Origin of the sequence: secondary endosymbiont of Heteropsylla cubana (genome assembly GCF_000287355.1) — a bacterium.
Lineage (GTDB): Bacteria > Pseudomonadota > Gammaproteobacteria > Enterobacterales > Enterobacteriaceae.
In genome coordinates this window covers 461,371-519,041 of the sequence record NC_018420.1, presented here as the reverse complement: position 1 = coordinate 519,041, position 57,671 = coordinate 461,371, and the positions used below count along the sequence as shown (strand labels likewise).

The window sequence follows — 57,671 nt, the reverse complement described above, 5'->3', positions numbered from 1 at the left end:
TATCTTAGTGCTTGCAGTGGGCAGTCTATCAAACGATTTCGGTACAAATGGTGTTAAAGAACATTGCGTTTCTCTCGACTCTCACCATAAAGCAAAACAATTTCGTAAAGAAATGTTAAATTTATTTTTAAAATTTTCTACTCAACCTATTGATACAAAAGAAATAAATGTTGCTATTGTTGGAGGCGGAGCGACAGGTGTTGAATTATCTGCTGAACTACATAACATGGTCAAGCAATTACGTAATTATGGGTTCAAAACGCTTAGAGATCAGGTGTTAAAAGTCACATTAATTGAAGCAGGAACCCATATTTTACCAACCTTACCCTTAAAAGTTTCTTCAAGTGTGCATAAAAAACTAACAACACTAGGAATAAAAATATTAATAAATACAACAGTTATGAACGTAACGTCTAATGGTTTATATACTAAAAATGGTGAATATATTCAATCTGACTTGATGGTATGGTCTGCAGGTATTAAAGTCTCAAATTGTATGAAAAACATAGCTGGTTTAGAAACAAATTCTATCAATCAGTGTTTAGTTAGTTCAACGTTACAAACTACGCGCGACTCAGCTATTTTTGCTATTGGCGATTGCGCTTCATGTACACTTCCAACTGGAAGAACGGTTCCACCTCGAGCTCAAGCTGCACATCAGATGGCTACTTGCACTTATAAGAACATTTTGTCTCTTTTGTATAAAAAACCTTTAAAATCTTATAAATACTATGATCATGGTTCTATTATATCATTATCACGCTTTGGAACAATTGGAAGTCTGAGTATAAATCGTAAACTTAATCCTTTAATTATAAAAGGATATATTGCTTATTTTATTTATATTTTTATTTCTCGTATGCATCAAATTGCACTACATGGATATATTAAAACTGCTATTATTGTATTAGTTGATAAAATAAATCGGATTGTTCGACCACGAATTAAATTTCAATAAAAAAAGTAACGGTGCAAGTTAAAAAGTAGTTATCTTGCACCGAACAATTATAAAAATAAAAATTCCTCTTTCTTTAAAGAAAGATAAAATAATATTAATGTAATATTTTTTTTCTAAAATAATTCCACTGGATTATTTGTTTTTATATATTAGGTGTATTTATAATAAATAATTTTATTAAATTTATAATATTTTAAAAAGATAGTGTCCCCTAGGGGGCTCGAACCCCTGTTACCGCCGTGAAAGGGCGATGTCCTTACCACTAGACGAAGGGGACAAAAAGGCATAATTGATGCCAGTAATATTAAATATCTAATTTTGTTAAATAATTTGTGTGGACACGTCATCAGACACATCATATCAATAAGGAGGTGATCCAACCGCAGGTTCCCCTACGGTTACCTTGTTACGACTTCACCCCAGTCATGAACCACAAAGTGGTAAGCGCCCTCCCAAACGGGTTAAGCAACTCACTTCTTTTGCAACCCACTCCCATGGTGTGACGGGCGGTGTGTACAAGGCCCGGGAACGTATTCACCGTGGCATTCTGATCCACGATTACTAGCGATTCCGACTTCATGGAGTCGAGTTGCAGACTCCAATCCGGACTACGATGTACTTTGTGAGATCCGCTAACTCTCGCAAGGTCGCTTCCCTTTGTATACACCATTGTAGCACGTGTGTAGCCCTACTCGTAAGGGCCATGATGACTTGACGTCATCCCCACCTTCCTCCGGTTTATCACCGGCAGTCTCCTTTGAGTTCCCGACCGAATCGCTGGCAAAAAAGGATAAGGGTTGCGCTCGTTGCGGGACTTAACCCAACATTTCACAACACGAGCTGACGACAGCCATGCAGCACCTGTCTCAGAGTTCCCGAAGGCACAAAGACATCTCTGTCAATTTCTCTGGATGTCAAGAGTAGGTAAGGTTCTTCGCGTTGCATCGAATTAAACCACATGCTCCACCGCTTGTGCGGGCCCCCGTCAATTCATTTGAGTTTTAACCTTGCGGTCGTACTCCCCAGGCGGTCGATTTAACGCGTTAGCTTCGAAAGCCACAACTCAAGATTACGACCTTCAAATCGACATCGTTTACGGCGTGGACTACCAGGGTATCTAATCCTGTTTGCTCCCCACGCTTTCGTACCTGAGCGTCAGTTTTCGTCCAGGGGGCCGCCTTCGCCACCGGTATTCTTCCAGATCTCTACGCATTTCACCGCTACACCTGGAATTCTACCCCCCTCTACGAGACTCTAGCTTATCAGTTTCAAATGCAGTTCCTAGGTTAAGCCTAGGGATTTCACATCTGACTTAAAAAACCGCCTACGTACGCTTTACGCCCAGTAATTCCGATTAACGCTTGCACCCTCCGTATTACCGCGGCTGCTGGCACGGAGTTAGCCGGTGCTTCTTTTTCAGGTAACGTCAACCAACACTACTATTAACAGTGCTGTTTTCTTTCCTGCTGAAAGTGCTTTACAACCCGAAGGCCTTCTTCACACACGCGACATGGCTGCATCAGGGTTTCCCCCATTGTGCAATATTCCCCACTGCTGCCTCCCGTAGGAGTCTGGACCGTGTCTCAGTTCCAGTGTGGCTGGTCATCCTCTCAGACCAGCTAGGGATTGTTGCCTAGGTAAGCCATTACCTTACCTACTAGCTAATCCCATCTGGGTTCATCTAATGGCGCGAGGCCTGTAGGGGTCCCCCACTTTGGTCTTTCGACATTATGCGGTATTAGCTACCGTTTCCAGTAGTTGTCCCCCTCCATTAGGTAGATCCCCAGACATTACTCACCCGTTCGCCGCTTGCCGCCAATTCTATTATATAGAACTTCGTTGCCGCTCGACTTGCATGTGTTAAGCCTATCGCTAGCGTTCAATCTGAGCCATGATCAAACTCTTCAATTTAAGTTGGTTTTTTGTCAAAACTAAAAATTTTAGTTACAAATATTTAGTTTTTTATTAAATTTTTTAATGTTTGATAGTGTCTTCTGAGTGCCCACACAAATTATTTAACAAATTATTAAAGAGCATACTTGATATTTCTGTATTGTTTCGACTTCTTTTTTAATAATACTTTTTTCTTTTATAAAGTCAAGCTTTTTTTTATTTTTTAAATTATGATTTTTTATTAAAATTTATATTACAGATTATTTTTGCTAAATTTTATAAGAATTAGAATTATATCAATTTTATCGCTATTAGCAAGAATTTAATAAAAATCTTTCATTAATGAAAGATTCATCCCTAAATTTAGATAAAATAATCCAATATAGATGTCTAATAAGTATATATATTATCACTATAACCTTAAAAATAATCTTGAATGCTGATTTATGTAACACATTAAAAAATCTATAAGTATAATTATAAACTGATATTCATATCTAAACAATTTATCGTTAACTGAAAACTATCATATACCACAAAAGATCTTAATTAGTTAGGCTTTTTGAGGCAAAATTTTAAATAACTAATAGCGCCGCTTTATAACCTTAAAATACATACTTAATATTGATGCTGCTAGAAAGTCCCGGATGGATAAAAATAAAGTTGCTTCATCATAATGAATATAACCATTTAGTAAATTAACTAGTAAGTGCGAGGCGTGAATTAAATAGCATTCATCTAAATCATGGATTACTATTAACAATGTTAAGTGATGTATAGCACCAACCTTATCAAAAAAATTTTACTATATCGATATATATAAATCAGGATTAAGCGCGAATAAAAACTCATTAAGTATATTGTTAGTAAACCAATTAATACGTTAGCCCGAGGCACATCCGTTGCCTAACAGAATCACAGAAGAAAAGAAATTAAAAATAGATACTAGATCCAACTTGCTTCGCAATCTCCTTTATATTAAGAATATTAAACAGATATAAGTCTTCAACTAAAGCGTAAGCTAAACCTAATATTTTCCCTTCTCCTTAGATAAGGAGAAAAATTTTTCTCTCGGAAAAAAATATAGAAACAAGAGAGCTTTCCGAAGCAAGGTTCTTATGGATAATATTGCTCAAACACAATATATCTCCACATCGGTATAACAACCTATACCTAAATTGAATAGCGTATTTTTACCGGAACCAATCAAGTCAAGTTATACCCACTTTTATTCAAAATAAATCTGAAGATTAAACTGAGTAGATCGACGCAATATATAACTTGATTTTATAAAAAAGTATTATTATTTTTAATCTAAATTTTCACAAAAAAGTACAAATAAACAAAAAAATAACAAAATTATAGTGATTACAGTAACATCTTCACTAGGATAGGTTTCGTTTTTCTAGAAAAGATCAAGTAAAAAAAACATGAAAATCCTCGAAAAAAACACTATGGACAAAAATTTATTACTACTATTAGGAGAGATATAGGAAAAACTTAAAACTAGTTCCATTAAATAGCGCAACACGCATCATTTCACTAATACTTAAACACTATTCAGACCATTTATATTAAACGCAAAACATCATTGAACATAAAATTGAATTAAATCTAAGATCAAGCTCTCTGATAGGTCACGTACACAGGGACAATGCCATTAATACATTAATCAAAAAATACAAATAATACGGAAAACGATGATCTAAGATGGTTTAATCCTAAAAAAACCAATTGTTAACACGATAAATGATATTGCTAAAATTAGCATGACATTCATAATTGAGACCTGAGTTCTTCTACACCCATAAAATGTAATCATAATTCTCGATCACTCTACCAACGTATATCAGTAATCAATGAAGACAAAAACTAAAATATGTCAAGATAAATAATAATGTAAATACCGCATTTTATAATGTAGTTACTTAATAAGTACTCCTCTAAATAGGCATTAAAACCACCAATAAAACAGCCAACAATGGTTGTAATAAAAAAGAAAAAAGGTAATATTATTATAGAATATTGCTTGTTCTTTTACAAAATATCTTCTTGGAAGAATACCAATACATTACAATCTGAATGCCGAACAGGAAACAAGCCAACTTATCGTTGATTTAATACCACTAACTCACAAACAAGAGACTACTGGAACTTTTAAAATAAAATTGCTTCAATCATACCAAAATCATAACTAAAATTTTAATAAATATTAAGTTTTATAGTAGTAGCTTGTATCCTTCTTCCCAGTTTTAATCTTATAGTAAAACTCAAAAATAACAAATTATAAAAAATTAATACAGATACTAAAAACAACTAACGACCTAAACAAAGGCATATAATTAGAACAAAAAAAAACTATTGCGACCATCCACAATTATGATCCTAATTTTTTATTACTCTATTAAGATGCTCTCATTTTCTTATATAAAGTAATCTCGTTACTAATATCAGATAAAAAAACAATATAAAAAAACTCCACCTTATTCATAACTTAAAAAAATTGCGCTCTAAGTATATTACTCTAAAATTGACATAATAATCCTTTCTGGTCAAAAATACTTATCAAAATTAAATACATCGATTTAAGCCAGATAGAATCAATATAACGATATAAATTTATAAAAAAATTGCAAAAAAAACTTCTTTCCTATCTCGGGATAAAACTACATTTGGTGGTATAAATCATATTGACGATACAAGCGCCTTCTTAAAAGTAAAAAACTAGTTTCCATAAGTCATAGTGCCTTACGAACACATCCTAAAAAAAATAATGATAAGGATAAGCCATGAAAGCAGTTTGATCTATGACTAAATATAATAACTACCACAGCGATAAATCCGAGCTATAGCCAACAAAAATTAGTTTACCAAATACTTAGTTATAAGAAATAGAAGACATAAACGATGATGCCGACATTAATAAGTACAATAATCAAACTATTTAAGCAATAATCTGTTAAAATGATAAAATAAAATCATGGAAATTAATAAAAAAAAACACTTACATCTAATGGATGTTACCAACCACAAATTCACTTGATGCACCCTGATTTCACCTTCTCGGTAGTACATCTTAAGAATTTTTTTTAAAATTAGAAAAACAATATCACAAGATAAAACCATATTAATCTCTGGATACATTTAGTTTGATTACCAATTATAATAGCCTCTTAAAAATCTTAAGATAAAAATAAATTCTACAAAACAAATAAGCCAAAAAAAGTTAGTTGATCTTTTTCTTTCAGTTGTCTGATTAGTTCTAATTATTAATAATGCTCCTCTCTAAAAAAATGATGGTTAGCTCTGATCTTTGTTTTCTTGGGTTTTATATGATAACTTGTAAACAAATATAACTACATAACATCTCTACCCCTTCTATCAAAAAGAACAGCATACGCTTCGCTCCACCCTTTTTTTAATTATTATATTTTTTTTAGTTAGTGTTGACTATATTAGGGAATGCAGTATCACTATGTATCTTTTTCTTGCCCAAAACAATAACCCTCGACTAAAAGAGCTTGTTTGCAAACTTAATGTATAATGTTTAGTAAAATAAAATTAAACACTAATTTATTTAGTAGAAATCTGGGATTTATTTTTGATAATATAAAAAAAATAAAACATCCACAAACCTAGGGGAAAAACTTCATATCACCAATTATCTAGTCAAAGCCAACTCTACACTCATAAGCACATGAATTACGAAAAGTTTTATTTCCCCCACTTCTCGAAAGCAAGATTAACACTATCTAAACCCTATCACGATATCTACTTAACTCTTACTTATTACAAATCGCAATCAATTTAAAATTGCTATACTATATTTTTAAAGCAATAAGCTTTATTGTAAAATCATACTCTTTATTCATATGCTTTTTTATTTGTAGGTTATAAGACCAGAACCCCCACCCGAATAAAATTAATCACATGCCTGCACCCTTAAAGATAGGCGTGCTTAAAGTTATTATTGGTGATAGAAAAAAACAGATTAAATAAATATTTTTACAAAAATATAGCCTTCCTAAAAACAAGACGACAATGAATACGAGCTAAAAAAATCTATGATTATTGAATATTTTTAATATTATTTATTATATTAAATGCATATAGAGTAGAGATTACTTCTTAGTTAACTAAACATTTTCAAAAAAAATCAGAGAAATAAACTATTAAGAACATAGATTAATCACGAATGATTCTTCGTCATATGTTACATGTCATATAAATCTCTTATGTCGCATTGTTTAACAGCGCCTTATTGAAAAAAATCGAGCTTTTAATTAATGCTATTAAACAAGATGATTTTATTAAACATAACAATCTATGTTTAAAACATATAAAATGATTTAATAAATTTTAATAGCATTCAACTATTTAACTAAAAAACTATTTATCGAATCATAAAAATATCTAGAGATAATGGACTCCACACCATAACGATTACAGAGTTTATCTGTACCTAAAATTATTTTAATTCACATTTCTAACATTTAGAGGTTAGCTGTTTTATGTAAATAAAAACTTCTAAAGAATTTTAGTAACATAAAGTAACCATGCTTGAAATATAAAACAGCATTAGCAATTTTTAACAAAATATATGTCGGTATGCCCTACCCTGAATAGGTAGGAATATAAAATTGATTTAATCAACGTCCACTCATAAAAAACGAAAAAAAATCAACGTTCTTGTGAAACGATAACGAGAATATAACAGGAGATGATAAAAATGTAGTTAACAAATAGTTTTTAAAATAGTTTTTCTAATATTAGTAATCTAATATCACTTCTTGAATTCTTAAATCCATAAAATTAAATCTAGTGAACCACTAAACATAATGTTGTTAAACAAGCTAAATATTTTTTTAAGTATTTGTCTCTTTGCTTAAACAGAATAACTTATTGAGTTTCTGAATAATATAAACCTATCTCTTAAAATAAGTTTTCTTAAGAAGAATTACCAAATACTCTGTACTTTTTAATTAAGGTTTTATCGAATTAATAAATATATCAGATATATTTAAATAACAAAAGATACTAAGATTTTTACTACTTTATTGTAAAACTATACAAAAACTTATAAACTTATTTAATAAAATTATGAAAAGCTAATATTTTATATATTATATTAAAATTGAACTAATCTAATATTTTTTTTTAAATTTAATTTCTCTACCGAGAAACTCTCATCCACGATATTAAAGTATAGTTAAAGATTAAATTTATTTTTTAAAGAAACCATATTAATAATATTAAAAATAATAATATTTTTATGTATACACATTAACAATTATACTATTATCTATCATTCACATCAATTTAATTAAAACAATTATAAAGTTATAATGAAAATAAGCTATCACTTAAATAATTTTTATTTTAATAACTAGGTTATTAGTATAACCTAATAATTATGGAAGCAATTTATTATCTACTTTTATCAATTAATTACTATAAATTATTCAGCGAAATAAATTTAATTCCACCCAATACAACTATAAACATGCTAAATAGCTTTATATTATATAGCTTCCTTATTAAATTATTACATACATCTCATTAAATTTAATAATTTATAGGATTAAAGCAAAGTTGAACACTTCTTCTTCCGGAAGGCACAAAAAAATACATTTATTCTATCAACTAACTTGTTCCAGGCAAGCAAATTTACTTTCTTGATCGTAATATTAAATTACGTTATTATTGGAATTTAAAATGCATTTAGTACGCATCTTCTATCACTAAATCTCATCTGAATTTAAACGTTATATAAAAAAACTATGATATTTGTGCACGATTCACATAAACCTTTGTTTATCAATTAAAAATAATCCTAATATCACCTTTCATGTTATCAACTTTAGAAATACATAAACCACTTAACATAAAACTAAGCAAAATATATATCTTGTTGAATTAAACATGCCCCAATTATCAGAGTCAGAATTTTTTAATTTTTTTGCTTTAAGAACTATCTATAAGCGTCAATAATAACGAGAGCTTGTAATTCAACTGAAAAATTAGTTAGTAGATAAAAACTTTCTTCTAAAAACTATAATGAAATTATAAAACAAAATCAGAAATACAGTAAAACTTAAAATATCTACTATATTCCGTCTTAAAAAGACGATAGAATGTTAGCTAAGAAAAGCTGTTAAAGTGATCATTATTCATAATAAATAAAAAAATACGCGTAGATCAATAGTCAATTTTTCACAAATGTTTTCGCGCTGAATCGTTTTCGTTCCACCAGTTACAAATTATTCTCTACGAGACTCCCTCTTATTGCAAAGAAACGCTAATATTTTCAGAAAAGTATTCAATACTAACATGAATAAATTTAAATCGTCATTGATAGGTGATGTAATATGGATCTTATCCTATATCTCTAAAAGTATTTTTTAAAAAAAATATATCATTATAATCTTAAATTGTTATCAACTACCAATAAACCTGCCTTAAAAAGTTATTATAAAAGTATGAAAATAATGCGTGATCCTTTTAGCAGAACATTTAGTAGCGATAAACACTGTAACTTATTACAGAGATACTAATTTTTTAATAAAAGTAGTAGTTCTTTACTGATCAATTAAATGAATAATATCATATGGATTATTAGTTAATTCTTGTTATCTTGCTTATACAGATAATTTGTCTATACCTTACTGTACAATACAGCATTGTACGTACTGTTTGTGTTCTAGAGTACGTCAATATTATATTGACTATAATCTTTCTATATCAACCCAATTTAAGGGAGAGTAAATTATCTTGCAGGATAGTCATTACAAAACATGACATGTATGAATTTATCTATAGTTGTACGTATAAATTTTATTACACCTTTATTTCGTGTATAATAGTACTTATCATGATGTGCTTTATATTTAAATTAAAAAAGGAATTTAAACGTTTTATCTAATGTTCAATAATTAAATCATTTAAATTTAATTTATATCTTTAGTAAAAGTTTTAAAAATATTAAAAATATGTTTATCAGGAAGTATTTTATTTCTTAATAAATGCACTTTCTTATTAAGAATATTGTATCTTTTTATATAAACAAGCTATCTTAATAAGATATAAAAAAATAATTAATAACAACAACATTTAAAACTAAAATTATAATCTCTATACACCTCCATAACGATCTAATTCTATTCAATATTACAGCTATTAAACTTTAATCTAAATCTTTATCTTACAAGACAAAAAAACATTTTGATTATAGTTTATTATTTTTTTTGAAAATATTTTTAATGTCACTAAAAACTAATTAGCAATACGCAAAGATTTCTTGTCTGTAATACTACTACAATCGCAACAATATTTTAATATCATCACTCACTATACTTTATCACTTAATATAAAAACTACTTAACATACAAACATTAAAAACGTTTTTCTAAAAAATTTATTATAGCTCTTTATTTACAGTCTCACGAATTTATTACATGTAGTTTTAATATAGTCTACATAACAGATTAAAAATTTAACTTCTTAACCAGACAACCCTACCGAATAAAACTTAAGTCAATAATAAAATATCCCTCTCTAATATAAAATATATACCTGCCTACTAAATAAAAAAATATTAAATATTTTTTAAAGAAATATAAAGAAATATATTAACGTAATTAATTATTAATTATTTATTTAAAATTAAGTATGATAGAAATATTGCAATACACAAATACACTAATATCGATTAGGAAATTAACGATAAATCTTATTAATCTAATCCATCAGATGTCTCAAAAACTTTCTACAACATTATATAACAGTGCTTTATCTAAACTAAAACATTGAAATATATCATTAAAAAAATAACTCAAAAAAAAATGATTTTTTCCGCAATACATTCAAACAAAACATTAACTACTATTAAGCTCCCATTAAAGCAAACAAACCCTTATAAAATACAAATATTAATAAAAATAATTACATTATAATACAATGTTTATTGAGCAGTATTGATTTTAATCATACATGACATATCAATTAATAAACGCTCATTAAATGATATCTAGTTTAAAGTAATTTATAATTATCTAAAATTACCATTTTACAATACATAAAATAACGTTATTTGAAGAAGAAAAAGAAATCCGATATATTTATATATAACCAAAGATAATTCAGTGTTTATAAAACGCAATCTTCAACAAAAAATCACATTATTCGTTCCAGATTTAAAATTAAAAAAAAATGACTGCAATTTAAGATAAATTAGTTAAAATAAATTAATATTTATCTATAATTATTTGATGAACATTTTATTTAATACATTATAGAAATGCAACAACCCTCACTAATCTCTAATATAGGAACCTTATGACAAAAGCAATGCAACTCACTTTATCTAGCACATGCGCTAGCCCCCATTGGGGTGGTAAAAAAGCATTATTAAGCGCCGACAATAGTGGAATGACTATTCATTTAACAACTCGCGACCCACTAATCCACATTCAAGAAGCAGGACGCACAATCGACACTCTAGGTATAAGACAGATTGCGTTAGTAGGAAAAGAATGGGATTTAACACGATGCTGGACATTTTGGCAAGGTTACCGCAACCCTAAAGGAGGACAACATTTAATTTTACCTAAGTTATCTGAAATAGACAATAAAACATTCAATGCACAAATGAAAATCATTGACTGGGTTCGTAATACCATTAATCTTCCAGCAAATGAACTCGGACCAAAAGAATTGGTAGAATGTGCTTTGAGCATGCTCTCTGGCATAGCCGACTATGCTATTAACTATAATATCATGAACATCGATGAATTAGTGTCTAATCACTATACTGGACTACATTCCGTTGGATGCAGTTCTAATCGCCAACCGGTACTTTTAACTCTTGATTACAATCCTACTGGCAATAAAGAAGAATCTATAATGGCCTGTCTAGTAGGAAAAGGAATAACTTTTGATACAGGTGGTTATAGCCTTAAAACAAACCATTTCATGGAATCCATGAAATCAGATATGGGTGGGGCTGCCACTCTAACAGGTGCATTAGCACTAGCCATTCAACGTGGCCTTAAAAAACGAGTACGACTCATTTTATGCTGTGCTGATAATATGGTCAGCGGCAACGCTTTAAAATTAGGTGATATAATTCGTTTTCGTAACGGAAAATCCGTTGAAGTTATGAATACAGACGCTGAAGGGCGTTTAATATTAGCTGATGGACTTATTGATGCTAGTTTAGTAAACTCACGAATTGTTATCGATTGTGCTACTTTAACCGGAGCCGCAAAAACCGCATTAGGAGATGATTATCATGCCTTTTTTAGCTTCGATGATAATCTAGCGTCTCAACTACTAAAAAGCGCGCATGAAGAAGGCGAACTTTTCTGGCGTTTACCTTTAGCAGAGTTTCACCGTAATCACCTACAATCCAGTTTTGCTGATTTGAGTAATGTCGCTAATAGCGAAAGCAATGCTTCAGCTAGTACTGCTGCTGCATTTTTATCACATTTCATAAAAAATTATCGTCAGGGTTGGATACATGTTGATTGCTCTGCCACCTACCGTAAAATTTCATCATCTCAGTGGTCTGTTGGCGCTACAGGATTAGGTGTGAAAACATTAACTAATTTGCTAATGTTCTTAGAAAAACTCTCATAGATAACTAAGATCACCATTAATATGTTTTAATTAAAGAACAATAAAAACTACATAAATTTATTAAACCTATTATGTATATACGTGATAAAAAAAATCTTTTAACAGATAAATTAACATCTAAAATAATCTTGTAATATGAAATTATTTTTGCAAGATAAGAAATAAATCTAAACCATATAAATTTATATGTATCTATAACAAATTTTAGAGAAAAATAAGATGCAACATCGATGATTTCTCTTGTAACCTGAATGTTTTTAGAAAACGGTGCTAGAGAAATCTCTCGTAATGTTGTTTTAAATAAGAAATAAAATTATTTATCTATGAAATAAATATGATAATTGTTATCTTTTTTTTGTAACAAGAAAGATGTTCTTATCTCATTTAAGATCGACATGACCTGATGTATTTTCATAATACACTGAATTATTATAATATTAACCTTAAAACAATTATTCTATATAAATCAAAATATCTTTATTGAAAAAATGAAACTTTTTATATAGTTAAAAATATTTACATAACAAATTAATATGCGTTTGATGCACCTATTAATTAATAAAAATCATTAATAGCTCAATATGCACAAAAAATAATTTCTTGTTTTTAACACTATCACTTCTATACCATTAGAAAGCACTTCATATTATAAAAACGTTATTTTATTTATTAAATTTTACTCTATTTTAACCCGATAAGTCTTTATTTCATTTTCGACTCAAATATTTAATATAATCTACTCTTCTAACAATACTAATTCATAAAATATGAAATCTATCTGTAATTAGATTACTTATTAAGTAATTAAATAAAAAGTTGGAACTTTGAAGATAAAAAATAAAAAGTAAAATCAAACTATAAGAAATATTTCTGTAAGATATATCTGAAAATATGTCGTGAGATATTTTTTTCTACACACCGATTGATCTTTTAAACAAAAACAGCGAATCCACTATTCTTGTTTAGAGTAATTAATTAAATTAATCGAATTATTTAACAAAAGATTTTCAATCATAAAATGATCTTATGTTAAATATCTAGATTTCACTTAAGACTATTCTAAATAACCAATATAAATCTATATCACGTAGCAAATAAATACCTCAAATAAGACGCTCATCCTAAAAAATAAAGAATCACCTTTTTAAGTATACCAAATATTGTCAATTAATAGAATTATGATAATTAACCCAATTAACATACAGTAGAATTCAATGTTTTGTTTATAACTTTTAAATTTTTACTAATAAATTTTTATATATATTATAACATTAATTATATATATAAAATTATTGGTTTACCATATACATGATGAAGTTAAAAACACCTATAAATAAAATAGTTATACTAAAATTAATGCTAATATAATCATATTATAAAAAATAAAATTTTTTTTAACTGCATATTCATTAAATTCAAAATGATGCATCCATTTTTTTGGTAAGTAAAAATAAAAAAAATCATCGATTGTTATGCTTATTAAATAAAAACGACTAAACATGAATTAATTTCATATTATTATTTATATGCACACAATATATGAACAAAAATAAGTTTTTTCAAAAATATTTAACCAAATAATACAAGTTAACTATATTTTCGCATTACAAGGGTTGCATTCGTTCCACCAAAACCAAAACTATTACTCATAACTGTATGTAATGGATAACGTGTTGGCTTCCTGATAATATTCATACCTTCAGCCTGCGGATCAAGTTGGTCTATATTAATGCTTGGTGCAATAAATCCATGTTCTAACATTAATAAAGAAAAAATAGCTTCATGCACACCGGCAGCACCCAGCGCATGTCCACTCATCGCCTTCGTAGAAGATAGTGCTGGATTTTGATCCCCAAAAGTTTCTCGAATAGCCCACAGTTCTTTAACATCACCAATCTGTGTAGAAGTCCCATGTACGTTTATATAATCTACAGGATCATCGATACCATTTAATGCCATCTTCATACAACGGATTGCTCCTTCACCCGAAGGGGTGACCATATCTTTTCCATCAGAAGTGGCTCCGTAACCAATAATTTCAGCATAAATATGAGCTCCATGATCAAGAGCATGCTGCAGTTCTTCGACTACAATGATACCACCCCCTCCTGCTATAACGAATCCATCACGATGGATATCATAGGTCCGAGAAGCTTTACTTGGTGTCTCATTGTATCGAGTAGACAAAGCACCCATTGCATCGAATTCGCAAGCCATTTCCCAACACAACTCTTCACCTCCACCAGCAAAAACTACATCTTGTTTACCTAACTGGATCATTTCCACTGCATTACCTATACAATGTGCAGATGTTGCACAAGCAGAGCTAATAGAATAATTAACACCCCTGATTTTAAAGGGAATCGCTAAACATGCCGAAATTCCAGACGCCATCGCCTTAGTAACCATATAGGGTCCTACACCACGCAAACCACGAGCGCGCATACCATCAGATCCAGCAACTTGATTTCGTGGCGAACCACCTCCAGATCCAACAATTAAACCAGTACGATCGTTAGAAACCATATTTGGAGTTAAACCAGCGTCTGCAATCGCTTGTTCCATTGATAAAAAAGCATATATAGAAGCATCACTCATAAAACGTGCTATTTTGCGATCAATCAACCCAGTAGTATTAAGTTTAATATTCCCCCATACATGAGTACGCATACCAGAATCTTTTAATTCCTGAGAAAATGTAATCCCAGAACGACCTGTTTGTAACGAAGATAAGACTTCTTTTTTATCGTTACCGATGCTTGACAAGATTCCGATGCCGGTAATCACCGCACGTTTCATTAAATACCTCTTAATAACATTTATATGTAAATTAAACACTTTGCCTTATAGGTGCAGCAAACTACACTCCACTCAGATGTATACCCTAAAACTTATATCAAAAAAAACTATTTAGTGAAAAAATTATATCTTCTGCATGTCAATCTGCAAATACTAAATAAGACACTACTTATTTCATCAAAATAGTATCGAGAAATATACAAACATCTTTTAATAAAACAAGACTTTACTAAATTTTTATCCTATAGAATCTCGTTCTGTCAAAGAAAATAGTCCCATTGTATAGCTACTGTTAATTAATGTTACTATTATAATATTACTGATTTGTGATAAATTTAAAATTTAAATAAATAGATAAGTTAATCCATAATATAATAACAAATGAGATTGCATCTGTAGACAAGATAAGTCAATGAAAGAATCAATACCTAAAAAAATAAAAAACAATTAAACACCTATGATTATCAACTTTACCACTTTATATCTATACTTTATTTTAATAATCTTATGCTGAGAATTATATAAATATCTTTTTATTTTTTTCTCAAAATATTTAATTGTTTGTATTATCAATTTAATTAAATGTTTTAATTAAACATTTGCATAAATACTTAAATAAAACATTAAAGATAGATTAAGATAAAACACTTACTATTACAGAAAATAAGTATATAAAAATTATAATAAAACTGTTAAAAGTTTTATAAAAAAGAAATGAACACACAAAAAACGCTTTATTAAAAAAATCAAGAATAGATTGCTTTCTATATCGCAAGTAACCTTTATATGTATGCGAGCACTTACATTAATTAAAATTTAATCACTATTTTCTAAGACTACGATCCCCACTCTCGTTTATAAAATTATAAAATTCTGAAAGTTTTGCTTGAAAGCATATTTAACTTCTACTAAAAATAATAATTTAATAAATAAAATAATCTCTTTTTTATTTTTTCAGGATAAAATCATGTTTATTAACAATGTGATCAAAATTAATACCTACTTAAAAATCAATCTATTACACATCTCGTTGAATATTCAAACAAAAAAATATTTTTAAAATTATACGTTGTGTAAATAAGTTGTCATATTTTACTTTAAAAATCATAGTAATTATCTAAATTTAGATGAGGTCTAATTTATATTTAATTAATAATTATTAATGTAAAAAAAACATTAAAATAATAATAAAAATATTTAGATGAAATCTAAATTTTAATAATTAATCTTTATTAATATGAAAAACTTATTGTTATATTTTTTTGCAAAGCAAAAATTAGTACAATTATGGATTATTATCCGTTGATCTCTTTAATTACTATATACTTTTTAAGATAAAATTTTTGTTTATAGCACTACTACATATATCATAAACTTTATCTTTTTTTTAAAAGAAGATCTTTAATCTAGTCAAACAACTAAGATTAAATACATATTCTTATAATAGGGATATGATATATTAATTCTAAGTTATTTTTTTTATTTTTTCGTTCAAAAAAAATAGACAAATCTTCTTGGAATCAAAATTCAAGTAAATATTACATACAGTTTGCCTATCTGTTCCATCTCTAAATATAGAAAAAGACAAAGAAAAACCTTCCCCCTTATTCATAAAATATCCAATGCAACAATCTTACATGCGCCATTAAAACATATTGAACTTATTTCTAATTTTCTGTGTCTAATCTTTTAATATTGTCAAATCATACTTTTTTTGAATTTAAATTATTGTTAGAGTTTTCAAATAACTATGAGTATATTAAAAAAACAATTACCTAAAAAGACAAATTATCATCTAAAAGAATTCTAACTATTAACTAAACAATTTTTTATCTTTATATTGTTTAATAAAAACATTTTTAAGATATAAAACTATAGTAAAACTTTACTAGTGTCAGTTAAATCTCCCACTACTTTAACATCTGATTTTCCAAATGTATTAAATGTCTCATCTACCGTATTACTAATTAATAATCATTAAATAAACATGCCCCTTCGTCTTTCCATTGAAAGTGAGATCCAACCATGTAAGCAACCACTAGTTTTATCACGCAATCTTTGATAAGAGATAGAATTTTCTTTTCTGCACTACAAACGATTTTATTAAACATCATAATATTTTTTTTGCCAATCTTCTTTCATAAGTTGAAAATCTCGATAAAATGTTATTAAAAGATAACGCTACCTTCAACACCAATACAGCTAGATTATATAAATCCGATATGACTAATTTGTTTTATCTTTTCATAAGTCAAAATACAAAACTATGAATAAAATAATCTATCTGGTCTGATTTGTTAGTCTTTCAATGAATAACGCCAATTATATGTTTTCTTTGAGCAACAATTCCCGGAGAATTAGCCTAATCGTAAACATGCTTCTTTTATCAAAATTAGCTTTTACAATCAAAATATCTCAAGTAGTCATCCCAACTATAATTCAGATAACAAGCCCATATCAGCTTATCAATCGATTCTAGTATCGAATTCTTGACAAAACATTTCTGCCTCATAAACAACTGATGTTGTTGCCTTAGTTATTTTTACATTCTGAACAATAATATTAAATTATGAGGGGGTATATTTTTTACTATGTATTATTTTAGGTAAATTTTCCAAGAAAGAATTATAATTTAGACACAGATACTTATCAAGTATGTGAAAATAGTCTTTTGATATGGTGGTTAAAACTTAATTAAGTTCGGGGAAAAGTGTGTATGATAAATACATTATATAAATTAATTAGATTATATAAATAATTTTATAAACATTTAGAAATCAATAGTGTATAAAAACATTTTATTTTTATAAAAATATAAATCTTTTTTAATTTTAGTTATTAACATCTCGAGGATAAACCAAGATGGATTATGTCACCTTCTTCTTATGTCATAACACTAACTATTTGGATTCCGCAACCCAATGTTCATGCATAGCACAAGGTTCTTATTTCCCGGTAAAACCCTGAAAAACAACTTCAGTATTTTCATTAACCAAAATAAGTACTAATCCTCATTGAAAACAGAAACAACCCAATGAGCAACATCAGTCAAACTTTTATTCTTGATCAAACATTTATTGTACTAATTGCTAATCGCTAGGCCCCAAGTCAGTATCATTTTTTTTCTAAATGAACTAGAATGGGAGTAATCATTTTACTTCAGATATCAACTTAACAATATCTTTAATCAAATAAATCATAACGTATGATTTTTATAAAAAAACATTAATCAATACTACTTTTAATAATAGTGTAATTTTAAGCTCTTTATTAAATATTAAAAATAATGATTACAAGTTCTACCCTGCAATTTAAATAAATTAACGGGTAACACTACCATATATTTTAAAAACATTTATTATAAATCCTATAGCAACTCTATACTACCATATATTCGATATTGTTTTTTTTATATCACATAGTGCATGTTTTATTATATGGCGCATGCTATACATTTATCTTCTTGAATATTATTATCCATCCCCTATAATTCCACTTACCAACACGCAGCATTGGTGTAAACTTAAACCTATCTATCGAAACAAACAAAATATTCTTTAGGGTTAATAACTATCGAGTTTATTTATACCTTTGATAAAGGTCTTCCTGAATAAAGTTTTCCTAAATTCATAAAAAATTTATCAAAATCAAATTTTTATTTTTTAGGACTAATGTAAACGCTGATATCTAACTTTAATAAGATCATGAGTCTACAATAAAATCTAAAATACCACGTAAATTATGAAGAGGTTTTTTTGCTAGCTTATCAAGGTTATCAAGTAGTAAAGAAGAAACCTTATCCAAGGTATTGGAAAATTAATAATCGTGATTAAATAAACAAATTTTCTAAAATTAGCACCTACTTTAATAAAATTTAATTAATAAGTTTCCATAAAACTTCTGTCTGATTAAGTAACTAAACCCCTACCAAGCCATTTCTCGAAAAAAAATGCAAACTTCTTTTTTTTTGAATTTGCTATTTTTATACTATAAAACTTATATTAACTGTAATCGGTCTATCCATGGCATTAGAAGGCTAAAAAATCCACACATTAAGTGTTGAAGTGAGATCTTCAACTTTAATAGTCCTCTTATGAGAGATATCCGATCGAGACGGTAGCAATGAAAAAAACTGTTTTTCTAATCTTTATATAAATGAATGATGCTATTTTCGTTTTTCTCTTTTTGATCACATACAATAATCACTTAATTTTCAAAGATTAATTAACAGCAATAATCATATTGAACATGCTATTTAATAATTTATAAGCATGATTTTCTTAACGATTTATTATAACTATCTAATCAAGCAGTTGATTATCACATTTAAATAAAAAAGATACTCCTCTTCGTAATTAAGAATATAAATCAAAGTATAGAGCTATCTTAAGACCTAAGTATTAATTACAGATATCTTGCTTTATCGTAAACATTAGTTAATTATATAATATTGTTTAACATTAAATAAATTATACGAATAACGTATATAACGATTAATTAGTATTGTTATTTTATTAGAGATCAATATTATATGTTTTTTTAAATCGTTAATAGGTGTTATTAACATTATCAATAGTGTTAGATAACACTCTCGGATTTTTGATCACTTTAATATATTAAATAAAGAATTAATGATGACTAAATTATTATTTTATACACATCCATATAACTAATATTATTTATTAATTTTTAATTATAAATTAAAATAGACCATGCTCTCTATCTCTCTTAAATGATATTTATTGCAAATATATATACATATTACCACATGGCTTTATTCTTTTTGTATTAAGCATACAAATTTATATTTTATTAATATTTTTATCTCGATTAGAATTTTTTTGTTACTAATATATAAATATGAAAATAGAATGAATATTCTTTTAAAAACATTACTAAATCAAAATTTTTAATTAAAAAAAATATTTAGCTTAAAATATAAATAAAAATATTTAAATTAATTTAAAGGCTAATGATAAAATATCTCAACAATAAAGAGTGAATCTCATGATCTCGTTTAAACGTCTTTATGCTTTCTAATAAAACAATTAATAATATATCGACCACTTATTTAAAACTTCATAAGTTATACCCAATAAAGTTATGAAAACAATATTTTTTTGTTGTTTATTATCACGCGTCCTTCTCTAGAGATAAATTTAAAAAAAATCTTAATCTTATTAAGAAGGATATTATTTTAATGATAGTGAATCTATGAATTATCTATAAAAGTATAGATTTATATAATAACTATTTAAATTACATTCTAACTGTGTAATAAACAAAGATCACATATTAACATGAAAGAAAGAACTTTACTAATGCAAATTAGTACCATATGAAACTATAGAATAGTAAAAACCTACCAAATATTTTTTTAAAATATAAAAAATATATGAAAGAATATAAGTTAAATTAATACTATTTAACTAATTACAAATATATAAAATAATAGATAAAATAACAAAATATAATTAAACTACTCAGTTTAACCCCCATCAAATCAATCTCTTCTTATTACTCCAGAGTAATACTATTATATCTTATCAGTTTCTTAAAAAATTAAACCCAAACTAACTCTAATTCTGTACTGAAGAAGATTTTTTATAAAAAAAAGTATCGATATCCGCTAAAACATTTTAATGTTATTGATGCAGAAATAATTATATACTCAGATATAGTGCCAAAGTTAGAATATGAAATAGAACGTAACCCTCCTCATTTAGCTCTAAAAGATTTTTTATGCAATAGAAAGGAATAAAAAAAATCAAAAAAATATTACACGATTAAATCATGTAATTATAGAAGAGAAAATGTCATCTAATATTAAGAACGCATCTAAATAATTTAAACAACATATTGATTACTAATATTTATAATTTTATCTTTTCGATCGTATTAATGATATTTTTAAAAAGTAAAAGAACACTATTATTGATTACTAATATTCGAGAAACACCGCACAAAACAGATATAATCTTATCGTTCTTAAAAATAACAAAACAGATTATGCGTGTTCACTTCCTTGTTCTTTAATATTTTAAAAATTGTGAACTGAAAAATTATTTTCATAACTGGAATATTGTAAAGTATAATAAAGATCTAGATCGAATCTACAAAAATGCAAACGTAAACTTAATAATACTTTAATTTTATGCATTTCTCGCATAAAAATGTCTAGACAGTGTTCACACTGTTGCCATGTTACGACAACAATCGATTAAATAATAAAAAATACTTTTTTTTAACTGACAAATCTACGATTTGTATCGTATCTAGCATGACAAAAAACTTCAGATCTTTTTTTTAATTTTAATAAAATTTATTTAATTAACATACGTTTCATTCTTTAATTTAAAAAAACCTTAGATAACGTATCTTAACTACGTTAAAAAAACTTTTTAGGCATGAGAATCTAAATAAAAATAATTGCTTTAATAAAAAACAGATACATATTATAGAGGTAGTCTCTTACTATTATTTAAAGCTCTATTTTTTTATTCTTAGATTTTTATTAATAGTTTAATTACATATTCAATACTACTTTGAACAAAACTTAATCTTTTTGCAAATATTAACTTTATATTAATAATATATTAAAAAGGTTAATTTCATGCATTGAACCATGTAACATTTTTTCAAAATTTATTACATTCAATTTATTCGAGCAAAAATCTAGTAATTAATTTTTCTACTACAAAAATTATTTATTTTAAATAATGTTTATTCTACAATCATTAGGTTGAGTATATGTTTTTTAATACTATGTATCTCTTTGTATTTATAATTAATAGAATTTTCTTTCTTATCTTTTTTGGAAAACTTTCACTGATACAAACAACGTTTCTTACTAATTATAAATTAGTTATTAATTTTTTTAAAAGTTGTTTTATTAGATTTATGGTTAGAAATAGACCTGACATTCAGTCAATATGTGTTTTTTTAAAAACCTAAAAAGGAAAATTAAAAGATATACTTTTATTTAAACATTGATGCTAAATCTATCATCAAGTCATAAACTCATTCTAAGTTGCATTAAAACTATCTCTATTTATCATAAATAACTAATAATTTATTAAGCTATATCTGTTAAAAATTACTTTTATTGTAAATTCAACTAATAGAATTAATCTAATCTAAGTAATAAACTTTAATTATCTTATATGTTTGAGATCGTACTAGTTGCAAGAGTATAATTAATTATATAAACACTAATATTACGGTTAAGGTTAAAATTTTATCGAACCTTTAAAAATAATTGATTAAAAAACTTCATTATTTAAAGTTAGTGAACAAAATAAACTTTATTTGAAACAGTTAAAATAGTCAAACATGTTATTACTAATCTCTAAAATATCTATGTTTTAAATCATAACTTTTAAATAATAGATTAAAAATGCTAAATTTATTATAGTTTAAAAAGTACGAAGTTTATAACATGTATAATTATGTTAATAACTAAAATTAAAAAAGATTGATATTTTTATAAAAATAAAATATTTTTATACACCATTGATTTCTAAATGTTTATAAAATTATTTATATAATCTAATTAATTTACATAATTTATTTATCATGCACATTTTCCCCCGAACTTAGTTAAGTTTTAACTACCATATCAAAAGACTATTTTCACATACTTGATAAGTATCCGTGTCTAAATTATAATTCCTTCTTGGAATATTTACTTAAAAATAATACATAGTAAAAAAAATATCTCTCTCCCCTCAAAAAAATGTAAATTTATGACATAATAAGACTACCTTCAATTTTATAATTCAAGAGTTTATCCTTTGCTTATCAGTAACAACATCACCATGCAATTTGGAAACAAACCACTGTTTGAAAATATTTCAGTTAAGTTTGTCAATGGATATCGTTATGGTCTTATCGGTGCGAATGGATGTGGCAAATCTACATTAATGAAAATTTTAGGAGGAGATTTAATTCCCACTTCAGGTAATGTAAGCGTCTACCCTAACAAACGTCTTGGTAAACTAAGACAAGATCAATTTTCTTTTGAAAAAAATAGAGTACTAGATACTGTTATTATGGGTCACGTAGAACTTTGGGATATTAAAAAAGAACGCGATCACCTTTATTCCTTGACCGAAATCTCTGAACAACAAGGCTACCGAATAGCGGATTTAGAACTACTATATGATGAAATGAATGGGTATACCGCGGAAGCGCGTGCAGGTGAATTATTACTAGGACTCGGAATCTCCTTAGATAAGCATTATGGGCTGATGAACGAAGTAGCACCAGGCTGGAAACTTCGCGTACTACTCGCGCAAGCGCTATTTTCTGATCCAGATATTCTTCTGTTAGATGAACCAACTAACAATTTAGATATTCATACTATCCACTGGTTAGAAGAAGAACTAAATGCACGTAATAGCACAATGATTATTATTTCCCATGACCGCCATTTTCTTAATACAGTCTGCACACATATAGCAGATTTAGATTATGGAAAGCTCTCCGTTTATCCAGGAAACTATGATAGTTATATCATCACATCAACACAAGAACGAGAACATCTGATCGCAAATAATGCAAAAAAAAAGGCCCAAATCGCAGAATTAAAATCATTTATTGCACGTTTTAGTGCAAATGCATCGAAATCTCGACAAGCCACTTCCCGAGTCCGACAGATTAATAAGATAAAACTTGACTCTATTCAAATATCTAGCCGACAACATCCATTTATTCGCTTTCAACAAGAAAAAAAACTCTTTCGCTATGCTGTGAAAGTAGAACAAGTATCTTGTGGATTTAACAACGATTCTCCTGTTATAGAGAAGGTGAACATGATAGTAGAATCTGGAGAAAAAGTAGCAATTATCGGTAATAATGGTATTGGAAAAACTACCTTATTAAGAACCTTGCTCGGTAAATTACCGCTTCAAAAAGGGCAAATAAAATGGTCTGAAAATGCCTGTATTGGTTACTACGCTCAAGATTATACTGCTGAATTTATTAAAAATATCACAGTATTTGAATGGATGAATCAATGGAAACAAACATCTGACGATGAACAAACAGTCCGATCTCTACTTGGCCAACTATTATTTTGTAAAAATGACATTAAAAAGTCAATAACTGTCTTATCTGGAGGTGAAAAAGGTCGAATGTTATTTGGTAAATTAATGATGCAAAAGCCAAACATTATCGTGATGGATGAGCCTACTAACCATCTTGATATGGAATCAATTGAATCGTTAAATATAGCTCTCGAGCTATATCAAGGAACATTGCTATTTGTTTCTCATGATCGCAAATTTGTTAACTCACTAGCCACGAGAATTGTTGAAATTTTACCAGGAAAGATTATTAATTTCAGAGGAACATATGAAAATTACCTATTTAATCAAAAAAAAATAAATTAGTTTACCTAAACTAGAAAACAAGCTGGACTTATTTAAAGTTAATTTATCTTGATAAATATCAATAATTAAGTCCTTTAAAACAACGCACCTAGATTTATTAAAAAATAGTGTTTCTTCTGTTTTTTCTCGAACGATTAGAAATTTTCTATAACAAAAAAAATCATACTTTATATATATTTACTCTTAACATAAATTTTAGTAATTTTCATTATAGAGTTACATACATATAGATAAATTCCTTGAAAATTCACACACCAGAAAAATTCTAATAACTAGAATGATAACCAGACCTAAATATTTTTATAGTTTATTAATCTAATTAACTCTTAATCAGTTTTTTTAGTATAAATAAATATTTATATACTTTTATATGAGATCTTTCTCTTCTAAATGTAAAGCATTTCTTCTAAAACATGTTTTTAACATAATCAAACTTTGAATCTAAAAAAATTAAATTGATTAAATAAAAAAAATAAAAAAAATATCGCAAATATGCAAGTTTTTATCTCAAATAAAAGATACACATATATAAAATATTAAAATATAGATGTAATACAGAACATTAACTATATTTATATATTATTTATTAGAAGTAATTTTTTCATATAATTTAAAATTATAATCTTTATATATTATTATTATATAAAAAATAATCTATAAACTATATCTAACCAATATTTATTGATATTAAATCAATATTATTTCTTATTAATAAGAAATAAAAATGCAAAACTTCTACACAATAAAGAAATTAAAAAAAACACCCTCAAAAACAAAAAGATATCGCGCTTAACTGACATCAGAAAGCATAAAAAAACGATTTACAACGATAACTGATTATATTATTTTTTAATTTATATACCACCCTACAATGTAATAAGAAAATCATAGTAACGTTACATTAAAAAAAATTAATGTAAGAGTTACGATTAAAGTGATTGATAAAACACCTAATTAATATCTGATTAACGCCAAAATATTATCAATAAAATTTGATTACTAATGATATAATAACTATAAATTAAAAATCACCATAACAACAATTAAAACTAATAATTTATTTAATAAAATATTAATTTTTAAAATATAAAAAAAATAAATTAGGTAATAAATGATTTTAATTTAATATTCTTTTTCTTTAAATAAAAAGACATTTTCAAAATACATAAAATATATGACTTTTAATTTATGTAATATAGTAACACTATTTTCTTATTTATAATAAATAAAAATAAAAACTCTTCTTTTTTAATAACGTGAAGAAAAGTGATATAACCATAATTAATATTATCTCGTTAATTAAACTAAATCTCATCTTTTTTAATTTAACTCTTAATTTTCATAAAGAAAAAAAACAGAAACTATAGATTGATTAATCCGAAAACTGTTTTTCTTAACGAGAAAATTAATCTTTTAGAAAAACACACGTACTACAAAATTGTGAATAACTCTAATATCATCTCCTTCAAATCATATAAAAATATAATATAAGCTTCATATTTTAATCACATTCAATTAAAGCGTTATTACTTTAAACAGAAAGAAAAACTTTCGTGTCTTCTAAAGTAATAAACTTCATATAGAGAGCTTGTAAAATAAGGATTACCCTAATCATAGACATTTATTAAAAACAATCACAAACCCGAGCACTTTTTTTAGAAAAAATACTATTTCCTAGGTTAACGGAGTTATCTATGTCCAAACGGCTAAGAAGAACTAAAATTGTCATAACCCTAGGTCCTGCTACAGACCATGATGATAACCTCGAAAAAGTAATCGTTGCTGGTGCTAATGTTTTACGTATTAACTTTTCACACGGAAGCGCTAAAAATCATCTTCTTCGAGCACAATCAGTGCGTGAAATTGCATCCCGACTCGGAAAGCACGTCGCAATACTCGGGGATCTACAGGGACCGAAGATCCGAATCTCAACATTCTATGAAGGAAGTGTTTTACTGAATGTTGGTCAAACGTTCTTGCTAGATTCATCACTTGCTCCTGGTCAAGGAGATAAAGAAAAAGTAGGTATTGATTATAAAAGCTTATCCAATGATGTTTTACCAGGTGACATTCTACTTCTCGATGATGGTCGTATACATCTCAAGGTTCGGAAGATACAAACTACAAAAATTTACACCGAAGTAAAAATAGGCGGGTTTTTATCTAATAATAAAGGAATAAACAAGCTTGGAGGCGGATTGTCAGCTCAAGCATTAACTGAAAAAGATAAAGATGACATTATAACTGCTGCACAAATTGGGGTTGATTACCTAGCCGTATCTTTTCCACGGACCAGCGAGGATTTAAAATATGCTAAACATCTAGCTCGTAATGCGGGTAGTCATGCTAAAATTATCTCAAAAATAGAACGTGCAGAAGCTGTCGCTAACAACGAAATAATAGATGCCATTATCCTTGCCTCGGATGCGATCATGGTGGCCCGAGGTGATTTAGGAGTTGAAATTGGGGATCCAGAATTAGTAGGGGTTCAAAAAAAATTAATTCGCCGCGCTCGTACACTTAATCGCGCAGTAATCACTGCCACACAAATGATGGAATCAATGATCACTAATCCGATGCCAACACGAGCAGAGGTTATGGATGTTGCTAATGCGGTGCTTGATGGTACCGATGCGGTCATGCTTTCCGCTGAAACTGCCGCGGGACGTTACCCTGTAGAAACAGTTTCCGCCATGGCTAACGTGTGTCTAGGAGCAGAAAAGATTTCTAGTATTAATATATCTAAACATCGACTAAATAAAACATTTGACAGCATTAAAGAAGGTATCGCTATGTCAGCGATGTATGTTGCTAATCATCTAAAAGGTATCACAGCTATTATTTCAATGACAGAATCAGGCAATACCGCACTTATCATGTCGCGCATCAGTTCGGCTCTACCGATCTTTGCCCTTTCAAGAAACGAACATGCTTTAAATCTAACTTCATTATATCGCGGAGTCACTCCTGTTTATTTTAATAGTGATAGTGAAGGCCTAAAAGCAGCAACTCAAGCTACTAATTTTTTGAGAGATAAGGGATTTCTTGTATCGGGAGATCTTGTAATTATCACGCAAGGTGACATGATGGAAATGATTGGAAGCACTAATACTAATCGTATTTTGCGCGTTCAATAATCAAATAAAACGCATCACGTCTTGCTTTTAGCAGACGTGTTGTTCGTTCAAGAACATAGGATATTTTTTCTGAAAAATTAACAATATTTAATTATTTATATATATTTTTACTTATTTTAAAAATAATTTCATTTTATAAAAAACAACTATTAAAAACGTCATAATACTTAAACAAATTTCTTATATTTATCTTTTTTTGTATTTTCGTGATTTAAATAATTTAACCTTTAGTAACAATTTAAAATTTTTTTGTTAACCAACAAGAAATAAAATAAAAAAACCAATATTTACTTTTTTATATTTCACACTTTTATCACATAAAAATTCTCATAGAGAAAAAACATATATACATGAAATATAAACTTACTAAGAATGTAGAAGCATAAATCCAATATAGAAGAAAATACTTAATGCATATAATATTATTTAATAACTATATCTGAGGACTGAAAACGATATTAAAACCTTGACATGCCATATGAAGCATATGATAAAAGAATATAAAGAGTTTCTGATTGAAGAGTAGTGTTTTACGAATTCAATGAAACTCATAGGATACATTTCGTTGATGCAAAAAAACGTACAATTTTAATAAGTTCAAGATAAAAATCTTGACAATTAATATTATATCATAAAAATAACCTATAAAAATTTCGACTACTATATTTAAACGCTAAAATTAAAACAATTACATTAATCTTTAAAAACCTTATAGAATAGATTGGTCGTCGCACTGACTTTCTTGTAGAGGAAATAACAACATAATCAAATATAAATAGATATAATATAGTTAGTTTTATTAAAACATAACATGCTCTATATTAAGCGTATAAAAACAAATTTAATTATTTTAAAAACTCTAATAAGATTTATTTCTTTGAAAATCTTATTCCTTCTTAGTTGCTAATTACTAGTTAATCTTAGTATCTAAGTTCAAATTCAGATAGATTAAATATAAAAATCACTTATTTTCAATTAAAACTAACAATTAATTTTTAAAATAAAATTCATTATTAAAACTTTACAACAAAGCTATTTAAAATTAAAGTGTAGGTTACACGTAAACTTTATAAGTATTATCTCTCTATATAATTTTATATACTTATCAATCAATCACTTAAAATATAATTCTCCTCATCAAGTTTTATTAAAATTAAAAATAATATTTTATTTTTAATTTTTTTTTATTATAAAATAGAAAAACTATAAGCAATATTAGTCTTATGCAAGTATGATGACTAAAAAGTTAATTTAAAAAAAATCACACAACTTATACTAAACAATTAAAATTAATCCTAAAAATTTCAAAAAAAAATAAATAAGATACTTAAACTGATCAACCATAACACTTAATTTTTAAGAAATAAATTTTTAAATTGAATAATACTATTCATCATTTCCTTGTTAACTTGGATTTATAACATGTCTTTATTATATAATCAAATTTCAAATAAAGAATTACGGATGCAAATGTTGGCGGAAAATCATCCACGAACAACCGTTTCTTTCTATCGCTATTTTAATTTATCTAATCCAAAAAAATTTCGCGACATACTTTATCAGAAATTTATTTCATTAAACATTTTTGGTCGTGTTTACATCGCGCATGAAGGTATCAATGCACAAATAAGTGTGCCTAAACATTACTTCAACAATATGTGCAAAACGGTATATGAAGCACATCCAGATCTAGACAAAATACGGATGAATGTTGCTTTAGATGATAATGGTAAATCTTTTTGGGTCTTACGCATGAAAGTACGATCACGTATCGTTGCTGACGGAATTAATAATTTTACTTTTAATCCGAAAAAAGTTGGAGTGTATCTAGATGCAGAAGAAGTAAATACGATGTCAGACGATCCAAATACTCTATTTGTTGATATACGAAATCATTATGAATATGAAGTAGGACATTTCTTCCAAGCTATAGAAATCCCTTCTGACACATTCCGACAACAGTTACCTACAGCTGTACAAATGTTAAGAAATCACAAAGACAAAAAAATAGTAATATACTGCACCGGGGGAATCCGCTGTGAAAAAGCTAGCTCATGGATGTTATATAATGGGTTTAAATATATTTATCAAATAGACGGTGGAATAATTAACTATATACATAGTATAAGGAAGAAAAAATTACCAACAAAGTTTATTGGCAAAATTTTTGTTTTTGATGAACGTTTAGGAGAACGAATAACGTCAGACGTTATTGCACACTGCTATCAGTGTAACACCCCCTATGATAGTCATACAAATTGTCGTAATCAGTTTTGTAACCGTTTATTTATTCAATGCCTTTCTTGTCTTAAAGAGTATTTAGGTTGCTGTAGCATTAATTGTCAAAAAAAATTTACTTTATCGGAAAAATCACGTCATGTTAGTAAATAATAGCAAACTAATGTAACTAGTTAACAACTTTGATAAACATTTATTATTAATGGTAATAACGAAAACAAAATATAGTAACAAGATCTAACTTAAAATTAAGAAAACAAAGTAGATCTACCAAATTTCTTTAAATTCTGCTGAGAAGCAAGTAAACATATTAAATATAAATAGCAAAGCATGTTAAGTAAGTAGCTTTGGTGTCTACATTATTTATGCTAACTTTTATTATTCAAAGAACCCAGCCCTATGTTGTTAAATCTAGGTTCCAAAAAAAATTGTTGTTTAATTGAAAGCATGTTCAAAATTTTTAATAAAACTACATTATTCAGTTTTTAGTAGGTTAAGTATCTAAGTAATACAATGAAGTAAATATAATATTCTTATATCAACAACTTAATAAAGATATAGACATATTCTTTGTATTTTAAAAAAAACAATAAATTTTTTATCAAAAAAAATACTGTTAATAAAAATTTTTTGATAATTATCAACAAATCTTATCACGTTCAATATATTTATATTTAAAGTAGTATATAAATTCTAAACGATTAAGTTAGAACAAAAGATTCCTATATAAAATATTTTTTGAATCTATATATATTACACTTCCTTGTTTAAGATAAATCAAAATTTGAATTTTAATTTATATATTTTTATCTTTTTGAATTAGTATAACATTGTTTCTGAACCCAATTTTATAGTTAAAAAAGCTAATAAAGTTTTTTGATTCAGAGAAATGATTTGATCAAAAGATTGATTAGAATAATTAAAATATAAAAACTATAGTAAAAAAGCCAATTAAGACAATTAAATATTTTCATTTGTTGTAAAACTGAAATCTAATGAAAATAACTATCTTAGTTACAATCGACATTGTACAAAAAATCATTGTTTTAATAAAAAAATTTTACACTGTAAAAATAAATAATTTTTTATACATAAGATAACGTATGATCGCGCATAAAAAATTTGACCATAAAGAAGTAAATTTATGGGATCAATGTTTTTTATAAAACTAACAACCCTAGTTTTAAAAGATAAAATCTTTGCAATAATAAAATATATAAGTATAAATTATTTATCTAAAATATTAGATATTTTAGATTACAGCTAAGCAAATAAAACTTTCATTACTGTTTAAAAGTTACCAAAACTTCATAAATTTTTTTATTACCATTTATCAAAAAAAATATTTATTTATATAACATCAATTTTTAAATAGCGTATTTTAACATCTTACAACTGTTAACGCGCCTCAACAACAGTATTAATGTTTTTTATAAAAACATGTAATAGTAGTAATACTTGTAATGTTTATTATAAAATGAATATCTGTAACTAATCATGGTATGTTTTAAAAATTAAATGATCGACTGGCTACAATAAACAGTTTGACTAAATTACTTTTCAATAGTTATTTTTTTATAAAATATATATGGGGTTTTTTTTAAAAAACTTCCCTATACTTAAAGCCCTCTCATCAATTAAAAAACCTTAATCTTTTATAAAAAAACATTTTAGAATAAATTTCTAAATAATAGTGCCTTTTAGGTTCGAATAAAATCAATATGCAGCACCTTTGGTTTAAATGGATGACGTTGAATAAATTGTACTTTTACAGTATTTTCTTTATTGTTAATAATGAGAATTAACTTCTCAACGTAAAAACTTTTTTTTTGTTGTTCGTTCAAAATTTCATCATGATCTAATTCAATAGCAATTGGATCTGTGTTACCACCATAAACAATAGCTGGACATCTATTTATAAGACGAAGACGGCGACTAGCACCTTTTCCTTTCTCTCTACGGAGAGCAGCATTAATAGTCAGCATAATAATGTTCTCAACATGTGAAATGAAACTTACTATATTCTCAAAGAGACCTTATAAATTAATTAAAAAAAAATAAAAAATTTCTAAATATAAAAGAGTTGATTTTACTAAAATTTTATACTTGTAGCAAATTAAACTTATTTTTCTAACTAATTTATACTCGACAAACATGATATGACAAAAAAATCAATAAATTTTATTAATTATTATAAACTTAATACTAATTAATTTTATTAATATAAAGTCTGTTATCTTTTTTTTGCATAACATTAATTAATTAATTAATGTTACTAAATAATGATGAATATTATCTTTTTAAAAAACATAATTTAAAGTAAAATATTTATTCTATAAATAATAATGTTTATCTAATTTATATCCTCACAACACTCTTTCATCTTGTAAGATAAATAATTGTTTTAAAAAATAATTTCTTCTATATTAAATATGATTAAGATTACGCTTTTTAAGGCAATGCAACTAAATCTTTAAAATATCTCTATAAAGAGACTAATTAATATAAATGAATTCAATATTCGCTAGATGCGATGAACATGAAAATACATAATCCTTCGGATAACATCTTAACGGTCTAAACAGATTAGTTTTAAAACCTCTATAAATTAGAGCAATTTATTTTTATATTGTTTTTTTTATAATAAAATTAAGATATATGCCTACTTTTTTTGTAAAATAATTTTATTTTAACACCTCAAATAAAATAAGAAATATAAACAACAATCTTACTCTGCTAATGAAACCAACATTAAACAAGACACATTATTAATAATAAAAACAAATAATTTAAAAATTAAAATCTTTATAAAAAAATATAATCATAGGAACCATATTTTAAGCGCTTAAGTATTTAAATGCAATCATATCAAGTTTTCCTATAAAACATATCTTTAGATTTGTATCTTTGTTATAAAGTTTATTAAATATGTTAAATCCACTAAAGTTATGTTAAAATATACGATATTGATAAATAATTAAAAATTTAGTGAAATATTTTTAATTAACGTAAAAAATACTGTATTATTTTTTTATTTGCACAATTTAAGTAAAATAACGCTTCCTGAAAGCGACTAATATTAAATATATAGTTAAAAACTATTAAGATTAGTTAAAGTTAATTATTTTTTTTGCTTACCAAGCAATAACATCGCCAATCTTGAAAACTTACTTTCTCTAAAGAATCTAATTTACTAAATAAGAAAGAAAGATAACTGAAAATTTTGTAACAAACAACTATATAACAACCAATATATTAGATAGAATAATTGCTACATTTTTCTCTATGACATATAAAAGTAATATTAATTGTTAAAAACAACTTAATTAAAAACTCAAAAATAGAATATCAAGAAAATAGATAAATATGTTAAAAAAAATATTTAACTGTTATAAATAATTTTAATTATAAAATAATTTTTAAAAAAAATATAAAAGCATCTTAATTACTAACATGTATTCAATCTTAATGAGTCAAATCAAGTTAATTAAGATAGTCATTCAATACAACAAACCTATTTAAAATATCTAATCTTTTTAATAAAAAATCATTAATTTTGATGTATGTATTTACAATAAAAAACACTTTTATACAATTGTTATTGTATTAGTTATATCAATAAATATAAATAAAAAAATTAGTTTAATTATTATATTAAAGAACCTTTATGTGTGATTTTTTTACTACTGCAGATAAAACTTTTGATGCTCGCGGCCTCCGATGTCCAGAACCCCTCATGATTCTCCGTAAAATCGTTCGACTTATGGATACCGGTCAAACTTTACTGATAATTTCCGACGACCCTTCCACTAATCAAGATATTGTAAATTTCTGTCGATTTATGGATCATACCTTAATAGCAAAAAAAATAAAAAAAATTCCTTATCTCTATTTGCTATCTAAAGGTAATTAAAAATCTACTTCTTAACAACTAAAAAAAACTATTTTTAAGTTGATTAAATCAACTAAAGACAAATAATAAGTTTTAACGATTAAATTTATTGAATAAATTTATAGCATATAAATACTAATCTTATTAGAATGGTCTTCTCATTAATAATTATTTAAAAAAAAGACTGTAAATGAAAAACTTTCATATTCGATTATATTTATATTGTTTTTAAAAATTCATTATTTATATTTAAAAATAAAATGATAAATCCAACTTTAATAAGAGCTAAAATTGTTTTTTTTGTGCTATATATAAAACAATACTTAAAATTTCTTATAAAAAACTTTTCTTCCTTGGTTACTAAATTACTAAAATAGTGTAACTCTAAAGAACAACTACCTTTAAGAAAAATATCTATTACCAATAATTTTCACTAAAAATGTTCCCAGGTTTTTCTTTAAAATGTTTACACATGCCCAATTTTTCTTGAAGAACTTGTTGTGTTTCTCGTACCATGCAAGGATTTCCGCATAACATAACGTGAGTATCTTTAACATTCAATTTTACACCCACAGCAGCCTCTAAGGAACCATCAGCTATAAGCGCAGGAATCCTTCCAGTTAGCGACCCTAAACTAGACTCCCTACTAACTATTGTTTGTATCTTTAGTTTTCCACCAAAAATATGGACAAGGTCAATCATTTTTGGTAAATAACTCATATCCTTAGCAAATCGGACTGCATGTACTAATATAATTTTAGTGAATTTCGTTAATTCTTCACCATGTTGAAGGATAGATAAATAGGGACCTAAAGCGGTACCTGTTGCTAACATCCATAAATATTTACAAGAAGGTGGGATCTGATCTAATACAAAAGAACCTCTTGCTTGTTTAGTAATTATTAAAGTATCGCCTGACTTGAGAAGATGTAAAAGTGGACTTAATTTACCGTTCGGTACACTAACTAAATAAAATTCTAAATTATTATTATTTGGAGCATTTACGTAGGAATAAGCACGTTGAATCCTTTGACCTTGGATTTCCAATCCAAGCTTAGCAAATTGCCCAGCAATAAACGGATCGATAGGCGCTTGAACAATAAGAGTAAATAGATTTTCTGTCCAATGTTTTATCTCTATTAAGTGACCTGTTACCCATTTTTCCATTTTATTTTACTCTCTTTAATTCTATTAATTTTGCTAATAAACATTGTTTAATTTTTAACTCAATTTATCGATCAAATTTCAAAAATTAAAAAAAACTCATAATTCTAGTAATCTATCTAAAAATGTGTTAATTAAGTTTAAATATACGATCAAATAAATAGTTTTTTTTAAACTTTCAAAATACTTTACAAAGTAAAAAAAACAATTAATTGAATCAAGTCAAACTTTAAAAGCTTTAATCACTTGTGTTAAAATTTTTTAAAAACATTATTTCTATTACTTGATATCCTTTTTAATTATTACTTATATGTAAATCATATTTTTGAAAAAAATTAGTACAGCTCCTAATTAATTTCTTAAAAAGAATATTTTTAAAAATCAACCTCAATACATAAACAGGATTTTTAGATAATATTAATTATTATTTAATTCAAGAAGTCAGTTCTCATAAAAATTGTTTTGAACTAACCTTTAACACAATCTCAATAAAATATATTTTTATATACACATTCTTAATTATTCTTTTTTTAATCTACAGTTAACATATGAAGTCTTAATGCATATCTTAAAAAATAAAAATTAAAAATTAACTATATTAGCAAGCTAATCTTAATAAGAAATTTTATAAGTTAAAGTCCTCTTAATATTTATATCTACTCTCTCTTTAAATCGTAAAAATAATGGTATCTTTCTAAAAGAAACTATAAATATTAATATAGTATTAATAATAAATAACTAAAATTATCACTTTCATATAAAAACATTTTTACCAATTTGATCCATTTTACTGTTCTTCTAAACAACATAACAAGATACACCTCTTAATAAAAATTGTAGTTGGATTAAAATAATTATAAAGATTACATTAACTTTAACGATAAATGATAGAAAATTCTATAAAAACTAAAAAAAATGTACACAATAATATTGATAATTTTTATTAAAGAATCTTAAAAATTAATTTTCTAATTTAAAATAATAATAGCACCAAAAATCAACTTAAATTGTAATCTAAAAAAAATAAGATTATTGATTAAAATTTTATATCCTAATCTAGCTTATGGTTCGTTGATGTGAATATGTCGAACACATTTAATAAAAAATATATGTGTTAATAATTTAAATTTGCTTAAAATTTAGATAATATTGTTAAATAAAAAAAATCTCACCTATATCCATCAGTTTATATAAAATTATAATATCATGCTATTTTTATAAAAATATGGATAAAAAAAACCATGCATCATAAGATATAGTGCAAAATTAATGATTATTAATACGAATACAATTCGAAAAGTTACTAATACTAAGAACGCTTACAATAAAAAATATTAATTGTTCTATTTAGAGTTAATTAATAAATTTTGTGTCGTTCTATTGCATCTCCCTTTGAATAAAAAAAATCACTCAAGTCAATCGACGCATAATACACAAATAACTCTTTGAATGCTATACTTGTAAAAGTATTTAAAATTTTTTAAAAAATCAATCAACAGATGTCTTATAGTATTAATTACTATAAAATCTATTTATAAAAAAAACTTGTCTATTTTTTTATACAACATAACTTATTTATAAAATAAATTTTAATTTTATAGAAAACGGTCTTGATTAATAAGCTAGTTAAGTGAAATATTTTATATAAAAAAACATATTTATCTAACATTTTTCAAACGTTAGATAAATAAAATAATGCTAATATGAAAAAATATACACTTGTCTAAACCAAAGTCATAATAAAACTGTGAATTCCATCTATTTTTTTTAAGAATTTGATGCACTCTTCTCACCACCTTTATATTATACTGATATAGACGGTCAGAAATAGAGCAATAAAAGATAAAAAGGTGGTCACATGTCCGCACAACCGGTAGATATTCAAATTTTTGGTCGTATATTTAGAATCAATTGCCCCCCCGAACAAAAAGAAGCCTTGAATCAAGCCGCAAAAGATCTTAATCAACGCCTGCAAGATTTAAAAGAAAAAACTAGAGTAACTAATATAGAACAACTTGTTTTCATTGCCGCCCTAAATATCTGCAACGAATTAGCACAAGAACGATTAAAAACTCGAGACTATGCAGCAAATATGGAACAAAGAATTCGTTTACTACAACATACGATCGAACAAGCTCTTATTGAACAAGGAAACATAACAGAAAATCCTGAAAATCAATTTGCATGTTTACCCAAATAATGTTTACTCAAAAAAAATATACGATAGAAATAACGATAAGTAATTTAGTCTATTTTATTTAATCTAATAGCTATAAAATATATCCATGCTTTCATCATTATAATTACCAGCCCCTTTTAGGGGCTGCGTCTTTAAAATAACTTTATACTATATTCACAATACAACTTTTTTAAACAACACCTTTTCTAGGTGCGAGTTAATGGATCTTATCAAAATTATACAAATCAAGAAACATATATTTTGATGAATATGAATTCACTTAACAAATATTGTAAAATTATGATAAACTTTATTATTTTTATGTTATTATTAAATGTATATATCAATCTAATATAAAATTTTAAACAAGGTTTAATTGTTTAGTTACTAACTATATCAACTATTTTTAATTATTAAAATAATACTAGAATTCATATGCTAATGTTTATTAATAATTATATTTATCATAGCATTTTAATCAAAATCACACCTCCTTCTTTTTTTATAGGAATATTCAAATACACACTTTCATTACAAACACATTTTAATGTCAATTTAAAATTTGTGTCATTTTCTAAAAAATAATTTAATTTTCTTGGTAGAATTACTATCATATTAAAAGTAGACTCAATATAAATTTCGAACAACTAATATGTAATAATAAAACATTTGATATCTAAATTTAAGTATTCCATCGGATGTCTACATCATGTAGACATTATCTCATCTATATCCAACATATAAAAAACACAATAACTTCTAAATTTATTAAAAATCACATTGCTTGAGAAACTGTTTTTATTTAGTAAATCAATTTATTATTCTATACTTTTAACATAAAGTCTTACACTTTGACATAAAGATAATCTTGTAAAAATAAAATCACGTAAAAGTTTAAGTAATAAAAAATATTTTAGATTAGAAGATAAATTCAATTTTGGATAAACCAACATCCTATGGTAACGATTAACCAACTAAGGATAACACTCATGAGAAGATCTAAAGGCCAGTGCATACCAAGCATTAAACGGCTAAACATCACTCCATTAGCCCAGCTCATTAGTGCGATAGTAGATACCTTATACTGACGTGGCCAAAGCAAACCTGCAGCCAATAATACTAAATTGGATGAGAAAATCGTATGTCCAGACGGAAAAGAAAAATGAGTTTCGGACTTCCAATAAATTACTAACCATTTCGGAATCTTCTTTTCTTTAAAATTCCAGTTTACCGAAGAATTACAAATTTTACGAGGCATCTTATAAAATGCTTCCTTGCTTATTACCTTATTTTTTTCTAACCAAATCACATAAGGTCTTGGTTCTTTAACATACAACTTAATAAAAAATTTTATACCTTGTCCAATGAATAACATAATAATTAATATCAACAGTAGTCTAAAAGTAGACTTAATCTGATAATGTAAAGACCAGAGAAACCAGCTAATAAATACTAAAGTAGTAATAGTTCCCCAAGGGGGAGTTACAGTTTGTGTCAAAAAGTACATCCATTTTAACCAACAGTAATTGTTTTCTGGCGTCCAATGCCATCTAGTAACTATGAATAATAATGGGAAAAACATTAGCAACAGCGCACCTATACTAGTACGTTTTGCAATTTTAAACATTAAATTTCCTTTATAAATATAGGTATAAATACATATAGCAGCATAAAACAAGAATAAACACTATTTTTAAAATATCAGAAGAACTTTTTTAGTTACGCCTTGCGTTTTTAGTTAACCGAAACACGTCTCATTATTGGTTGACTTTATAACGACATCGCATTAAAGGATAATGATCTGTAAGCCTTCTTGCACTGGTACTAATTAATTAAATAACGTACCAAGCAGTAGGATGAGCATCATTTTTAGGTTTTGGAGAGCAAAATGCAGCTTAAACGTATGGCAGAAGCCAAACTGCCAACACCCTGGGGTGATTTCTTAATGGTAGGATTTGAGGAAATTGCCAACCTGCACGATCATCTGGCTCTGGTATACGGCGATATCACCGGTCCAGAACCAGTGTTAACGCGTGTTCATTCTGAATGCCTTACCGGCGATGCTCTTTTTAGCTTACGTTGCGATTGCGGTTTTCAATTAGAAGCAGCACTTAGCTATATAGCCGAAGAAGAGCGTGGTATTTTGCTCTATCATCGCCAAGAAGGCCGTAATATTGGCCTATTGAATAAAATCTGCGCCTATGCACTACAAGACAAAGGGGCAGATACTGTTGAAGCTAATTATCAGCTCGGTTTTGCTGCCGATGAACGAGATTTCACTTTATGTGCTGATATGCTCAAATTATTACGAGTTGAAACGGTACGTCTATTAACCAATAACCCCAAAAAAGTTGAGATATTAACCGAAGCAGGAATTCACATTAATGAACGAGTTCCATTAATCGTAGGACGCAATCCAAAAAATGCTCGCTATCTAGACACTAAAGCTGCTAAGATGGGACATCTACTTAAAGGATCATCTGAATAATAATAAATAAAGGCACTCCACCCCCGTGTAGAGACTGTGTATGCTTTTCACGGAGTGGTTGTACCTTTTCTCATTAAAGACTTTTTAATTATTCAACAAACCTACCTTTAGAGATATATAGGTTCTTATTTTTTTTCTCACATATTTTGATTTATTATCTACTGTTAGGTAGGTATACTCTCAAATTTTTAAGATATAAAAATGTTTATAAATTATCCCAGTCCATTGGTTTAATTAATTTTTAAAATAGTAAAATGCTATTCAATGTTCACTAACATATTTATTTTAATTAAATTTTTATTATTTAATATAAAAACAACTCTATATTGCAATAAATTACAATAAAATTAGATTTTTTTTATCATGGAAATTTTATTCTTACAATAGCTATTGTAAATAACTAATTTATTAACTAATGGTAATGATTCAAATCGATTTGTATTAATATAATTTTTATCTTGTTTAATAACTTAGTTATACATTATTGATAATTTATAAAAAAAATAATAGAAATTTAATCTAAAATAAATAAAAAATCAGGAATAATTATCTGATGTTTATTGGCATAACATGATTTTATTCATCCTGACATCATCAAATAGCCCTTATACGAATATTTTGATATATCTAAATTTTATAAAAATATCGACAATATCCTTATAATGATAAGGATGGTGCTCATTTATAAATAACAAAGTATTACCAAATACTATTATCATGGATCCTTAACATATTAATCTATATTATATTTAATTCACTATCTATTTTTTATTTTTTCACTTTTTTAGGATTTAATTTTAAGTAAAGTGCTATTTTATTAACTAAATAACACCATTTAATTTAAGTTATTTTTCTTATTAATTTAGCTTGATGTATCTTATCAATTGCTCATTGATAACACACGATTAATAAGAGAATTTCTTAAACTTAAAAATAATACAAATAAAATAGACTCACGATATAAAATAAAGAATTTTTTTATATTCTAAAATAATTATTTATAACTTAAATTAATTAAATATATATTTATTGTGACTATCTAAATAGTGATCCACCTAAACTATTTTATAAAAAACATGACATATTGGTTATATCTACTTATGAACGTTTTGTAATCTTAGTTAAAGAACGTTAAAACAATGGACAGGAAAATATAAAGCAATAATAGATGAAATTAACCGATAGTCTTTTCATATACAATGTCAGTATGATTCATAATAGTAAAACGACTAAATCACCAATTAATTTAATAATAATCATTAGTATTAATATACTATAAATGTAGTATACAAAAAGTAATTAATCGGATATTATAATTTTTAGTTAATAAAATTTTTATGAATTTTAAAGTAATTACAATACATATTAATAAGTTATATTAATATTTAATGTTATTTTATTGTATAACTTTATATAAGTATATATTGAAATATTTTTTATTACAAAGATCTAATTTAAGTCATTTTTCTAGTTTATCTATATTAAAGCACAGACTGGCAATTTATTAAATATCACTATAACCATGAAAAATGTTTAAATCAATCAACTTATTTACTAATCTTATCCAAAAAGATAACTTTTTTAATAAATTTTTTATGATTTCAAATTATTTTGATTTTAATCAAACTGAATGGGAATAAAATTCAACCGCATTACTACATAAAAGAACATTTATGTAATGTAATTACATTATAATTATAATATAATTTTATACATATAACCTACTTCATTACTGATTAAATAATTTAAAATTAACACATAAATGTTAATTTATTATAAGAATATTTTTTAATAAAAATCAAATTCATATAATATTTTTATATTAAACTATAACTGAAAACTTTTGAAAAACATAACATTAATAAGCTACTGATATACTTATCATTATTTTCTAAAACATAAAAATTTAACAAACCTAAATTAGAAGAATCCTTTAATATCCTCGCATATAAAAATTCCAAAAAAAATGTTATTAATATAATTAATTATTACAAAATCATTACAATTAAGTGCTAAAATAGCATAAATGTTTTTGAAACAAAATCATAAAGTTGTTTTAACAAACAAGCTGCCAAGACGTTTAAAGATATTTACATTCATGATATATCACTTGCCCAAAAGTATCTAAACGTTCTTCGTATGAAACAAAGCTAAAATTTACTAAATTCGCAATATAGATTGATGATTGAAAAACAAAATTTTTTAAAATCTTATTAACCTTACATGTTACATAGAAATCCATCTTTACTAAATTTTTCTTGCTCACCATTCATGTTACAAACGCGTCATTAATTTTTATATCAGGTTATATACAAGTTTAAAAATAAAACTCTTTAATAGATTTTAAATATCTTAATTTCATGATTACTCAATCATATTAAAACAGCAGTAAAATTTATATCTAAATATCTCACTTAACAGACTCTTTTCTATTTTATGTTATAAAATGTATTCCATAAAATCATTAAAAAAGAATAAACTATACTAATGCGAGATGCTTAATGACATCTTAAAGATTCTGGTATTTGATTAACAATGGTAGATTTTACGTTCTTTCAAAAGCTATACCATAAAAAAAACACTTTCGTCAATCCTCTCCTAATACAGGAAATTTATAGTAACACAAACCAAACGCCTAGCAGTAAAAATCGAATACATTCACTATCTTCGTATTTTCTAGAGAAGTAGAAATAATAAGAAAAACGAAAATTATACTAATTTTTAAGACATATAAGGAATAGAACCATGTCAACATCATTTTACAATGACGTGGATCCGATAGAAACGCGCGATTGGCTCCAGGCAATCGAATCGGTTATCCGTGAAGAAGGTATGGAACGCGCCCACTTCTTGATTGATGAATTGCTAAAAAAAGTAAATCGAAGTGGGGTAAACATTCCTAATTATATCAATAAACAACAATACATCAATACCATTCCAGTTGAAGAAGAACCTGAATATCCTGGCGATTTAGAATTAGAATTCCGCATCCGTTCTGCAATTCGATGGAATGCAATGATGATTGTTTTAAATGCATCAAAGAAAAATTTGGATTTAGGCGGGCACATAGCGTCATTCCAATCATCTGCTACAATTTATGAGGTTTGCTTTAACCACTTCTTCCGAGCAAAAAACGATAAAGATGGCGGTGATCTTGTTTACTTTCAAGGTCATATTGCTCCTGGTATATACGCAAGAGCTTTTCTAGAAGGACGTTTAAGCGAAGAACAAATAAATAACTTCAGACAGGAAATAGACGGTAAAGGATTATCATCTTACCCACACCCAAAACTCATGCCAAAATTCTGGCAATTCCCAACAGTATCTATGGGCCTTGGCGCAATATCCGCTATTTATCAAGCAAAATTTTTAAAATATTTAGATCATCGAAATCTAAAAGATACTAATAATCAGACCGTTTATGCATTCTTAGGAGATGGTGAGATGGACGAACCTGAATCTAAGGGTGCCATAACTATCGCATCTCGAGAGAAATTAGATAACCTAGTATTTATCATCAATTGTAACCTACAGCGTCTAGATGGTCCCGTTGTAGGAAATGGAAAGATTATTAATGAGCTAGAAGATATTTTTAAAGGCGCAGGTTGGGAAGTCATTAAAGTTATCTGGGGAAGCCGATGGGATACACTTTTGGATAAAGATACTTCAGGAAAACTTGTTCAACTTATGAATGAAACTGTTGACGGCGATTATCAAACATTTAAATCAAAGAACGGCGCTTATATACGTGAACATTTCTTTAGTAAATATCCAGAAACAAATGCGCTTGTAAGCAATATGAGCGATGAAGATATTTGGGCTCTTAACCGTGGTGGACATGATTCTCAGAAAATTTATGCTGCTTTTGAAAAAGCAAAAAAAATTAAAAACAAGCCCGTAGTAATCTTAGCTCACACTATTAAAGGCTATGGTATGGGTTTAACTGCAGAAGCTATGAATGTTGCACATCAAGTAAAAAAAATAGATATAGAAGGACTACGCTATTTTCGTGATCGTTTTAACTTAAATATGATTGCTGATGAAAAAATAAAAACACTTCCCTACATCACTTTTCCTCAAGGTTCTCCAGAACATATCTATTTACATAACAAACGTAAAAATTTACTAGGTTATTTACCAAGTCGCTCAAAAAATTTTAGCATTCCAATGGATCTACCTACCTTAGAAGATTTTGCACCGTTACTACAAACACAGACAAAAGAGATCTCTACTACAATTGCATTTGTCCGAGCGCTGAATGTAATGCTAAAAAAGAAGGAACTTAAAAATCGCCTCGTCCCTATTATTGCTGATGAAGCCAGGACGTTCGGCATGGAGGGTCTTTTCCGCCAGTTAGGTATTTATAACCCGAATGGTCAACAATATACTCCACAAGATCGTGAACAAGTCGCTTATTATCGAGAAGATAAAAAAGGACAGATTCTTCAAGAAGGAATTAATGAACTAGGTGCAGCTTCTTCTTGGCTAGCAGCAGCCACCTCCTATAGCAGCAATGATTTTCCGATGATTCCGTTTTATATATATTATTCAATGTTCGGTTTTCAGCGTACAGGAGATCTATTTTGGGCAGCTGGAGACCAACAAGCTCGAGGTTTCTTAATTGGTGCTACCTCTGGCCGAACTACATTAAACGGGGAAGGCTTACAACATGAAGATGGTCACAGCCATATTCACTCGCTTACTATCCCTAACTGTATCTCCTACGATCCAGCTTATGCGTATGAAGTTGCAGTGATTATTCATAATGGCATACAAAGAATGTACGGGGATAAACCAGAAAACATCTATTATTATTTAACGACACTCAATGAAAATTATTCGATGCCGGCTATGCCACCTAATTCTGAATTAGGTATTGTTAAAGGAATATATAAATTAGAAACACTGAACTACTATACCAACAAAGTGCAATTAATGGGGTCAGGTGCCATGCTACGGCACGTAAGAGAAGCAGCTCAAATTCTTTTTAAAAACTATAATGTAAGCTCTGATGTTTATAGTGTAACCTCTTTCACTGAACTAGCACGTGATGGACAAGATTGCGAACGATGGAACATGCTCCATCCTAGCGAAACTCCACGCACACCATATGTAGCAACAATTCTTAATGATTCCCCTACCGTCGCGTCTACAGACTATATAAAACTCTTTGCTGAGCAAATACGAAATTTTGTCCCTACTAATAACTTCTACGTATTGGGAACCGATGGTTTTGGACGTTCAGATAGCCGAAAAAACTTACGTCATCACTTTGAAGTAGATTCAAGCTATGTGGTTGTCGCGGCATTACATGGTTTAGCTAAAAATGGAAATATTAACCATGATATAGTAATTCAGGCTATTAATGAATTCGGAATCGACATTAATAAACTCAACCCTCGTCTAGCATAAGAGAGAACCTAAATAATGGCTGTTGAAATTTATGTACCAGACATTGGTATAGATGAAGCGGAAGTCACTGAAATCCTAGTCAAGATAGGAGAGAAAATAGAATTAGAACAATCACTTATTATAGTTGAAGGCGATAAAGCATCGATGGAGCTGCCAGCACCATGTTCTGGGATAGTAAAAGAAATTAAAGTAGATATCGGTGATAAAGTGCACAAAGACTCACTTATGATGATATTCGAAAAGGAAACCAATAAGCACAATCAAATCTCAGATGAAATAATTTTTCAGGAAAAAAATCACACACCAGCTTCGAATCAATCCTGGATTAGCAAGAAAATTAACCTCCCACATATTGCAGACCATCAAGTCGAAATTTTCGAGATTAAAGTCAAAGTAGGCGATAAAATTGCGGCCTTACAGTCCCTAATAACTGTAAAAAACAATAATGAATTAATAGATATCCCTGCTCCGCTTAATGGAACAATAGAGGAAATTAAGATTAAGATAGGCGACCAAGTTTGGAGTGGTTCTCAAATTATGGCTGTTAAGGTGAAGAAAACTGAGATTGCTAATCCTATATTAGGATGCACAAATGAAGAAAGAAATATATTTTTTAAAAATGATTCCTATATACACGCCACACCACTCATTCGCCGTTTAGCGCGTAAGTTTGAAATAAATCTCACGCAAATCACAGGAACTGGAAAAAAAGGTCGAATTATACGTGAAGACTTGCATCATTATATTAAAAAAATAATTAAAAAAGAAAACAATCAACCTACGTTTTTAAATCGTCCCTTGTTTCCGGACCTCTTAGCTTGGCCTGAAGTTGACTTCAGTAAATTTGGAGATGTTGAAGAAGTAGAGATTGGTCGTATTAAAAAAATATCAGGTCGAAATCTACAACGTAATTGGACAATGATTCCCCATGTAACTCAATTTGATGAAGTTGACATTACTGATATGGAATCTTTTCGAAAACAGCAAAATATAGAGTTACAAAAAACGCTTACGATAAAAGTTACTCCACTTGTATTTATAATCAAAGCAGCTGCTGTAGCGCTAGAGCATTTTCCTCTCTTTAACAGTTCACTATCAACAGATGGACAAAAAATTCTGTTAAAAAAATATATTAATATCGGCATAGCAGTAGATACTCCAAACGGATTACTCGTGCCAGTGTTCTATCATGTAAATAAAAAAAGTATTTTGGAAATCACGCGAGAATTAATAACAATTTCAAAAAACGCTCGTTCTAATAAACTAACAAGGACAGATATGCAAGGTGGCTGTTTCACCATATCAAATCTTGGCGGTATTGGTGGAACTGCGTTTACTCCGATCATCAACGCACCAGAAGTGGCAATTCTTGGAATATCAAAAAGCGAAATAAAACCATTATGGAATGGTAAAGAATTTATAGCGCGCTTAATTTTACCGCTATCTCTATCTTATGATCATCGGGTTATCGATGGGGTCGAGGCTGCACATTTTATCAAATTTATTAATAAAATATTATCTGATATTCGCAGGTTAATATTATAATTTCAAAGTAAAGCAATAACTTTAGATCCCCCGTTTCAATATTAGTACCGTAAAAATAAGCTTGTTCTCAAAGAGCAAACAACCTTGATAAGTAACCTACATTAATAAACTTTTTTAATTTTTATATAAATTAATATTTTAAATGTTACTTACAATAAAACGGTTAGAAAAAATAATACTCTTTCATTAAAACACACCAAATTAGATAGACAGTTAAATTATCGAATAATCAACTAAGAGGTTATGTTTATGCCCGAAAAGATAAACACTCAAGTAGTAGTCGTAGGATCTGGTCCTGGAGGATATTCCGCAGCATTCCGCTGCGCAGATCTAGGCTTAAAAACTGCAATAATAGAACGTTATTCCGATTTAGGTGGAGTATGTTTAAACGTAGGCTGTATCCCTTCAAAAACATTGTTGCATATCGCAAAAGTAATTACTGAAACTAAAACATTAAACGAAAAGGGTATTTTTTTAAAAACCCCAAACGTCGATATCAACAACGTACGAAACTGGAAAGAAAAAGTAGTTAATCAACTAACTAATGGTCTAAAAACACTAGCAAAAACACGTAATATCCATATAATACATGGTTATGGTAAATTTACTAGCCCTAATACGATTGATGTAACAAGCGAAGAAAACACTACTACCGTTATTTTTGAACAAGCGATCATCGCAGCGGGATCGCATCCAATGCAACTATCTTGTATCCGAGACAATTCTTCTTCACGCATATGGAACTCTACAGATGCACTTAGTATCAAATCAATACCTAACCGATTATTAGTTATGGGAGGGGGCGTTGTCGGGCTGGAAATGGCTACTGTTTACCAATCTTTAGGTACAAAAGTTGATATAGTGGAAATGTTTGATCAAGTTATTCCTGCAGTGGATTCAGATATCGCTAAAATATTTACTAACCAAATCACTTCCTATTTCAATCTGATGCTGGAAACAAAAGTTAACACAGTAGACGATAGAAGCGACGGTGTATATGTTAAAATGGAAGGAAAAAATGCACCTTTAGCAATCCAACGTTATGATGCTATTCTAGTAGCTATCGGTCGTGTACCAAATGGTCATCTACTTAACGTTATACAAACTGGAATAGAAGTGGATAACAATGGTTTTATTCCCGTAGATAAGCAAATGCGTACTACTGTTCCACACATTTATGCTATTGGCGACATTGTTGGACATCCTATGTTAGCACACAAAGCAAGTTATGAAGGTCATATAGCAGCCGAAGCTATTGCCGGTGAAAAACATTATTTTGATCCAAAATTAATTCCGTCAATTGCTTACACTTATCCTGAAGTTGGGTGGGTTGGGATAACAGAAAAAGAAGCAAAACAGAAAGGAATTAATTATGAGAGCTCCATTTTTCCATGGAAGGCGTCTGGGCGTGCTATGGCATCTGACTCCTATAACGGAATCACGAAACTTCTTTTTGATTCTAAAAATCATAAGCTTATTGGAGGTGCTGTAGTTGGAGTCAATGGTGGAGAACTACTAGGAGAAATTAGTTTAGCTATCGAAATGGGTTGCGAAGCAGAGGATATTGCGCTCACAATTCATGCACATCCTACACTATATGAGTCTATAGGTCGAGCAGCAGAAATATACGCAGGAACTATTACTGATTTAACAAATTCAAAAATAAAGGTATAAAATCTAAAAAATATCCGAAAAAATTTTTTATAAATACTGTTGTAAATATATGCGGCGCTTACTACCCGCCGCTATTTAAATATATAAACATCGAAAATGTAATTTTATCAATTTAAAAAAAAGATAATGGTGATTATTTTCTGTAGAATATTACATTATGATAAATAAGTTACCTCCATTAAAGCAAAAAAAAAACAAAATAATCAATTATTTTATGATACATCATCATATCAATTAAAAATAATTTTTAACAGAAAATGCTTATACAATATAATAAACTTACCATTTGTAATGAAAAACGACCTTAACGGATTTATTGAATGATAACGCATCTATTTAGTTTTCCTTTTAAGAATCATAAAATTTTATAGACCCTGACCCAGAAGAAAAAATATATTCAAAAATAGGTTTAACATTCAAAAATAAATATAAAAACAATTGTTATAAAAAAATAAAAATATATTAAACAAAGCACTATAATTAATATATTTATATAAAAATCTTGTTATATTGTATTTTCTATAAGATTATACTAACATTGAAGTGTTATATGTGGCATTTACTTAAAATAACCGAAAATTTGAAATCATTTTCTGATCAAAGATTAATCAAAAATTATCTATCATATTGCTCTAATAATACTAGAAAAGTAAAATTATCTTTATTATATATATAAAAATACAATAATGTTAATGAAATAAGGCTTTCCAAAATAAATGCTGCGTTAAAAGAATGATATTGAAAATATATTAAACTAAAAAAGTAATTTCTATAAATTTAGCATTAAGAAAATACAATCAATTTATTTATACTTTAAAATCCTTATTAACAAATTAGTAATTTTTTTTAGATTAAAAACTTTTAAAAAAACACAAAAAATAAATCCATAATATAGCGCATATTATCTCTTTAAATCGGTATGCGATATAAGCAAAAAAAAAGTAAATATTAACATATTGCTAACAGAATGATCTCTTAATTTTCATTTATCAAATAATTCTTAATCAAATACAGAAATCCCTTTTGTGTAATAAAAATATTTACCCCCCCCCAACAATACACTTCATAAAGGAAGTAATATGCTTTGGGCCTTTATAGCAATAATGTTCTCAGGATGGCTTTATGTTGACGCGTCGTACCGTGGACCGCTTTGGCAATTATGGTTATTTCAAAGCATAACATTTTTACTTCTTATCACCCTTACTTGGAAGGCTCTCGAAAAACATACCACACCTATTGGTTATTTTGTTCTTCTTGGTCTTCTTGCAACGTTTTTTGGTAGCATATTGCTTATCTTGTCTAGAAAACAACTAATTTATGCCATGCATTCTTTTTTCTTCAGCTATGTATTCTACATTATAGGATTTTTTCAATACATGCTTTTAGAAAACTTCTGGCTCTTAACCTTAATGTTTTTTTCTTCTGGCATCTTATTAATGATGTATTCTTGGATGGGGTTAGATAAATTGTTAAAACAGCCGATATTTATCGGTATCATTGTTAGTATTCTGATGGTATGGATTGCAGGAGAACAATACTACCAACACCATACTAACTATCACTTTTCTATTCTAGTGGGAAGTGTGTTACTTTTTATTAAAACTGCTATTTTAGCAATTAGTTATTATTGGTATCCATGCAATGTCATTAGAGCAATGTTTTCTGCTTTTTCCTTTTTAGGGCATTTCTTAATAGTCAGATCACTATATCTTTAACATTTTAATGGATATATTCTAAAATAACATAAAAATAACAAATTTTCTTTATCAGTAAATGTGTTACATCATGTGTATTATTTTAATAACATTATTTTTTATAAATTTAACATTGAATCAATATACAATATTATTTAATAAGCAGGTCATTTAATATCGGATGTATTTTAAAAAGAAGCGTTTTTTAAATAGAAACTGTAAATACTATTTGTTTTATGTATGTTTGCTTACCTCAATAATATATTTCAATTTTTAAAAATCTAATATTATTTCTATACCCCAAATCTATTTTATATCCCAATTTACTTAATAAAAATAAAATTTTATCTATAATTTTATTGGAAATAATATATGTTAAAGTTTTTTAAATAAATTAGTTAAAAATGGTCACAGTTACTGATAAATTTTATTGCACAGAATAAAAAAACTGTATACCAATTTTAAGATAAAGAACCCATCTTCAGAAATCGCTTACTGGATAATATGGTAATGAATTATGTATGTATGAACCTACGCAAGACTACATATACTACTACCTATAACAATATAGAATAGAGATAAAAATAACTATGAGAATCTTTACTCCTCTTATATTTCAATGCACCTTTTTATCAAAAAAAATCTTTATTTTTTTATTTTAACTCCAGTTATCTATAACTTATTAAAGTACTTTAAGATTCATTGATATATTATCGCTCGATGATTTCTTGTCCAAGAATTCTGAATGATTTTTATGGGAAATCCTATTAAATTAAAAAAATAAAATCAACATACTATATCAACGCATAAAAACAGTTACATACACATTTTATTTGTATAGCAATAGATTTCTATTTAAAGAATCAAAGACACTATTTTAGTGTCTTAAATATTTTTTTCTTAAACAACCAGTTAATTTATATAAAAATATATTAATAATACTATCATTAGTTAATAACTAATTCATTACTAAATTAGTTTTTTATTTTTTTATAATATTCTTGCATAGAATTTATCCTAAAAATAAAATTATATTTTTCCGATAAAGAAATTTTGTTCTAAACAAGTAAATAAAAAAATAAAAAAACACTATACTACGTTACCAAATACCTTTAATAATTAATAAAAACTTTACTAGTTTTATGAAAAAACACTTTTTGCAACTTGTTATCTAAAAATAAATTTTATTTATTCTACTTTACTCTTTGGTAGATTTCTCAAAAATTTTAAAAAAAGAATCAATAAATCAGTAAAAATATCACAAATTAACATCAATATACTTAAAAACATTACGTATGGTTATATAACTAATTAGATGACATGTAGATAAAGCACAGGAAAATAGTAAGTGGAATGGAATCATTCTGTTAGATAAGAAATTTTATTCTACATCACATTGATAAAAATATTCATTTATACATTAATTTATGTTAATAAATTATTTTTCACTTAAGAAAAGAGACCCTCTAAACCCTTATAATTTTAATAAATTAACACACTCAAAACTATTATTATGTTAATTCGATGTTGCTTAGAATCAATTCAACTTTTCATATTCTTGTTTAAGAAATAAAGAAATTTATAACCATAAAGGTTACGCTAAGAAGATAAAAAAACTAACGATTATCTTCTCTTCCAATTAGAACGAGAATTTTCCGATAATAAAAATGTTTTAAATTTATATAAGGTTATCACAGCAAGTAGATAAATTTATAATAATTATATTATCTATCAAATAGAAATTTGATCATTTTGTAATGAGAAGCTTGCTGCTCATATAAACATCTTTATTAAAAATGCTATATTCTAATCAAGATATTCATCTTATCATTTTAAAAAAACATATTTTAATTTAACATCAACATGATCTAAACACCATTAATTTTAAACAAATCTTAAAAAAAACAAAAAAGAAAAATGCTTCTGCAATACGAATCTACATACCACCTATATGTCTATTTGTATAAATAGGATCAAACTTTTATTGGTTGAATAGTTAATATAAATATGAAAATAAAACTTTTTTATTGAGAAAATACTCTATATTCTTAATAGATAATTTTTTTTCAAAAAAACTTCGAATTAATTATTTAATGTCAAGATTTTTATTAAAAAATTAGTATAAAAATATAATTTCTCGGTTAAAAAAAATAACCTGCAAAAAAAATAAACTAAAAACTTTAAAATCTATATTTTATTTTAAAAGGTCATGTTATTTAATATATTTTTTATTAACCTAAATTTAGCCTGTTGTCAGTTTTTTACTAAAAGTTATAATTTACACATGAAAAAAACAGTTTTCATTAACATCATCTTTATTAAAAAGAAATGCATTCTGTTTTCTATTAATATATTTTACTTATTATAACAATTTTAACTTAATAGCTTAATTAGATCTATTTTTTTTCTTTTTATTAGCATACTGTATTCATCTGAATGTTATTGATGTTATTTACCCACCTAACACTCACAGAGTTATCTAAGCACAGAAATTTATTAAAAAAAAACAAAGATCTGATCATATATTTTAAAACTATTAATAAAAATTAATGTCAAAATTTTATTCATTAACTGTTTTGATATAAATTCGTCTATCTTTCCGTCTTCTAAAAGGAAATTTAGTTACGATGTATATTCATACAATCATGTTGCAACCTTTTCGGGTGCTTTCCTATAAACTTATTTTATATTATTAACAAAGGTATTTTTTTTTGTTTTGATGTGAGCTATTTTAGTTTATTATTAAATCCTCTATAGGTATATTGATAACTTTTAGTAAGTTGAAAAATCATAAGAAAACATCCCAGATATTTATCAAAAATTATAACTGTATACTCACGAAAAAAAGATTATTAAGAGAGATAAACATTTTTATAAAAATTCAAAAAAAATAGCGTTTTAAATTTATTAATTTATTATAGTTTTTACTAAATAATATCTAATATGCACTAGTTAATTTTTATGAAATCTTTATTATATAATAATCGACTATTTCCTATAAAACTTAAACTGTGAACAGTCTGTTTATTTGATTTATAAAATTCTATTTTTATATCTAGAATTTTTCCTAATATAAATGTATTAAATCTCTACTTCTGTATTTAAAGTACATTGTATAAGATTAATTTACTCACACTAATTTTGTCAATCTGTAATAAAATTAACAATAAAATATTAAATATATTTAATATTACATAGAATTTAAATCAATTTATATAACTATAGTATTATGTACATTTAAAAAAATCAATTTCTGCTAGTTAACCAGTATATCATTTATTTTTAACAGAAAAAATCTAATATTAATAACATTAGTCTTAATTTGTATAATATAAAAACATCAAACAATAAGTATAATAAGTCTAGATAGAAAAAAATAACAAAAAGTGAAAATAGTAACCCTCCACCTAATGACATAGCTGATTAGTGGTCAAATTACGTATTTTTTGATACGTAAACTATTTATTTGATTAAATAAAAACATTTTTATATATAAAAAATCATTAAAATTTAATAATAACATCCTTAGTTAAACATAAAAACCCAGTTTATAATAAACTGACCCTAAACTTTTATATCATAATGTCTCAATCTCAAAAAAACTAAAGATATAATATAATCTTTTATCTACTCAACTATAAAATCACTAATACCTAATAAGGTAAGATTAAAGATAATGCATTTCATTATTTATATTATTAACAATATTATTTAACCAGAGGTGATATGAGCTATAGTGTCTTTTTCTATATCATTGGCCCAATTATTGGTATAAGTTTTGGTTGGTGTATTTCCAAAGTTTTCTTGCATAAGCGAAATATGGTAAATACAGTAACACGAATAAGTCTCGAAAAGAGACTACAAGAAACAAATGAAGCTCTAATTGAGGAAAAAAATATTCGGAAACAAACTGAAATTATGCTCCGCGACAGCGAGTGTGAACAACATCGTTTATTTGGAAAATTAGCAAGCGCCGAGGAACAGTTAACATCGATATCTTGTTTGCAAGAAAAATGTAAAACGCTAAATCAAGCCCTACTAGAGCAAAAGAAAATTAATGACATCCGGACAATAGAATTATGTAAACTTTCTATTCGCTTGGAAGAAAACAAAAAATCATCAGAAGAGAAACAACGCTTATTAACAAATAACGAACAACGTTTATCAGTACAGTTTGAAAATTTAAGCAACCGCATATTTTCAGATGCCGGACGTAAGATAGACGAACAAAATCGGCAAAGTCTTAACTGCCTTCTAATACCTCTACGAGAAAAACTAGAGGGATTCTATCGCCAAGTAGAAGATAATTTTGGAAAAGAATCACATGAGCGCCATATTTTAACCCAAGAAATTCGTAATTTACAACAACTTAATTCTCAAATAGCTCAAGAAGCAATCAATCTCAGTCGTGCACTAAAAGGAAATAACAAGATACAAGGAAATTGGGGGGAAGTAGTACTCCAACGTGTATTAGAAACATCAGGATTACGTGAAAATCATGAATTTGAAACACAGATAAGCATACAGCAAAACGATGGGCGACGCCTACAACCTGATGTAATCGTACGACTACCTCAAGAAAAGGATGTGATTATTGATGCTAAAGTATCATTAGTAGCCTACGAACGCTACTTCAACAGCGAGAATGATCATGAGCGTCAATTAGCTCTTAACGAACATATCAATTCGATACGGACGCATATAAAATTTCTTGGTAATAAAAATTATCAAAACTTACCAGGATTGCGTTTATTAGATTACATCTTGTTATTTATTCCAATAGAGCCAGCTTTTATTCTAGCTATTAGCCAGCAACCAGACCTAATTAGCGAAGCACTATTGCACAATATTATTTTAGTTAGTCCAACTACATTATTGGTTGCATTGCGAACCATTAATAATCTTTGGCGTTACGAATATCAAAGCAAAAACGCACAACATATAGCCGACCGAGCAACACGTCTATATGATAAGTTACGTCTTTTTATTGACGACATCCATGCTATCGGTCAAAGCCTTGATAAAGCAAAAAATAGTTATCAACTAGCAAAAAATAAATTATATGAAGGACGTGGTAATATTATTAGTCAAGCAGAAAGATTTCGAGCTTTAGGAATAAAAGTCAAACGACCTATTATCACCCCTCAATCAGACATTCCTCACTCTTTTGCTGAAAATGTCGATGTCACCCTTCAAGCGGAATAAATACCTTGATGTAACAAAAATTTTCTAACAAAAAAGTAAGAAAATATGATAAATTAAAAAGAACAAGTAAATATATAGTCGAATTTTTCTTAAAAAGATAAAGTCTTAATTTTTTCACAAAAATTAAGGTGCCGCAATAACACCATTATGAATAATTTTTTATACTTATTTAATACCGATTAAAAATATAATTTTACCAACTTATTCAATTATGAGAAGTAATTCTTGTATAACTCGACAAGTAAATAAATAAAATGTGGTTAATAACAAACCTGTTTCGCTCCTTTATAATTAAATAGAATTTGATGAATAAAATGCACGTATTTAGGATTCATCGGATGTAACATGTCTTTTTGCTCAATTCATAACTCTAAAATAAGCAAAAATTTCAACGACTTATTGATAAGAACGAATAACTCGTATTCCTAGGTATAAACAATTTTATACTAAAAAATAAGATGTAAAAAAATTACTTAATAAAGGAGTGTTTTTTTAAAAGAGATTTCCTTATTTAAAAATAAGATTCAAACAGAACCATTTACATATCATATTTATCAATAATGTATTATTATTGTATTTAAATTACAAAAGTATAATAATAAAAAAAGAGAATAACATTAACATCAACATCCTGGTCCCAATCTCTAAAATTCGAAACAACCGGCATTTTTTAAAGTTCCTGCTCTAAATTGCAATAAATGAAAAAATTTTTAATTTTTCATTTGCTTAAATTCTACTATACATTCATAAATTAATAATTAAGTCAATAACACTGAATTTTTAGTTCTATAACACCGAATATTTTAATATAACCAGCTTTGTCATTACACTTAATCTAGAGGAAACACATAAATTTTACTTAAAAATATCACCGTTTGTTGATAACATTATCACCGTTAATCTAAACAATTTTAGAAATAAACCTTATATGATAACCCACTTTTGATCTTACAATGTTTTTTTATTTTATCGACTCATCTAATAGGTGAATTTTTTCATTTTAAATTAGAAGAGTAAAAAATTCTCATTATCCCCGTTTGTGGATAATATAAAATAAATATATTTTTAATCCCGAATATAATTCACTTAATTGCATACGATATTTATCGTAAAACATATTACTAAATCTAATAAAATAAATTTAAAGTTATAGGGTCAAACAAAGTATATTAATTAATATATATTAAGAATATGATTTTTATTATCATTTAAAAGTTAATTTATTAATATACTCAAATTGATTACAAAGACTATAGAAAAAAAACTTCTTTCTTACTGGCGTAGGAGACCCTAATCTAAACGACTCACTAAAATACTTCTACCTCAATTAACTTGAAACGTTCTTATCATGATGAATTAAAAAAAATCAACCATACAAACAAATAGAAAAATGACTGACTTTAAGCTAAAAAATCGCATAAAATACTTTTTAAAAAAATTATTAGAATAATTAGTAAAAAACATTTTCCACTCAATTAAAAATTATAATTATAGTGTATAATACATCTACACTCTTACCTATAGTATTTTCTTGCTATTGTTCAACATGATTATATTAAAATTTCAAGAAAAGTAATTACTTTTTCTCCTTACGGGAAATTTTCTATACACATATTTAAATAAATATTCTTTTAGCTTTACAAAAAAAACTAAAATCAATTTTAATCGAATTAAACCCGAGGCTTTCCACTTAACACAATCTGTTGCCATGAGAGATAATCGAATACTTAAGATCCCATGAAACCGAATTCAACTTTTTATAGACAATCTACAATAAAAATATATTAAGTATTCGATAAAAAATTAAAAACCCGATGCAGAGAGTTTTTAAAAAAAGTTTCTAATTTCATAGCTTTAATTATTTGTTTCTAATGGAGTTATCTTAACAAATGACTAATTTATTACAATTGTTCTAAAGCAGATATTTTATAAATTAAAGATTACATTTATACATTATCTTAATAACTGGATTTTTAATCTAATTCAAGATAGTTATAGTCTATTTATTAAATAATATGAAAAATTTCTATTAATTGAGCTACATTAATAATATAAAAAAAAACAAATGATACGCAAGATTTCAACATGATTTTAAATCCAATCTAATTATAAAAAATTCCTGAACTGCAACAAAATTATTTCAGCAAAAACATTAAATTCAAAGAAACTGTACATATAACTATTAATTATATTTTTATATTAAATAAAATTAAAGCTTAATACAGAACTATTAGCTAAAAATTTGAATACATCTCTTCTATATCCAAATTTACTTTATACTTTTCATATGAACTTTTATCCTGAAAACATTTTTTAATTTTTTCACCTTCACTAAAATCTTAAAATTTATCAAAAATTAACTGTT

18 protein-coding genes, 1 tRNA gene, 1 rRNA gene and 1 pseudogene (1 of these 21 running past the window's edge) are annotated in these 57,671 nt (G+C 27.0%); 14 read left to right on the top strand and 7 right to left on the bottom strand.

The genetic code is table 11. The features are described from left to right. Positions 1 to 958, top strand: partial view of an NAD(P)/FAD-dependent oxidoreductase gene (locus tag A35E_RS01260; protein WP_014888867.1) — the 3' portion only. It extends 347 nt beyond the left edge of the window; the window shows 958 of its 1,305 coding nt (coding positions 348–1,305); its start codon lies off the left edge, out of view; the stop codon is at positions 956 to 958. 205 nt (positions 959 to 1,163) lie between these two features. Here A35E_RS01260 and A35E_RS01255 read toward each other — a convergent pair. After that, positions 1,164 to 1,235 (bottom strand) — tRNA-Glu (locus A35E_RS01255). 87 nt (positions 1,236 to 1,322) lie between these two features. Beyond that, positions 1,323 to 2,869 (bottom strand): 16S ribosomal RNA (locus tag A35E_RS01250). 8,316 nt (positions 2,870 to 11,185) lie between these two features. On the opposite strand from A35E_RS01250, the gene pepB reads away from it, so the two are divergent. Further along, positions 11,186 to 12,487 carry an aminopeptidase PepB gene (gene pepB / locus A35E_RS01245; protein ID WP_014888866.1) on the top strand — a complete coding sequence of 434 codons (1,302 nt, stop codon included), beginning with the start codon at positions 11,186 to 11,188 and terminating at the stop codon, positions 12,485 to 12,487. Between the two features lie 1,587 nt (positions 12,488 to 14,074). Here the strand turns inward: pepB and fabB are convergent. After that, positions 14,075 to 15,286: a beta-ketoacyl-ACP synthase I gene (gene fabB / locus A35E_RS01240; protein WP_014888865.1), complete on the bottom strand. Its 1,212-nt coding sequence runs from the start codon at positions 15,284 to 15,286 to the stop codon at positions 14,075 to 14,077. A 1,967-nt stretch (positions 15,287 to 17,253) separates the two neighbouring features. After that, positions 17,254 to 17,400 (bottom strand): hypothetical protein, encoded by a 147-nt coding sequence (locus A35E_RS03220; protein ID WP_160142535.1) that lies wholly within the window; start codon positions 17,398 to 17,400, stop codon positions 17,254 to 17,256. A 3,745-nt stretch (positions 17,401 to 21,145) separates the two neighbouring features. On the opposite strand from A35E_RS03220, the pseudogene A35E_RS03335 reads away from it, so the two are divergent. The 4 genes and pseudogenes from A35E_RS03335 (at position 21,146) to trhO (ending at position 30,206) form a co-directional block, all read left to right on the top strand. After that, a pseudogene (locus A35E_RS03335) lies at positions 21,146 to 21,436 on the top strand (hypothetical protein). 1,643 nt (positions 21,437 to 23,079) lie between these two features. Then, positions 23,080 to 24,678, top strand: coding sequence for an ABC-F family ATPase (locus A35E_RS01235; RefSeq protein WP_014888864.1), 1,599 nt, complete (start codon positions 23,080 to 23,082; stop codon positions 24,676 to 24,678). Positions 24,679 to 26,372: 1,694 nt separating this feature from the next. Then, complete coding sequence (pyk, locus tag A35E_RS01230; protein ID WP_014888863.1) at positions 26,373 to 27,815, top strand: pyruvate kinase; 1,443 nt, start codon at positions 26,373 to 26,375, stop codon at positions 27,813 to 27,815. A 1,422-nt stretch (positions 27,816 to 29,237) separates the two neighbouring features. Further along, positions 29,238 to 30,206 carry an oxygen-dependent tRNA uridine(34) hydroxylase TrhO gene (gene trhO, locus A35E_RS01225; RefSeq protein WP_014888862.1) on the top strand — a complete coding sequence of 323 codons (969 nt, stop codon included), beginning with the start codon at positions 29,238 to 29,240 and terminating at the stop codon, positions 30,204 to 30,206. A gap of 1,547 nt (positions 30,207 to 31,753) precedes the next feature. Here trhO and rplY read toward each other — a convergent pair. Further along, complete coding sequence (rplY, locus tag A35E_RS01220; RefSeq protein WP_014888861.1) at positions 31,754 to 32,038, bottom strand: 50S ribosomal protein L25; 285 nt, start codon at positions 32,036 to 32,038, stop codon at positions 31,754 to 31,756. A gap of 1,682 nt (positions 32,039 to 33,720) precedes the next feature. Here rplY and tusA point away from each other — a divergent pair. Beyond that, positions 33,721 to 33,966, top strand: coding sequence for a sulfurtransferase TusA (tusA, locus tag A35E_RS01215; protein ID WP_014888860.1), 246 nt, complete (start codon positions 33,721 to 33,723; stop codon positions 33,964 to 33,966). A 396-nt stretch (positions 33,967 to 34,362) separates the two neighbouring features. Here tusA and fpr read toward each other — a convergent pair whose 3' ends face one another. Continuing rightward, positions 34,363 to 35,112, bottom strand: a complete 750-nt coding sequence (gene fpr, locus A35E_RS01210; RefSeq protein WP_014888859.1) for a ferredoxin--NADP(+) reductase — start codon at positions 35,110 to 35,112, stop codon at positions 34,363 to 34,365. Positions 35,113 to 36,967: 1,855 nt separating this feature from the next. Here fpr and zapA point away from each other — a divergent pair. After that, positions 36,968 to 37,309, top strand: coding sequence for a cell division protein ZapA (gene zapA / locus A35E_RS01205; RefSeq protein WP_014888858.1), 342 nt, complete (start codon positions 36,968 to 36,970; stop codon positions 37,307 to 37,309). A 910-nt stretch (positions 37,310 to 38,219) separates the two neighbouring features. Here the strand turns inward: zapA and pgpB are convergent. Continuing rightward, a complete protein-coding gene (gene pgpB, locus A35E_RS01200) occupies positions 38,220 to 38,915 on the bottom strand; it encodes a phosphatidylglycerophosphatase B (RefSeq protein WP_014888856.1) in 696 nt (231 codons plus the stop codon). 261 nt (positions 38,916 to 39,176) lie between these two features. Between pgpB and ribA the strand changes: the two genes are divergently transcribed. The 6 genes from ribA (at position 39,177) to rmuC (ending at position 55,306) form a co-directional block, all read left to right on the top strand. Continuing rightward, positions 39,177 to 39,776, top strand: a complete 600-nt coding sequence (gene ribA / locus A35E_RS01195) for a GTP cyclohydrolase II (protein WP_014888855.1) — start codon at positions 39,177 to 39,179, stop codon at positions 39,774 to 39,776. A 2,745-nt stretch (positions 39,777 to 42,521) separates the two neighbouring features. Next, positions 42,522 to 45,188, top strand: a complete 2,667-nt coding sequence (gene aceE, locus A35E_RS01190; RefSeq protein ID WP_014888854.1) for a pyruvate dehydrogenase (acetyl-transferring), homodimeric type — start codon at positions 42,522 to 42,524, stop codon at positions 45,186 to 45,188. A 15-nt stretch (positions 45,189 to 45,203) separates the two neighbouring features. Then, positions 45,204 to 46,733, top strand: coding sequence for a 2-oxo acid dehydrogenase subunit E2 (locus A35E_RS01185; protein ID WP_014888853.1), 1,530 nt, complete (start codon positions 45,204 to 45,206; stop codon positions 46,731 to 46,733). A gap of 249 nt (positions 46,734 to 46,982) precedes the next feature. Continuing rightward, positions 46,983 to 48,407: a dihydrolipoyl dehydrogenase gene (gene lpdA / locus A35E_RS01180; protein ID WP_014888852.1), complete on the top strand. Its 1,425-nt coding sequence runs from the start codon at positions 46,983 to 46,985 to the stop codon at positions 48,405 to 48,407. A gap of 1,079 nt (positions 48,408 to 49,486) precedes the next feature. Beyond that, entirely contained in the window at positions 49,487 to 50,122 is a 636-nt protein-coding gene (locus A35E_RS01175; protein WP_014888851.1) for a lysoplasmalogenase, read from the top strand. A 3,705-nt stretch (positions 50,123 to 53,827) separates the two neighbouring features. Further along, positions 53,828 to 55,306 carry a DNA recombination protein RmuC gene (rmuC, locus tag A35E_RS01170; protein ID WP_014888850.1) on the top strand — a complete coding sequence of 493 codons (1,479 nt, stop codon included), beginning with the start codon at positions 53,828 to 53,830 and terminating at the stop codon, positions 55,304 to 55,306. Positions 55,307 to 57,671 lie beyond the last annotated feature (2,365 nt).

What these genes read in the sequence shown, in the direction of transcription:
- ribA (WP_014888855.1), top strand. Translation starts at nt 39,177, where the DNA reads ATGCAGCTTAAACGTATGGCAGAAGCCAAACTGCCAACACCCTGGGGT.
- tusA (WP_014888860.1), top strand. Translation starts at nt 33,721, where the DNA reads ATGTGTGATTTTTTTACTACTGCAGATAAAACTTTTGATGCTCGCGGC.
- lpdA (WP_014888852.1), top strand. Translation starts at nt 46,983, where the DNA reads ATGCCCGAAAAGATAAACACTCAAGTAGTAGTCGTAGGATCTGGTCCT.
- trhO (WP_014888862.1), top strand. Translation starts at nt 29,238, where the DNA reads ATGTCTTTATTATATAATCAAATTTCAAATAAAGAATTACGGATGCAA.
- rplY (WP_014888861.1), bottom strand. Translation starts at nt 32,038, where the DNA reads ATGCTGACTATTAATGCTGCTCTCCGTAGAGAGAAAGGAAAAGGTGCT.
- fabB (WP_014888865.1), bottom strand. Translation starts at nt 15,286, where the DNA reads ATGAAACGTGCGGTGATTACCGGCATCGGAATCTTGTCAAGCATCGGT.
- pgpB (WP_014888856.1), bottom strand. Translation starts at nt 38,915, where the DNA reads ATGTTTAAAATTGCAAAACGTACTAGTATAGGTGCGCTGTTGCTAATG.
- rmuC (WP_014888850.1), top strand. Translation starts at nt 53,828, where the DNA reads ATGAGCTATAGTGTCTTTTTCTATATCATTGGCCCAATTATTGGTATA.
- pyk (WP_014888863.1), top strand. Translation starts at nt 26,373, where the DNA reads ATGTCCAAACGGCTAAGAAGAACTAAAATTGTCATAACCCTAGGTCCT.
- zapA (WP_014888858.1), top strand. Translation starts at nt 36,968, where the DNA reads ATGTCCGCACAACCGGTAGATATTCAAATTTTTGGTCGTATATTTAGA.
- A35E_RS01175 (WP_014888851.1), top strand. Translation starts at nt 49,487, where the DNA reads ATGCTTTGGGCCTTTATAGCAATAATGTTCTCAGGATGGCTTTATGTT.
- pepB (WP_014888866.1), top strand. Translation starts at nt 11,186, where the DNA reads ATGACAAAAGCAATGCAACTCACTTTATCTAGCACATGCGCTAGCCCC.
- aceE (WP_014888854.1), top strand. Translation starts at nt 42,522, where the DNA reads ATGTCAACATCATTTTACAATGACGTGGATCCGATAGAAACGCGCGAT.
- fpr (WP_014888859.1), bottom strand. Translation starts at nt 35,112, where the DNA reads ATGGAAAAATGGGTAACAGGTCACTTAATAGAGATAAAACATTGGACA.
- A35E_RS01185 (WP_014888853.1), top strand. Translation starts at nt 45,204, where the DNA reads ATGGCTGTTGAAATTTATGTACCAGACATTGGTATAGATGAAGCGGAA.
- A35E_RS03220 (WP_160142535.1), bottom strand. Translation starts at nt 17,400, where the DNA reads ATGATGTTTAATAAAATCGTTTGTAGTGCAGAAAAGAAAATTCTATCT.